A 57,671-nucleotide genomic window follows, 5' to 3' on the forward strand; every position below is an offset into this window, starting at 1 on the left:
TTGCAGGCTTTGCGATGTTTTCGAGCCTTTTGACCTTGTCATCTCTCCGGCTGCCACAGCTTGCCCCAGTCTGGGCGATGGGGCTTAGACGTCGTGATCTGGCTTTGCTTGAGATCGCCCGGACGCTCGCCCTCTGGTTTGCCACGTTTGTTGCCGCCATCCCGGTGGGACTTGCTCTTGCCTGGGTGCTGCTGTCCGTCGTCAACGTTGAGGCGTTCGGCTGGCGCCTGCCGTTGATCCTGTTTCCGATGGACTGGTTGTGGCTTGGTATGATCGCTCTGGTCGCCGCGATCCTGTCCGTGCTGCTGCCCGTACGCCGATTGGCAACCACCGATCCGGCGGATCTTTTAAGGGTGTTTGCCAATGAGCGTTAGATCGAAGTTCTTGGCGTTGGTTGCATCCGCCGTGCTAGCGTTCATCCCGGTCATGACATTTGCCCAGGGCTTTGCTGGTCTAGGTTCGAATGCCGAGGGCTTTTCTGTTCCGCAACGCGGTGGCCCGCTCACCTTTCCGCGGGATCATGGACCTCATTCCGACTACAGGATCGAGTGGTGGTATCTGACAGCCAATCTTGAGACCGTCGCTGGAGAGAGGCTTGGCGCGCAATGGACTTTGTTTCGATCGGCCCTGGCTTCAGGTGAAAGGCCGGGATGGTCTGATCCGCAAATCTGGATCGGTCATGCGGCGGTCACGACAGCCAGCCGCCACCACGTTGCGGAACGGCTGGGGCGGGGTGGCGTAGGGCAGGCAGGCGTTGTCGTTGCACCTTTCGAGGCATGGATCGACGACTGGAATATGATGGCCACGGGGTCTGGCAACGACCAGCTCGGTCAAATGACGCTCAGTGCAACCGGGCAGGATTTCGAGTATCGTTTCGAGCTCAAGGCAAAGGGGCCGCTGGTCCTTCAGGGAGATCGCGGCTACTCCGTGAAATCGCTGGCTGGACAGGCGAGCTATTATTATTCGCAGCCCTTCTACGAGGTCAGCGGAACTGTTGTGCTCGATGGGCGATCTGTCGATGTCAAAGGTGAGGCATGGCTGGATAGGGAATGGTCGTCTCAGCCGCTTGCCGCAGACCAGACAGGCTGGGACTGGTTTTCATTGCACCTTACAACAGGCGAAAAGGTCATGGCCTTTCGTCTGCGCGACAGCGGCACGGGTTACACGTCGGCAAACTGGATTTCAGCTGACGGAAAGGTGTCGCCAATTCCGTCTGAGGATATTTCGTTCGATCCGCTTAGGTCCGCAGATGTCAACGGCAAGCAAATCCCGGTCGAGTGGCGCGTCAGAATACCCAGTCGAGGGTTCGACATCACAACGAAAGCGCTGAACGACAAATCCTGGATGAGTACGACCACGCCATATTGGGAGGGGCCCATCCAGTTTCAGGGTAGTGTTTCCGGACAGGGGTACCTTGAGATGACGGGGTACTGAGCAGAAAGATCCGCACGCGTCCGAACCTGAACGGTTAGCGGCGGGTCCTGATCGTGATGCCATAAGCCAGCCCCCCGATCACGCTCGCCACGATCCCCGCAGGCACATCCCAAGGAAATGCAACGATGCGGCCGATCCAGTCTGAAAAGATCATCAAAACGGAGCCAAATATTGCGCATCCGTAGATATGTCCAATCGGTTTGTGAATGCCGAGAAGTCTGACGAGATGAGGAACCATCAGTCCGATGAAGCTGATCGGTCCAATGATGACTGTTGCCACACCTGTTAAAAGCGCTGTCACGATGATGATCGTCAGGCGCGCAGCGCTGGTATTGACGCCGAGGGACGTTGCCGTCGTTTCGCCAAGAGGCAGCATTGTAAGCCAGCGTCGAACGAAAGGAAGGATTCCCAAAATCATGACAAACGATATCAGCGTCATGAACGCATCCCATGGCGTTACGGAATAGGCCGATCCCGAAAGCCACCCCACCAGTCGAGTGAGCCGGATGTCACCAAAATAGGCCACCATAGACAAAAGTGAGCCGCTGAGAGCTGTGACCGCGAGACCGGAAAGAAGAAGTCTCTCTGGGGCGTAGGCGGATCGTTTGGTAAGTCTGAGTGCGATGACAAGAAACAACAGCGAGCCGCCAGCAGCGATGACCATTGTCTGAGGCCGGGTCAGTGGCGGTAAAAGAAAGATCACCGGCAGCATGATGAGTGCGGCATCAGAAGACACCCCGAGAAGTTCTGGGCTGGCGAGGCTGTTGCCGGTCATCCGCTGCATGAGACATCCAGCCATCGCAATCATGCCCCCGGCCGCGCCGGTTGCCATCACACGCGGCCAACGCCAAGGCAGCAACTCGCTCAGTTCGGCGTTTGTCGCAATGAAGAACCCATCCGGCGTTCTTCCGATGGTGAGGCTGCCAATAATAACGACTGTCAGGCATGATATCGCAAGGCATAAGATGAACCACAGCCGCCCAGTTCTCTCACGAATATGAGGGTCGCGTGTTTCTCCCATAGTCACGGGCGAGCGAACCTTGCGGAGTAGAAGCAAAATGAGGGGAGCAGCGAGGAGTGCTGTTGCTGTCCCGGCTGGAATGGCGATAACCGTCTCCAGAACCTGTATGGCCTGATCAGTTAACAGCAGAAGTGCGGCCGACAAGAGTGCGCTGTAAATCGCCCGTTGCGAAAATCGGCGTGCACCTGAGAGGCTGGCGAGTGCCGATCCACCAAGACCAACGAACGCCAGAACGCCAAGCTGCGAAGTGACGATTGCAGCGATGGTGGCCGAGATTGCCACCGCAACAAACCTTACAATTCTTGGCGAAAGTCCAAGGCTGCCCGCCGAAGCGTCGTCCAGATCAAGGAGTGACAAGGGTCTTAGCAGAACTGCGATGCCGCCAACGACAGCAGCTAATATTATCGTCAAAGTGGATGCGGTGTTCCAGTTGTCCTGTACCAAAGAACCGGCTTGCCAGAGAAGCAGATCGCCGAGTTCATCGAAATGTGTGAGTATCAGAATGGAGGTGAAAGCCTCGAGCAGAAGGCCCAGGATCAATCCGTTCAGGATCAGAAAGAGCGGTGAAAAAGATCCGCGATAGGAAAGAGCAAGAACGACAGCCAATCCCACCAGCGCCCCGACGAGGGCCGGCATCACGAAGCTCGTTATGATGGCAGGCAGCCAGATCAGACTGAGGGCGACAGCAAACCGCGATGCGGCCAGAAGGCCGATTGTTCCCGGTTCGGCGAGCGGGTTGCGTAGGCCCTGCTGCATCAGCGCGGTGGCTAGGCCTAGAAGACATCCACCTGCCAAGGCAACAATGAAACGAGGGACAGTGCCGTAAAGCAATTGAACGGATTTCAATTCGTTCGTCGGCAGATGAGGGAATGGAGATACGTCTGGCCAGCCTGCGCGTTGCAGATTGAAAGCGAATAGGGCAAGGCCAGCCAAGAGAAGAGTGGGCAAGATCAGCGACATACGGCGATCTTGCTGCCGGGCCACGAAATCAGCCATCCGTGATCGTTCCCAGTTTTTGTCCGAGCTGGTTTGCAAATCGCTCTGCGGAACGTATGCCGCCGTTCGGATAAATAACGGGCATTCGGATGACACGGCCGTTTTTTACAGCCGGCAGGACGTGCCAGAGAGCCCCGGCCTCTAATCTCTGCAAGGCAATGTCCGTCTCCTGTCCTCGGTCAAAATGGATGATGACAGCGTCCGGCTCGTCCGCCAGGCGAATAAGGGGCGCGTTGGTCACGCCGGCGGCGTTGACCCGACCGCTAAAGGCATTGCGCAGGCCCAGTTGTTTCAGCATGTCGCCCAACAAGCCGTTACCACCAAACAGTGCGAGATTTCGGCCGTCTCGGTTGAACCGGCAGACGTAAACGGGCCTCGAAAATGACTTCAGCCGAGCGCGGGTTTCGTCAATTTCAGACCGCATACCGGCTACGGCGCTTCGGGCTGCGAAGACGTGCCCGGTCATGTCTGCGAGCTTGGCAATCAGAGCCTCGCAGTGGGCGATGGCAGGGGTTTTGCCTGCGAAAACAGGGATAGGGGTCACTGGAGCGATGCGCGTCGCTGTTTCAAGGCCTGCTGCCTGCCAATCGGCGACGAAAATGCGCGATGGCGACAAGCGCTGGAGGTATTCCAGATTTGGCTCATTGAGTGGACCGAGGTCCGAGACGCTGTCAGGCATCGAAGGGTTTGCTACAAGGCGCTGATAAAGTGGGATATTCGATGTTGCGACGGGCACGGCGCCGATTGTCAGCAGCAATTCGGTAATCAGCAGGTCCATACTGACGAAACGGTCCGCCTGCTCCTGTGCAAACGAGCAGGACGGTAATGACAAATACCCGAGGGCCGCAGATGCAGCCCTCAGGAAATCTCGTCTGCGGATCTCTAATGACCCTACCATTTGTAGGAAAGAGTTGCTGACACAGTCAGCGGTTCGCCGAAACGGCATCCGTCCGTCGAAACGCACGTATAATATTTTTTATTGAACAGATTGCGGGCATTGAGCTTCAGATCAAGTCCGTCGAGATCCGCGTTCAACTTTCCAAGGTCAAAGGTCGCCATCGCGTCGAACATGACGTAACCGGGAACATTGGCGACGTTGTCCGTCAGATTGGTTTCCCCGACATAACGCATCCCGCCGCCCACACGCACGCCTTCAAGTCCCAGGTCATCAAGTCCGTAATCTGCCCAGAGGGAAACACTGTGGCGTGGAACAAGTGCTACCTGCTGCCCAATCTCGGCAGGCTTGGCGCTTTGCGTAATCTCCGCATCCGTGAAGGTGTAAGCCGCGACGATGCCCCAGTTGCCAATATCTCCACGCGCTTCGAGTTCCAGTCCGCGAGAGTGGATTTCTCCCTGCTGATAAGCGAGGCCACTGGCTGTGTACGAGACGACATTTTCCTGTGTCAGATCGTAGACCGCAGCACTGAACTGCAGATTGGTGCCGACCGGCTGATATCGGACGCCCGCCTCGTATTGCAAACCTTCATTCGGCTTGAGAGCATTGCCGGTGATGTAGTCTGACCCAACCTGCGGAAGGAAAGACTGGCTGACGCTGAGATAAGGGGCCAGGCCGTTGTCGAAGAGATAGACGAGGCCTGCTCTGCCGGTGAAGGCGCTGTCGCTTTGCTCTACGATCAAGCCGTTCTGGTAGCTTCGGGTGGATGAATCCGCCCAATCGTGGCGACCTCCCAACAAGAGCACCCAGTGATCATCAAATTTGATCTGGTCCTGAAGGTAGATTCCGTACTGGTCGCCAATGCTGTCGGAGCCACGGTCAACCGCGTAGCTGACGTTTGGTCTACCGATGTTAACACCGCTCGAGAGGTTGAGCGTGCTGTAGCTTGCACCACGATAGCGGTGGCTGTCGTAGGACCTGCGATAATAGTCAAATCCACCCAGCAGGGTATGTTGAGCACCAAGGGCATCGAACTCGTATTCAAGCGAGTTATCCGACGTTACGCCGTAGGACGTTTCAGCGCGAGCCGAAGCCAATCGCGTCATGATCCCACTCGCGCTGATTGGCGCCAGATTGGGCATCATGTAATCCCACTGAATATCCGCCTTGAAATAGCGGGCTGCGTTGCGAAGTTTGAGGCCATTTTCGAACTCGTGCTCGAATTCGCCGCCAATTGTGTAAATGTCCGACTTGTAGGTGTCGAAGCTGTCTATTCCGGTGAATGTGTCGCGATCAAGCCAACCGGATGTAATGTCAGAGAGCAGGTATGGCGGTGCAAAACGCGTGTCGACGTGTTGGTAGCTGCCGAGGACCGTCAGTGACGTGGCGTCATCCGGCCGCCAGGTAAGCGCGGGCGCGATGTAAACCTTGTCGTCATCGGTCTTGTCGACCCAGTTGTCTGCGTCACGGTAAAGGCCTGTCAGGCGATAGCTTAGTACGCCTTCATTATCGATAGGTCCGCCAAAATCACCCGATACCTGCTTCTTGTTGTAACTGCCGTATTCAACATTCACTTCGCGCAGTGGTGTCGCAGTTGGACGTTTCGAAATGGCGTTGACGATACCACCTGGTGCGACCTGGCCATAGAGGACGGATGACGCGCCGCGCATCACTTCGACACGCTCAAGGCCGTATGGCTCCTGGCCGCCGTCATACACGTTGGACTGGAACTTCATCCCGTCGCGCAGATTACCGGTGTTGCCGCTTGCAGTGTTGAAGCCACGGATCATGAAATCGTCGACCATCCGGCTAAAACCGCCAGATTGCGTTGTTATCCCGGGAGTATAGCTCAACGTGTCGGCCAGTGATGTGGCCTTTTGATTGGCAATCTGGTCTGCCGTCACCACACTGATGGATTGGGGTGTCTCGACGATAGGAGTATCGCTTTTCGTCCCGGATGAGGAGCTGCTGGCACGGTACCCCTCAAGAGGGCTAAAGGCACCGCCTGTCCCGTCGACAACAATCTGTCCGAGGGTTGTCGTTCCTGTCTGGCCGGTTCCCAAGGAAGGAGATGCAGCGCTCAAAATCGTCACGGCGTTACCGCCACTGAACGCATAGCGCAGGCCAGAATTTGCCAGAAGCTTGGAAAGAGCATCCTGCGGCGTCAGCCGTCCTTCTATCGCCGGTGCCGTCGTGTTCGCCGCAATCGACGTTTCATAAGCGATCTGCAGCCCGGACTGTGCTGAAAATCGGCGAAGTGCGAGGTTCATCGACGTTGCGGGAATGTTGAAATCAACCACTTGTACTGATTGAGCTAAGGCTGGCCTCGTGGTCCCAGCTGTGCTGGTTCCGACAATTCCGATCGCGACACCCGCCATCAGCACCCGAAGCATTTTGCCTCGTCCGCCCATCTTATCGCTACCAATAGTCCCGCTCATTGCATCGCCCCTACGCATAAACCTCATCATGGCAGGCCGCTTTCTGGCCCACCTAGATTGTTGACGCGTGAGCGAAGGTTTTACCTAAAGAGAGTTTCTAATTTTTCTGAAAATAATCACGAGATCATGATTGCCACACCAGGAATACGGCGAACCGATAGGTCCTGAGTACGGGCAACCGAGCGTAAAGCCGCCACCGGGTCGCTTGTCGAGAAAACACCGCTGACCTGGACCGATCTGTCGATCCCCGGCCTTAAAAGGACAGGCTCGTAAACATAACGGGCAATCTCGTCGATGGCGGTTGCAAAGGGCCTGCCTTCGAAAATGATCTTTCCTTGCCGCCAGGCAAGCACCATTTCCATATCGGCCGTGGATGGTCGGTCAGGTGCCATCCCCGAGGCGTAACGTGTCTGCTGCGCGGCCTTGAGGTCGACAAACATCGATCCGGCAATATCAACGACATCTGGGGAGACGGGACTGGCAACGAGGGCATAGCCGCTTACGACCGCGACGGTTGTCGTGTCGCTTACCATGTTGATCGAGATCTGGCCCTCTTCAACATCGGTGATGCCGTTCGACGCGGCAACCCGGAACCGGCTTCCGCTTGGATCGCGCGTGACACCAAATTCTGCATCCCCACGCAACAGGTGAACGAGACGAAGGTTGGGGCGATAATCTATCTTTATCGCGGTTCCCGAATTAAGTGCGATAACCGTTCCATCGGGCAAAGGCAGTTCCTGTTGTCCTCCGGCCGGTACGATGTAGTCAGCTTTCCACCATGTATTGATCGCGGGCGCTGTCAGGATTGCCACAGATGCTGCCATAGCCGCAGCACTTCCGCCAATCATCGCCCGTCGGGTCATGGATGGGGTTGTTGGGAGCTGAGGGATATCGGCAGCCCCATCCAAGAGATCCATTTGCTTCCAGAAATGCCTCTCGCGGTCAAACGCGGCTCTGTTTTCTGGTCGGTGATCACGCCAGGCCTTGAACCGTTCCAGTTCGGCTCCACTCAGTGTCCCTGAACTCAGGCGGACAAGCCAGTCACGCGCGTCAGACTCAGCGCGGTGACGTTCAGATCTGTTGATGTCATTGTCCGTCATTCAATTGGAAACCACTATTGCCGCAGCAGGCCAACGATGCCTGGCAATGCCGTTATCACACAACCCGTTAGGGCGCGCTACTATCACACCGAAGAACTGGCAGCTATCGCTCGAGCGTGTTGCGCAGAACGGCAAGGCGTTCCAGTGCGCGTCTGACATGATAATACACGGCCTCTTCCGTGATCGCTTCGATTTCTGCAATCCGCTTATGTGTCAGGCCTTCAACCCGGCTCATCAGGAAGATACGCCGTGTTCTGTCCGGCATCTGGTCAAGTGCATCGGTGACGGCCTTCAGTGTCTGCCGCCCCATAAGAAGTCTCTCAGGAGAAACGTGATCGCACGGTTCTGAAAGGATCTCTTCGATCTCAGCGTCTATGTTTCTGCGCCGACGTTCCTTGCGCAGATAGTCGATTGTTGTGTTTTGGGCTGTCTTGCGAATGAAACCCAATGGGTTGTCAACGCCAGCAGGCTGATTGGAGGTCTGTAGCTTTATCCAGGTATCTTGAGCGAGGTCTTCCGCCAGCCCCTGATCCATGCGGCGTTGTCTTGAAAAGGATATCAGTTGCGGACGCAGGCGGACAAAAGATTCCAGTAATCTGACGAGGTCGATTGTCATATTGCTCGGGTCTGCCGGTTGAGAACTGATCGTGAAGCGTGTCGTAGGACAGCTCTCAAAGCCAATCCAGCCAAGGCAGGCCATTTAATATGACAGAATTACTCTTCTTATGTTTGCGTGATATTCCTGCACCAGTTTGACCGCTCGGGCCAGGCCGTTTCAGATTTTGTTGTCGTTTACGCGAATGCGTCCTTTATCGAGTGCTCTGTAGCACCTCCCGCTATCAGGACTGCCAGTAGAATTCTTGCTTGTCCCGGACGAAGGTTGGACGAGTGCGTGGCGCCTGCCAGGCTAAGATCGTGCCCACCACCGCCACCGCCGTAGGATGGGGTCAGCTTGCCCTGTGGGACGCGGCTGGAAACCACCAATGGCACATTGCGTGCTGAGCTGCGCTGAACAGCTTCTACAATCGAGGGATTGGCATTGCCGGAACCGAGCGCGGCAAGCACGATACCCTGGGCGCCGGCGTCGAGGCTCGCGTCGATAAGAGCGCCGTCGCAGCCGGGATAGATCGCAATGATATCGATACGGAGCGCACCGACATCTCCGGAATAAAGACCTGGCGGGTTGTCCTGCCCGGTCGATTGACGGAATGCGTCGATCTCATCGGCGGAATGCTTGTAAAGGCCCCAGGCAGGGGATGTGCGTCCACCGAAGCAGACCAGAACACCGCGCCCGGCATTCTTGCAGTCAGTTGCAGCAGCAATCGCTGCAGCAAGATTGGCCGGTCCGTCTGCCTGGGGATGATCGGCAGTGTGTTGTGCGCCGGTGAAGATGACCGGTTTCGTCAGGCGATTTTGCAGTTGCACCAGCATGGCGCTTTCTTCCATCGCATCCGTGCCATGAAGGACAACGACACCATCGATTGTGTCGTCGGCCAGCAGTTTTCCCACCGCATTGCTGATCGACTGCATGTCGGCCAATGTGAGGCTTGCCGAATCTTTTGCCATCAGATCGATGGCTCTCAGGTCGACGCTGGATTGGGGAAGCAAGCCGACAAGGCTGTCGCCGTCGAGGCAGGGTGCGCTGGAGCCGTCGGCGTTACGCTTGCTGGCGATGGTTCCACCGGTGGCGATGACCGCCACCAGTGGTTTGTTCAAAGAGCCGATCACGAAGCGATCCGATCATCGGCCGCCGCTTGCTTGGCGGCTGTTTCGGCAGCGATGGCCGCAATGCGGTCACGAGCGAGAAACCAGCCAATGATCAGGGCCGGTACGATGATGATCAGGGAACCAATCGTCCAGCTGCCGACCGGATAGTCCAGCGCCATGAGTACCAACACACTGAACAGGAAGATGAGCGTGATGATACCGGTGTAGGGGGCGCCGAACATCGCGAAATCCGGCCGCTTCATCTTGCCCTGACGTGCAAGGCTCCAGAGTTTCAGTTGGCAAAGTACGATCACTGCCCAGGCGCTAATGATACCGAGTGCCGCCAGATTGAGGGCGATCTCGAACGCCATGGCTGGCACGATCGCGTTCAGAACGATACCAATTGCCGTGACCGCTGCGGTTACCGCGATCCCACCATAGGGGACACCGGCCTTGTTCATCTTTGCAAGTGCGGCCGGAGCGGAGCCCGATATCGCCATTGAATGCAGAATGCGTCCCGTGGAGTAGAGGCCGGCATTCAGCGACGACAGAACGGCCGTGAGCACAACGAGGTTCATGATGATGTCGGCACCTTCGATGCCGATGGCGCCGAAGAAGGTTACAAACGGGCTCTCACCAGCCTTGTAAGCGCTATAGGGCAACAGCAGAGAAAGCAGAACGACCGAACCGACATAAAAAACCAGCAGGCGAACAACGACGGTGCGGATGGCGCGCGGCATGATCTTGCGGGGGTCTTCAGTTTCGCCCGCAGTGGTGCCGATCAATTCGATCGAGGCATAGGCAAATATCACGCCCTGAATGATCACGAATGCCGGTAATATGCCGTTTGGCAGAAAACCGCCATTGTCGCTGATCAGGCTGAAGCCGGTGACGTGACCTTCGATCGGGGTACCGAAGATGACGAAATAGACGCCGACGATCAGGAAGGTGACGAGCGCCAGAACCTTGATCAGGCTGAACCAGAACTCAAGTTCGCCGAATACCTTGACCGAAAGAAGGTTCATCGCCAATACGACGACCAGAGCGATAAAGGCGAAAACCCATTGGTCGATGCCCACCAGGAAGGGCACGTACTGTTTGAAGAAATTCATGTAGAGCGCGACCGCGGTCACGTCAGCGACCGCCGTCATAGCCCAGTTCAGCCAGTACATCCAGCCGACGGCGAAAGCCATCTTCTCGCCGTAGAATTCGCGGGCGTAGGAAACGAAAGAGCCCGAAGTCGGGCGGTGCATGATCAGTTCGCCGAGCGCGCGAAGAACCAGAAACGCAAAGAAACCGCAAAGTGCGTAAACGAAGATGAGGGCAGGTCCGGCTGCCGCAAGTCTTCCGCCAGCTCCGAGGAAAAGCCCGGTGCCGATTGCACCGCCAATGGCGATCATCTGGATCTGACGCGGTTTGAGGGCTTTTTGATAGCCCTGGTCTTCGGCAAACTCGATGCCTTTTTCAGCCTTGATCTGTGTTGATGTATTCACTGAAACGCTCCTCCCTAGAGCTCTCATATCTTGCCAGAAGGCGAGGGATGATTTCGTTCATTCGCGTATGTCGTCGCGGAATCCTGTAATGCTGTAATACAGATTTCGCCTTCTTAAAACCATGATTGGGCTTTCGTCAAGTTCGATGAAATTCATTTGACCATTTCACCGAGGCAAGCTTATGTGTCAAAATCTGTCTTACAGCATGACAGATTGTTAATTGTGGAGGATGCCAGAAATGGCGATACGCATTGAAAAAGATCTTCTCGGCTCGAAAGAAATTCCGGTGGATGCCTATTGGGGCGTCCATACGGCCAGGGCCGTCGACAACTTCCCCGTCACCGGCATCACGATCAGCAAGTACCCGCACGTTATCCGTGGCCTTGCCTACGTCAAGGAAGCCGCAGCGGAAACGAATTTCGAACTCGGCTTTCTCGATGAAAAGCGGCGGGATGCCATCGTTGCAGCCTGCAGGGAGATCAGGGCCGGGGCCTTGCACGATCAGTTCGTTGTCGATGTGATCCAGGGTGGCGCCGGCACGTCCACGAACATGAATGCCAATGAAGTGATTGCCAACCGCGCTCTCGAACTTTTGGGCCATGCAAAGGGTGACTACGCGCACCTGCATCCCAATGATCACGTCAATCTCAGTCAGTCGACGAATGACGCTTATCCGACCGCCATCAACGTCGGGACGATCGAAGCTATCGACACGCTGGCAGTGTCGATGGAGTTATTGCAGGGAGCATTCGAGCGAAAGGCAAGGGAGTTCGATCCAATTCTGAAGGTTGGACGTACCCAATTGCAGGACGCGGTTCCGATGACGCTCGGCCAGGAATTCCGCGTCTTTGCGGTTATGCTTGGAGAAGACCGCGCGCGATTGCTTGAATCTGCGACCTTGCTGCATGAAATCAACCTTGGCGCGACGGCGATCGGTACCGGTCTCAATGCTCCTGTGGGCTATGCTGCACTGGTGTGCAAGCACCTTGCCCGGCTGACGGGGCGGCCCTTGACGACCGCTGTCGACCTGATCGAGGCCACGCAGGATCCTGGCGCATTCGTGCACCTGTCCGGAGTTTTGAAGCGAGTTGCGGTCAAGTTGTCGAAGACCTGTAACGATCTGCGCTTGTTGTCCTCGGGACCGCGTGCCGGCATCGGCGAGATCAACCTTCCGGCCATGCAGGCGGGTTCAAGCATCATGCCGGGAAAGGTCAATCCGGTGATCCCTGAGGTTGTCAATCAGGTGGCTTTTTCGGTCATTGGCAACGACATCACCATCACCATGGCCGCGGAAGCCGGCCAGTTGCAGCTCAACGCCTTTGAGCCGGTGATCGTACGCTCACTTAGTGACAGTATCGCCCATCTTGAGGCGGCCTGCCGTATTCTTGCAGAGCGTTGTGTCGATGGCATCACGGCCAATCCGGGCATCATGGCTCTGCGCCTGGAGCAATCGCTTGGTCTTGCGACCGCACTCAACCCGCTGATCGGCTATTATGCGGCGACCCAGGTTGCACGGGAAGCGCTGGAGACCGGTCGCACCATAGTCGAGGTAGTGCTTGAACGAGGGCACCTGACTGCCGAACAGTTGGATAAAGCGCTACGTCCGGACGTTCTGGCGAATGTTCAGGCTCCGGTCAGCGATCCGGCTGAACTGTCCCGATAATCTCGGTGACGGCCAATTTCACCTGACCGAGGTGAAGCTCCATGGCTCGCGAGGCGTCGTCTTGCGAGCCAGCATCGACCGCCGTAGCAATCTGACGATGTTCCCGGTTGGATGCCACACGGCGACTGGCCATCAGGTTGACCAGTTCGGACTGCTGCATGAGTGCATCGCGTGCATCCATGACAATCTTGGCAAACACGGCATTGCCGGACGCTTCTGCCAGAAGCATATGGAAATCGGAATCGAGCCTGACCCAGCGAAGCGGGTCTTCTTCCTTTTCCATTTCGTCGCAGAGTTTTAGAAGGCGCGCGGATTGCTGTTTCGTGCGGCGCAGCGCCGCCCAGCCAGCGGCAGGGACTTCGATGAACGGGCGCGCTTCGATCAGATCTCGTGCAGAATAACCACTATAACTCAGATCGCTTGATGGCGTGGCTGTCGTCACGAACGTGCCACTTCCTGTCCGCGTCTGTGTCATCCCTAACGTCTGAAGCGAACGGAGGGCTTCCCGAATAACCGGACGGCTGACACCGTATTTCGACGCGAGATGAGCTTCAGATGGCAGGCGCCTGCCAACTTCGATACGGCCGGAAATTATCGCAGAACGCAGCTCTTCGAATACCGCTTCAGCCGCATTTTTGCGACTGATCGGGCTACTTTCTGACAACCAATCAGTCAATGCACTCATACTGTCAACGTGTCCGATGGTTGTCTTGTTGTCAATTCCCGGCATGTTGCAGGATGTGGTTTTGCCGATGATACCAACAGCCAAACCGCAGGAAAACTGCATGCGGTCGCATGTCGCAGAGGTAACGAAGGCGTGATTGGCTGCCGATCTCCTGACCGTATCGTCGTTCGCGGGCTTTTTCTGCAGTACAACCTGCCGTATACGGAATGTGAAAGTTTTGTGACAGGTGGAGGTGATCATGTCGATAATCGTGGGTGGACAAGGAATGTTGGCGTCTTCGGTGAAGCTCGCTGACAAGCCAATCGCCAAAGGCATGTCACGCGAACTTTATGCGCTTCCCGGTACGGATCTCATTGTCAAAGTCCAGGCCAAGGAACCACCGCCCCGGCGGTATTTTCAACGGGTGAAACTGTTGGCGGCGCTGCGCCGGTTTTATAAGACCATGATCCCCTTGCGACGCGAATTACATGAATACGACAGGGCTTCGAGGGAGGGCATGCGGACGGCGCGCCATCTTCAACGCTTTGCCGGGTTGGTGCAAACCGACAAGGGAACGGGCCTTGTCGTGCAGCCAGTCACCCAAAAAAACGGATCATTGGCGATGACGCTCGACCAGACGCTGGAGACCGGTCGTTACGATGCGAAGACTGACGCAGCACTCAACGAGTTTTTGGACTGGTTCGTAAAAAGCGGCGTCGTCGCCGCCGACGTCCATTTGAAGAACATTGTGCTGGATGAAAAAAGCAATACGCTCGTGTTGATCGACGGTATCGGCGACAAGACGTTTCTTCCTGTCCGGGCATGGTTTCCGCGGCTGAACACGACCTATAAAAAGCGCCTTGCGCAGGCGATCTATACGGAAGTTGCCTTCCGGTTCCTGAGAGGCTCGCTGGGCAAGCAGACGATCGTGCTGTTCCTGATGTTTGCGGGAACGCTCTTCGGCATCGATATTTTGGACGGCCACCTTATCGATGGCTGAAAGTCATGAGCCAGCCAAACCATAGATGACCGGTAAAACTCGGACTCAAGGCCGGCTTGCAACCAAGCGGCCGGCCTTGAAGTCGCAAATTAGAACGAACCTTTGACACCGATACCGAACATGCGTGGCGCGGTCATACTTGCCTCCAGTCCGCCGATGCCTCGGTTCTGCTGCATGTATGTCGGCGCGCGTTCGTCGAAGACATTCTTGACGTAGCCATAGACTTCGAGCCCGTCACGGAACTGATAGCTCGCACGGACATCGGCGATTGTATAGGGCTCGATCACGTAGGCTTTTGTGTTTCCAATGTCGGAATAATAGCCATCGAGATGGCGAACCTGACCTGATACGTTGAACTTGTCGGTCACATCCCAGCTCGCGCCGAAGCTGACCATATAGCCCGGTGATTTGGCGAATTCATTGCCTTCATAGTTCGTGTTGCTGGACATCCGTTCGATTTCGGTCTTGAGCAGACCGGCGTTCGCCTTGAATGTCAGATTATCGAGAACCCGATAGTCGCCACCAATCTCCAGACCGTAGGCGTGCGCTTCCTCTGCGTTGATCGTGTAAGACTGGGTCAGCGTCGAAGTCACCTGGACAGGAATGTTATATTGGGCGTTTTTCATGTCCATGTAGAACAGATTGCCAGTCAGCGTCAGCCGGTCGTCGAGGAGGTTCGCTCGGGTAAAGAGCTCGTAGTTCCAGAGCTTCTCCTCTTTGAACTCCATCCATTTCTGCGCGGAGATGTTGAGAGAAACACCACCGGGGTTGTATCCGCGGCTGACGAGAGCACCAACGGTCCAGTCGTCCGTGACGGCGTAGGCAATCGATGCTTTCGGCAGGACTGCGGAGAAGGTCGTATCGAAATCGACGGGGTTTGCCGCATAGACAGAGGTGCCGCTTCGTTGAATTTGATCGCGCTGGTAACGCAGGCCACCCGTCAAAGACCACTGATCGCTTAGGCGATAGGTCATTTCGGTGAAAAGACCAAGATTGTCCTTCTGGTCATCGAAGGTCGAGGTCGTCTTGCCATTGTAAGCGAGGTAGAGCGCCTCGTCGGCCTGTGTGTGGTTGTAGAAGATGCCGACGACACCGCTGAGTGTGTCATCCTGCTCGCCGAATGTGACGCGGACTTCTTCCGAGACATTGGTCTGATCCACATCTGCGTCACCATTATTCACCACGCCGACCCGGCGCTTGGCGTTCGAATCCGTGAATTGCGTCTGGTTAAACACCTTCACACCATTCTCAAAATCGTAGCTGATGTCGAAGATAGCTGTGTCGGTTCGCTGCCTCCAGCTCGGCATTGTTGTTGTCGTGTGGTTCAGCGCATCGAACGGGACCGATGCCGCTTCCTGGCTGGGGCGGTTGGCGTTGCTGTGCGAAAGCGTGAGCTTGGTGCTGAGCCCCGGGATCTCGGAAGGCTCCCAAAGGAACTTCAGCCGAGCGTTGAATTCCATGAAATCCTGATCTGTGCCTTTGCTGGCAAATCCGGAATTGATGTAGTTGATGAATGTATCGCGCCCCGAGTAATCAATCGCGATACGGGCAGCCAAGTCCTCGCCAACGATGGGACCAGAGAGTGCGAGCGATGCGCGCTTGGTGTGGTAGCTGCCCAATTCGGCCTGGTAGGCGCCCTCTGGCGTGAACGTCGGGTCCTTGGTGTTGACGACGATCGCGCCAGCGATCGCATTGGCGCCTTGCGATGTCGTCTGTGGCCCGCGGAAGACTTCGATGCTTTCGACATCCCACGCGGATGTCGCACCGTAAATGAATTCATTGTAGCCGAGATAGTGGCCGTCGACATTGATTGTTGCGCGCGGAACAGTGCCGGCGAAGAAGGCCGTAGCACCGGTGTTCGGTCCCTGTGTGTCCTGTCCGCGAATGATCGGGGCACTGACATTGTCGGGGAAGACCACGTTGGCGGTGTCCGCAATAACCTCCGAAACGGTCGCGTTTCCTGTCTTCTCCTTCTCGATTTCTCGCGCTGATTTGATCGCAACTGAGGAGGCTGTGCTCTTCAGATCACGTGCCACCTTTTCCCCGGTGATGATGATCGGTTTCAGAACTGTGGCGTCCTCGTTCTGGTTCGTCGCGTCCTGCGATCGTGCGGGAGAGGCGGTCAGGAGTGCGAGTGTCAGGATGCTGACGCTGCTCGAAAAACGAAGGATGGGGCGCGATGTCATAAAAGATCTCAAAACTGGAGTTGAAAACTCATGTTCGGTAACTCGTGCGATGATATTCCGCAATAGGGAATGCATTCCATAATGTGAACATTGTTGTGTGATGGTGCTTTTGTGCCAAATTGGCAACAGGCAGGAGAACGGGTAAGAAAAGAGCATTGCCGCAAACGTCGGGATTCTGGCATGACAGCGATGTAATGCTCAGGTCGGGCCAATATGAAATGGCACGGGGATGCCGAGATGCAGTGGGAGAGATTGGGTTTTGAACGACGGTATAGGCAATGAAGACGGCGGTGAAGCGGACAAACGATCTGGTGTCATTCAGTCTGTTTCGATCGCAGCGCGATTCCTGACCATTCTGGCTCAGTCCGAATCAGCTCTCGCACTCGGCGAACTGGCGCGGCGCGCCAAAAGCGGACGCTCAACCGCGCATCGCTACATGCAGAGCCTTGTGAAAGAGGGGCTGGTCGCCCAGGATCAGGTCACAGGTGCCTACGATCTCGGTCCGGCAGCTCTGAGCCTCGGTATCAGTGCACTGCGGCGCATAAGCCCGGTTGAAGTCGCGGCACGTCATATGAAAACGCTAGCGGCAACGATTGGCGCCAGTTGTGGCGTAGCGATCTGGACCGATCGCGGCCCGACGATTGTTCAGTGGTACCGCAGCTCCAGCTTTGCAATCAGCACTGTCTCGCTGGGAGACGTTCTTCCCCTTGATAACACGGCCTGCGGTCTGGTGTTCCAGGCCTATCTTCCGGCAGATCGCATCGATGCGGTGCGCAAACTCCAACCGGACGCCTTTCGGGGCGCACGCCCGGACGAGGAGCAGTTTTCGGAAATCCGCAAAAAGGGCGGCGCCGAACTCGATGAGCATCTTTTCAACGCGTTGACGGGAAAGGCCGTGCCGGTTTTCAATGCCCACGGCGAAATTGCCTGCGTGGTTACCACCGTATCCTTCGTGAAAACGGCGCGATCCGAGGGGCATTTTGCGGCGTTGCTGGAGGCTGGCCGACTGGCGACATCGGATTCAGGCTTGCCTGCCAGGTCTTGATGCTAAAGCTCGACAAGGTCATTTTCTGTCGATACGCCGAGATGGTCGCGTAACGTCGAACCGTTGTACTCAGTGCGGAAAAGTCCGCGTTGTTGCAGGAGCGGCACCAGTTCGTCAAAAAACAATGCAAGCGATGCGGGAGAGCCTCCGGGCAAGGCGATGAAGCCGTCCAAGGCTCCCGCGTCGTGCCATTCGGCGATTTCCTCGGCAACGTCCTGCGGTGTGCCGACCGACACCCAATGGGCGGAGCCGACGACTTCCGGACGTTTCAAGATGTGTGCGACTGACGGTTCCTCTCGCTCGATGAAGCGGCGCAAAAGATCGGCATGGGTGCGGCTGCGCACAGGCTGGTCGATTGACGGCAACATTGCAGCGTTCACCTTTGCATCGAGCGGCATATCGGCGAGATCGAGGCCGAGGACAGACTTGACCGATTGCCGACGGTAGTCCTCGCCGAGATGGGCGTGGGCTCTCTCGTGCAAGGCAACGGCTTCTTCGCGTGTCTTTGCCATGAAGAAGTGGAGACCGGGCAATACCTTGATGTCTTCCGCTTTCCGCCCATGAGCGCGAGCGCGTCTGCGCAGATCGCTCCTGAGGTCGATCGCGGCGGTCATGTCAGGTGTCGCCGCAAATGTTCCATTGGCGATCGACGCGGAAAAGTCGCGGCCGATCTCTGAGGCGCCGGCCTGGAAAAGCAGAGGTTCGCCCGATGCATGGCAGGGAACATTGAGCGGTCCCTTGATACTGAAGAACTCACCTTGATGTTCGATAGATTGAGGCTCTTTACCGGGCATGTTGCCTGGATTGCTTCGCCACAGGCGGCGGACGACATCGGTAAATTCTGCAGCCTTTCGATAGCGGATTTCAGCTGATGGCATGGGCTCGCCGCCAAAGTTTTCGGCTCCCTCGATCGAAGTGACGATATTCCAGCCGATACGTCCATTGCTGATCCAGTTCAGAGATTGCATCTGGCGCGCCACGACATAGGGAAGATTGAACGTGGTCGATGCTGTCGTCACCATCCCGATATGTGTCGTGGACCGGGCAATCGCAGCAAAGAGGACCGTAGGCTCGAGGCCGACCGGCGCTAGACCGCTGGCTTTACGTGCGCGTTTGAGAATGCCGACGTAATCGACCTGAAAAACGAAATCGAGCTTTGCAGCTTCCGCCCGCTTGGCAAGAGACGTCGCGAAATCAACCGGGTCCGGCGGTATTCCAGTCTTGTCGGTCTCGGCAGATGGAACCTGAAGCCAAAGCGGCGCCAGGCAAAATCCGATATGAAGTTTGGACTGGTTCATGGCACGTCGTTCCTGAGCATCTGGAGCCGTCCCTTTGGGACGATCATGGGGGTATTGGAATAGGGATCGGTGATGATCATTGATGATAGCCCGTAGACATCTTCGACAAGGTCTGCGGAAACGATATCCGCAGGGCGGCCTTCGGCGACGATTCGGCCATCACGCATGGCGATCAGGTGTGTGGCGTAACGGCAGGCATGGTTCAGATCATGCAACACGGCGACGATCGTCCGGCCTTTGATGTTGAGTTCGGCCAAGAGATCGAGAACCTCGATTTGGAAGGCTATGTCGAGAAACGTGGTGGGTTCGTCGAGCAGCAGGATGGATGTGTCCTGTGCTAGGACCATTGCGATCCAGACGCGCTGGCGCTGGCCGCCTGACAGTTCTTCCAGCAGAACGTTAGCCAACTGGCTGACGCCGGTCGCCTGCATGGCATTTTCGACCGCGAGCTGATCTGCGGTCGACCATTGTCTGAGAAACGACTGGTGTGGAAAACGCCCGCGACCAACCAGTTCCGCAACGGTAATACCGACAGGCGCCGTTGCACTTTGGGGAAGCAGGCCTAGTTGCCGGGCGAGTTCGCGGCTCGTGAAGGTTTCAATGGTTTTGCCATCGAGAATTATCTCTCCTGACGCAGGCCTCAGAAGTCGGGACAAGCCGCGTAACAAGGTCGATTTACCGCAGGCGTTGGCACCGACGATAACCGTGAAACCGCCGTCGGGGATGCTTACGGAGAGGTCTTTCGATACGGTTCGTTTATCGTATTGCAACGTCACCGACTGTGTTCGAAGTCGCGCCATTCGTTCGTTCCCTGACTGTGGACCGTGGTCCACTGGCGTATTGCATTGCGGAACGCATTCTGCAATATGGCCGCCGAAAATATTGACTACATTCATCATGTTTTGCGGTTGGCGCTCCCCGAGCGCCTGCGCCGCGCCTGTAGCTGGAGCACCTTATGGCACGACGCCGAACGTTTCTGTTCATCGGACTTTGCCTGACACTGTCCGCAACCGCTCCCTTTCGTCATGCTTTGGCTGCGCAATCGGATTGGCCGCGTGAGATTGAACACGCCAAGGGAAAGCTGACGTTGCCGGCCAAGCCTGAGCGGATCATTTCAACGGCACCGAGCCTGACAGGTATCCTCCTTGCCATCGGGGCGCCGGTGGTGGCTTCGGCTGCAACAACGCCCAGTGGCATGACCGATGCGACCGGCTTCTTTTCACAATGGTCAGACGTCGCTCATCAACGCGGTGTCGAGGTTCTCTACGGAAATCTTGTGTTCGATATCGAGGCGGTTATCGGCTGGAATCCGGATCTGATCATCGGCTCATCAACCGGTGCCGACAGTGTCGCTCAACATTATGCGGAGCTGAACCACCAGCATCTGCCGGTGATGATTGTCGATTATGCCAATCACGGCTGGCAAGATGTTGCGCGTCAGTTGGGACGTGCGACCGGACGGGAAGAGCAAGCTGAAGCGGCCATAAAGGAATTTGATCAGTACGCAGCCGACGCGGCCACGAAGCTTGCCTTGGTGGCTGGTAAGGTGACTGTCGTCGGCTATAACATCGGTGGCAGCTATTCGATCGGCAAGCCTGAGAGCGCACAGGCACAAGTCCTGTCATCGCTCGGCATGACCGTGGCGGGGCTTCCCGACACCTTGCGTGGAGGCGTCACCAGGTCAAGCGACTTTGACTTCATCTCTCACGAAAATCTGCCGGCAGCGATCACAGGCGATACAGTGTTTCTGTTGCGCGCAAGCCCGAAGGATGTTGAAGCGTTTCTGGCTGACCCTATCCTCGCCAATCTTCCGGCAGTCATCAATCGGCGGGTCTATCCCCTCGGTCAGTCGTCGTTTCGCATCGACTATTACTCGGGACGTCAGATGATTGATACTGTTGTCGATTCGATGCGCAAACCATGACGTCACGTCGCGCCCGTCGAATTGCGGTCACTGCGGGGCTTTTTGGCTTCCTGATCGTGCTTTCGGTCGCAAGCCTTGGTCTCGGTTCCAGGCACATCGACCTGCAGACGGTTAGGGCTTCTTTTCTGGCATATAATCCGGCCATCGATGAGCATCTGATCATTTGGTCGTTGCGCGCACCGCGAACGCTTATTGCAATGCTGGCCGGTGTTGCGCTTGGCGTAGCCGGTGCTCTCACACAGGCGGTCACCCGCAACCCGCTCGCGGAGCCGGGTTTGCTCGGTGTTAACGCCGGTGCCGCGACCGCTGTTATTTTTGGCGTCGCGGTTCTCGGCATCCATGACATCGGTAGCTACGTCTGGTTTGGCTTTGCCGGAGCAGCCGCATCTGCCTGTGCGGTCCTGCTGCTCGGTCGTGCCGGAGGAAGTGGAACCGATCCGGTGCGACTGGTGCTTGCGGGTGCGGGGCTTTCTATCGTTCTTGGCTCGGTCACCGGTGTCGTCGTCCTGAATGCACCGACAGATGTTCTCGACAATTTCAGAAACTGGGCCGCGGGCTCGGTCGAAGGAAGAGGCTTCGACATTGCGGGCGTGCTAGCCCTTGCAGTCGTGTTCGGTTCCATCATCGCCATGGCAATTTCTTCCAATCTGAATGCCATCGCCTTGGGAGAAGAGCTTGCCAGGTCACTTGGCGCCAGCGCTGGCGCTACAATGATTGGGGCGTGTGGCGCGGTGACACTTCTGGCAGGGGCTGCAACCGCAGCAGCCGGTCCGATAACCTTCCTGGGGCTGGTCGCACCACAGATAACACGCAGCGTCATCGGACCTGATTGTCGTTGGATAATACCGGTATCCGGGCTGACTGGGGGATGCGTTCTGCTGCTCTCCGATGTCGTTGGCCGTATCGTGGTTGCACCCGAGGAAGTTGCTGCGGGAATTGTCGTTCTGTTGATCGGGGGACCGTTCTTCATCTGCGCCGCCCGTCATTTTCGTTTGGGGAAAGCATGAGAAGTGGTTTTCCGCCTGTGTTCCGCTTCGGCAACGTATCGATCATCTGGAGACCAAGGAGCATCATTGTCTGCTTCGGCTTGCTGCTAGCGGCGACAATTGTTGCCATGCTTCTTCTGGGAACAGGGAGTCTCAAGTTCAGTCCGAAAGAGGTGCTGGAAACGCTCCTTGGTGCCACTCAAAATCCCGCTGCCGAGCGCATCGTGCTTGGAATCCGGCTGCCACGGGTTCTCACAGCCGGGCTGGTTGGAGCTTGTCTTGGCGCGGCCGGTTCAATCTTTCAGTCGATTTCACGCAATCCGCTTGGGTCACCCGACATACTCGGCTTCACCACGGGCGCCGCGACGGGCGCCATCGTTCAGATCATTCTTTTTGATGCTGGAGCGTTGGAGACTGCGGCCGCGGCCGTGGTGGCGGGGCTCGCTGCTGCTGGACTTGTATATAGTCTGGCGATGAAAGGGCAATCGAGTGGCGGTTATCGGCTTGTGCTTGTCGGTATCGGGGTCGGTGCCGTTCTTTCAGGCCTGAATACGGTGCTACTTGTGAAGGGAGACCTTGACCAGGCCATGTCCGCACAGCTCTGGCTTGGCGGTTCACTCAATACGCGAAGCTGGTCGCATGTCGTACCGGCAGCGATTGGCCTTTTCGCGGTTATTCCATTCGTTCTCACCTATGCAAGTCGACTGGACGTCATCGAAATGGGCGACGATACGGCTGGGCAGCTCGGTGTCAATGTGGAGCGCACCCGCTTTCTAATGGTCATGATGGGTGTCGGGCTGACTGCCATTGCTACAGCGGCCGCCGGCCCCATAGCCTTCATTGCGTTGATTGCTCCGCAACTTGCCCGACGCCTGACGCATGCACCCCAGGTGCCACTGTTATCGAGCGCTTTGATGGGGGCCACACTTCTCCTTTGCGCGGATCTCCTGGCGCAACGACTGCCACTTAATCTCAACCTGCCGATCGGACTTATGACCGGCATGATCGGTGGGGTCTATCTTTTGTGGATTCTGGCCCGTAGGCGAAACTGATAACGCCGGATGGATGGGCAATCAATGTCTGCGGATTGCTTTGTTAGCTCGCGTCTGCGCGCCGATTGACTCCTTCAATGACGATCTCTATTCATCAAGTCATCAGATGACTTGATGAATAGAGATCGTCATGCAAACCGTTAGCAAATCCAGTCTGACACACGAGGCAGCACAAGCCATACGAGGTGAGATTGTCGCGGGTCGCTGGGCGATCGGTGATAAGCTTCCGAATGAGGCGGGGCTGTCGGCAACGCTTTCTGTCAGTCGCGGTACCGTGCGCGAGGCCGTCCGTGTCCTCGTGGCACAGGGGTTCCTCGAAACAAGACAAGGTTCTGGCACCTATGTGCTCTCCGTAACCGACCCGACAGAGACCTTGACCATGGCGCGGCGTGCAAGTCTACGCGACCAGTTTGAAGCGCGTTGCGCTCTGGACGTCGAGGCTGCACGACTGGCTGCGATACGACGAACACCCGCCATCATTGGAGAGTTGCGGCGTCTGCTGGCTGAACGGGGCAACTACGAGGGCGGCGACAATTCCGCGTTCATCGTGCGCGATCTCGCCTTCCACAAGGCAGTTGTCGCGGCGTCTGGAAACCGCGCGATGGTCGAAATCTACGAGTTCTTTTCGGTCTCCATCGCTGAGACAATTCAGGCGACACTGCGGGCGGAAGTGCCCGAACCCGATATGCAGGCCCATGCGGATATCGTCGACGCGATCGAATCCGGTGATGCCGACAAAGCCGCTGTCGCAGTTCGCAGCTTTATGGCTCCTATCTTCTCCACTCTCGACAGATTGTAAAACATCATGACTGCTTCATTTCTAGGGGCAACAAAGACCCAGGGCCACGATCCGGTTGAGGATACCTTGGTCGATGCCGAAATCGACACGGTGCCGGCACCGGTCCCGCCACGACAGAGTGCTTTGGGGCGTGTTCTGCTTGGCGCCAGCCTCGTACTCATCGCATTTAATCTCCGTCCGGTTTTTTCCAGTGCATCGGCATTGCTTCCGGAAATCCGTAGTGAACTTGGCCTGTCTTCGTTTGCTGCGAGCGTCCTGACAACATTGCCTGTCCTTTGCCTTGGCGCCTTCTCGCCGCTGGCACCCCGCCTAGCCCAGCGTATCGGATCTGAGCGGACCCTGCTTGGGGTGTTGCTGTTCCTGGCGCTTGGAACGGCCTTGCGTGGTCTGCATTCTGTTCCAGCCCTGTTTCTCGGAACGGCACTTGCCGGTGGCTGCATCGCAATCGGTAACGTGCTTCTGCCGGGTCTCGTAAAACGGGACTTTGTCAAGAATGCTGCTTTGATGACGGGCCTTTACACCATGGCGCTTTGCGCCGGGGCGGCGAGCGCTGCAGGGCTAACCTTGCCTTTGGAGAAAATGCTTGGCGGTTCAATGAATGGCGCATTGGCGATCTGGGCGCTTCCGGCGCTGCTGGTCGGCGCCCTCTGGTTGCCGCAGGTGCTGTTGGCTAAGGACAAATCGGCACGCAGCGGCTTTCGTGTCGAAGGTCTCTGGCGAGACAGGTTGGCCTGGAACATCACGATGTTCATGGGTTTTCAGTCTGCGCTTGCCTACAGCGTTTTTGGCTGGCTCGTCCCAATCCTGCGTGACCGCGGTCTTGATGGTGTCACCGCCGGCGCTATCGTATCAGTATCGGTCATGGTGCAGGCAGCGTCGTGCCTTGTCGTGCCGCATATCGCCGTTCGCGGTAAAAACCAGTGTGTCATCAATGTTACGCTTTGCGCGTTCGCAGTTGTCGCTTTGATTGGCCTGCTATTTGCTCCGCTCTCGACCGTGTGGTTCTGGGCTGTACTGCAGGGCATTGGACAGGGAGGATTGATCGCTGCAGCAATGACGGTGATCGTATTGCGTTCGCGCGACCCACATGTTGCCGCTCATCTCTCGGGTATGGCCCAGTGCGTTGGTTATCTTTTGGCGGCCATCGGTCCGCTTGTTGCTGGCGTCATTCGGGGCTGGACGGGCAGCTTTGCCTGGTGCGCGGTCCTTTTTGTTGGATTGGGTGCTGTTGCTGCTGTCAATGGTTGGTTCGCCGGGCGTTCGGGTTTCGTGAACGCGAAAACTGTCGAGATGTGAGCCGACATTCGCGCGGCAGGTCTCGCCGCGCTTGATACGGTTTCCGCCGCACATGGCGTACGGTCAGCCGAGGTTGCTGTTGCGCTCATGGCGCAGCAAGGCGTAATTGCACCGATCACCAGCGCGACAAAGGTGGCGCATGTCGAAAGCTTTTCCAGAGCCGTCAGCCCGGAGTTGACGCCGCGCGAATTCACTCAATTAAAAGCCGCAGGGACCTCTTGAAGAGTGGGCGTGCGGGCTAACTGCAGGTGAAAACTGTCTTGGTCTTTTTCGGACATGCAGTGAGATCGAAACAGCTGGAAAAAAGGGCGCCACCAGACGCCTTTTTCATGTGGAGCAAATTTGTGCGCCCCGCGAAAGGAGCCACCTATCCACAAGTCGACAAGCCGGCCAAATATTTTTCAGGCAAAGTGCTTGACACTCTCAACTAAATTATAGTTGATTATCTCAATCAAATGGATGGCAGATTCATGAATGACATTGGTGGAAACGATGATGTCGAATGGCCTGGCGAAGGGATTGTCGTCTCTCCGGAGACGATTGATCTCGATGTCCTGAACGATACGTTCAGCTACTTCATTCGAGACATTAACATCGCGGTCAGCCGCGATTGGGACGCCCGCATTGCCGATATGGAAGCCATTCGTGGCACTGGCAAAGTTACGGCCCTTTTCATGATCGCCAATTACCCAGGCATTCACCCTTCCGCGATTGCGCAGATCAACTTGCGCGATCGCGCAGAGGTGGCGCGCACGTTGAACGGTCTGGAGGCAGCCGGACTTATTCGCCGAAAGACCGGCCGGAAGGATTCTCGTTCCTGGTCTTTATTCCTGACGGAGGAGGGCGAAGAATGCGTTGTCGAATTGCGCAAACGCATCAAGGAGTCCCGCAAGTTCCTCTGCGATATTTCGGATGACGAATACGAGCAGGCGATGAGTGTTCTGCGGCGCATATATTGGCGTTTCGTTATGGCGCCTCATCCGGTAGGGGAGCGTTGATGGCAGAGGAACGCGTAGCGCTGATCAGTGGCGCGCGGAGGGGTATAGGCAAGGCGATTGCTGAACGTCTGTTTCGCGATGGTTGGAAAATCTCGCTTGGATTACGCCAGCCGCAGGATGACTGGACGGACGGTGTGGCGATCCATACCCACCCCTACGACGCCCTGCAGGGTGGCGAAGCCGAGTGGGTCGATACAGCACTCGCTCGGTTCGGTCGCATTGATGCCGTGGTCGCCAACGCTGGCGTGATGGTCGCGAAGTCCGTCATCGATATTGATGACGCGTCTCTGGATGCGATGTGGGCGGTCAATGTCAGGGCGCCACAGAGACTGGCGAAGTATGCGTTTCCCGCCTTGTCGAAATCCGGTAGCGGCCGCATTGCCATCATCGCGTCGTTATCGGGAAAACGTGTGGCGTCAGTGGATTCCTCCGCTTATGCGCTGACCAAACATGCAGCGGTCGCGCTTGCCCATGGACTTCGCCAGGCAGGCTTCGAGCAGGGCATTAGAGCAACGGCGATCTGCCCGGGCTTCGTCTCCACCGATATGGGTCTGGCGCTTGCGCCAGAGAAGGCGGCGAGCATGACAAGTGCAGATGAAGTTGCCGATGTCGTTGCCTACGCCATCAACCTGCCAAACCGTGCAAGCGTTGCGGAAATCACTGTCAACTGGCGGGCCGAACAACTCTATTGAGGAGATCATGGCGCCTTGCCGGGTGCTGCAATTCATCGACAAGAGAAGTCGGGACGGCGGATCTGATACCCGTCCAGCCGACCGCAAAGGGCAAAGCCCTTGCTTAGGGAGTCATAAGTACCTGTCCGATCAATCGGGCAAGGATTGCATCGTCCTGATAACGGACGCCACCAATTCTAATAATAAGGGGAACAAAAATGACCACCAAAAACAATAACTTCCACGCCAGCAGACGCCAGGTTCTGGCCATGCTCGGCATCGGTGTTACCGGGACGGCGATGTCTGGCCTTCTCGGCTCCAGCGTCGTTCGTGCTCAGGACGCGCCGAAGGGCCAGATCGTCCTCGGCTTTTCACAGGAACCAACGGTCTTCAATCCGCATCTGCTCCATATCGAAGTTGACGAGGGCGTGTATTTCGCGCTCTTCGATCCTTTGTTCGGCGTTGACGATGGTGGCGAGTTCGTCCCGTGCCTGGCAGCCGAAGTGCCGACTGTGGCCAATGGCGGCGTTTCCGCAGATGGCCTGAAGTGGAAGGTCAAGTTGCGCGAAGGCGTGACATGGCACGATGGCAAGCCACTGACAGCTGAGGACGTGAAGTTCACCATGGAACTTCTGGTCAACCCGAAGTTCAACAGCTGGCGCCACACTGGCCACGAACTCGTTCGCGATCTGACCGTTGTTTCGCCGACGGAACTGACCTGGACGATGGAAAAGCCTTATGCGCCCTATGCGTCGATACTGGCCTCAACCTTCATCGTGCCGAAGCACGCCTTTGATGGCGCAGCCGACCTCAACAACACGCCGTTCAACAACGCACCGATCGGGACCGGCCCCTACAAATGGACAAAACGCGTTGCGGGCGATTACATCGAAATGGCTGCCAACACGTCCTATTACGGCGATGGCCCCTTCGTGGAGCGCTTGATTGTCAAATATATTCCTGACCTCACGGTAATGTATACACAATTCAAGACCGGTGACCTCGATGTCGTCGGTCTGCAGGGGATCAGTGCCGATCACTACGAAGAGGCGTCCGCGCTTGCCGATCGTACCGTCGTCAAGGCCCCGGGCAGCCCGGTCGAGACCTTCTCATTGAACCTCGGTTTGCCGGTCTTCCAGGACAAGGCCGTGCGTCAGGCGCTCTATATGGCAGTCGACAAGGCATCGATCATCGATGCTCTTTATTTCGGCTTGCCTGTTGCGACCGAAAGCTACATGCCTCAGCAGGCCTATTACCATAATGGCGACCTGCCGAAGCACGAGTTCAACATCGAAAAGGCCAGTGCACTGCTGGAAGAAGCCGGCTGGAAACTTGGCAGCGATGGTGTCCGTGCCAAGGACGGTCTGCGTCTATCGTTTGAAAACTCGACGACGTCAGGCAACCACCTGCGCGAACAGATGCAGCAGTTTCTGCAGCAGACCTTTGCCCAGATCGGTGCGGAGATGACGATCCGAAATCTTCCCCCGGCGGTGATGTGGGGTGATCACTGGATGCTCTCCCAGTATCAGAGCGCGATTGCCGGTATCGTGTTCCTGACTGGTGGCGATCCGGATACATCCGATTACTTCAGTTCGAAGTCGATCGCCGCGCAGGGAGGAGCAGGGCAAAATACCTGGCAGTGGAAAAACGAGGATGTCGACAAGCTGCTTGCTGAAGGTGCGGCCATCTTCGTTCCGGAAGAGCGGAAAAAAACCTATGCGAAGATACAGGCATTGGTCCGCGATGAACTTCCCTTCCTGCCGCTGCACCAATTTACAGACCTCCGTGGTTTCAAGAAGGGCTTCGAAGGTTACGTGCCGAACGTCAACGTTCGTATCGACAGCTGGAATGTCAACAGCTGGCGCTGGAGCTAATTAGCCAGGTCGGGCCTTCAAGGCCCGACCTACCTCCTGCTACGACCGCGACGACGGAGATTTTATATGTTGCGCTTTCTGCTCGGCAGATTGGGGCAAAGCCTTGTCCTGTTCCTGATTGTTTCCCTGATCGGCTTTTGCGTTTTGATGCTGGCGCCGGGTGGGCCGATGTCGAAATTCGCGCTGACGCCAGGTATCAGCAAGGTCGATCTCGACCGCATCGCCCACGAAATGGGGCTCGATCGGCCAATCCTCATCCAGTATCTGGACTGGTTGTGGGGTCTGGTTCGCGGTGATTGGGGCAACTCGTTCCGCGACGGGCGTCCCGTCCTGTCGATCATCGGCGGTCATCTTTTCGCGACGCTGTTATTGATGGGTACCTCAACAGCGATTGCGATCGGACTGGGTGTCTGGATCGGTATGAAAAGTGCGATCAAGAGATATTCCGCTTTCGACTATTCGATGACGATTGCGACCATGGTGGCGCTTTCCATACCGACCTTCTGGTTCGGTCTCGTCGCCATCTATATCTTTTCACTCAGACTTGGCTGGTTTCCGGCCGGTAATATGTACACGATCGGCGACCAGTCTCTGTTGGACTACGCCCACCACCTCGTCTTGCCGTCGCTGGTCCTTGCGCTCGTCAACATCGCCATCTGGAGCCGCTACATGCGCTCGTCCATGCTGGAGGCGATCGGCCAGGAATTCGTCAAGACGGCACGGGCCAAGGGGGTGCGCACCAAGACCATCATGCGCCGTCACGTTGCCCGCAATGCTCTCCTTCCGATGATAACGCTGGCGGGCATGCAGATACCGCAATTGCTTGGCGGCGCACTGGTGGCCGAAACGGTCTTCACCTGGCCGGGAATGGGGCGTCTCTTCCTCGATAGTCTCGGATACAGCGACTATCCCGTGATCATGGGACTGCTGATGTTTTCTGCCATCCTTACCGTTCTGGGCAGCCTCCTTGCGGATATCTGCTCAGCAATCGTCGATCCACGCATCCGGCTGGCATGAGGAAGACGGAGATGGCTACTGTAGATCTTGTCCTTCCTGTTCGTCCACGCAACCGTGTTGTTGCACGCTTCATGCGGCACAAACTGGCCGTGCTTGGACTGATCATCGTAACGATACTGATCCTTGCCAGTATCGCAGGCCCCTGGCTCATCCCCTACGATCAGCTTTTTATCGATCTGCGGGCGCGCAACGCTCCCCCTCTGACCGGGGCGCATATTTTCGGCACGGACCCTCTTGGGCGTGACGTCGCGGCACGGCTGTTTATGGCTGGCCGAGTTTCACTGACCGCAGGCGTTGCGGCGATGCTTATATCGACCGTTATTGGCGTGCTGGTCGGCACGGTGTCCGGTTACTACGGTGGTCGTATCGGTGCAGTATTGATGCGCATCGTCGATGGCTTCCTCGCTTTCCCGAGTGTGTTCCTGATGCTGACGCTTGCCTCCTTTATCAAGCCAAGCCCGCTGATGATTACTGTCATTATCGCGATCACGAGCTGGATGCAGGTGGCTCGCGTGGTCGATGCTGAAGTTCGCTCGCTTCGCAACCGGGAATTCGTTCTGGCCGCAACGATGCTGGGCCTGGCGCCAAGCCGTGTGATGTTTCGGGAAATCCTGCCGAACGTCATGGGCCCAATCATCGTTTCGGCGAACCTCACGATCGCCAATGCCATCCTTCTCGAAGCCTATATCTCGTTCCTGGGCTACGGCATCCAGCCGCCTTTGCCCTCTTGGGGCAACATGCTGAACGGTGCTCAGCAATATCTCGACAAGGCTCCCTGGCTTGCAATCGTTCCAGGCATGGCGATCACGCTGGCGGTTACCGGTTTCAACTTTGTTGGCGACGGGCTGCGCGATGCGCTCGATGTCCGCGGTGATGGAAAGTGAGGCTGCCAATGACCCCTGTCCTGACTGTAAACGATCTGACTGTAAGCCTGCCACGCGTTGCCGACCGCACACATGCTGTCCAGAACATATCCTTCACGCTTGAGGCCGGCGAAATTCTCTGCATCGTTGGTGAATCCGGTTCTGGAAAGTCTGTTACGGCCAATGCGGTGATGGGATTGCTGCCGCCGCCACTCGAGGTCGAAAGCGGTTCGATCCGCCTGCACGATCGCGATATTCTGGCTCTCGGCGAAAAGGATCGTTCGAGCTTTAACGGCCGCGTGGTCTCCATGATCTTTCAAGATCCGCTGTCGGCGCTGAACCCGCTGATGACAATCGGTCAGCAGATCGAAGAAGTCATGCTGACCCACCCGGATGCGGCTCCTGCTGACCGCTGGGGGCGGGTGATCGAGCTTCTTGAAATGGTTGGCTTGCCCAATCCACCCGCGATGGCGCACCAGTATCCGTTCAGATTGTCGGGTGGCCAACGCCAGCGTGTGATGATTGCCATGGCCTTGGCGCTCGATCCGGACGTGCTCATCGCAGACGAACCGACGACCGCACTCGACGTGACGACGCAGGCGCAAATTCTCGAAATCATCAAACGCCTGCAGCGGCAGAAAAAGATGGCGGTGATGTTCATCACCCACGATTTCGGTGTGGTCGCCGATATTGCTGACAAGGTCATCGTCATGGAAAAGGGGAGACTCATTGAGCATGGCTCGGCCGAGCAGGTGCTCAATGCCCCGCGCGAACCCTATACCCGGCGTCTGCTCGCCGCCATTCCAACGATGCGGACAGAGGCGCGCAAACCCGTGCGGGATGACGCGCCGACAGTTCTCGACGTCAAGGATCTCCACAAGACGTACAAGACGGGTGGCGGTCTATTCGGCAAGGCACGCACCGTGCAGGCCGTGGATGGCGTCAGCCTTACGCTTCGCAAGGGCGAGACGATAGGGGTGGTCGGTGAATCCGGATCGGGAAAATCGACGCTTGGACGTATGATCATGAAGCTGCTGGACAGTGATTCCGGACAGATCATTCTCGATGGTGAAGATGTGGTCCCGCTCAAGGAAAGCAGTTTCCGGCGCAAGAGGCCCTATATCCAGATGGTCTTTCAGGACCCGTTCGCCTCGCTCAATCCACGCCATTCCATCGAACATTCGCTGGTTTGCGGCCCCATGAGCTTTGGAACCTCGCTTGGTGAAGCGCGCGCCAATGCCGTCCGGTTGCTGAAACGGGTTGGTCTGCCCGAACAGGCACTTGAACGCTATCCGCACGAATTTTCAGGCGGTCAGCGCCAGCGTATAGGTATTGCCCGTGCTTTGATGTTCAATCCTGTTCTGCTGATTGCAGACGAAGCCGTCTCGGCTCTCGATGTTTCGATCCAGGCGCAAGTCCTGCAGCTTCTCGACGAAATCCAGCAGGAAACCCGCATTTCGATGATGTTCATCACTCACGATTTGCGGGTCGCAAGTCAGATCTGCGACCGTATTGCCGTATTGCAGAGGGGGCGTCTCGTTGAGCTTGCTCCTGCCCACGAACTCTTCTCGGCTCCGAAGGACCCGTACACGAAGAGCCTTGTGGATGCCATTCCGGGATGGAGCGCCTGATGATGGGCGCAGCGCCGCTCGTCCATGATCTCAGAAATCGACCTATGAAGCCAAGCATATAGGCAGAAGGATCAAACATGCCAAAGTTCTCGCCTTTCGATGCGTCCTACTGGTTCGCATCGGCCCCGCCTGCCCCCGAGACGGAACGCCTTTCCGGTGAAAAGAAGGTTGATGTCTGTATCGTCGGTGCGGGATATACCGGCATGACGACCGCAATCGAGCTTGCACGGAAGGGCGTCTCCGTCGCTGTACTTGAACGGGAGGAAGCCGGTTACGGCGGTTCGGGCCGTAATGCCGGCCATTGCAGCCCGACCTTTTCCTATTACGAACTGGAAAAGGTTCGGTCGTTGGTTGGTCAGCCCTTCGCAGAGCGTCTGATCAAACGGCAGACGAGGGCGGCAGACAAGGCGGCTGAATATATCAGTCACTACAATATCGACTGTGAATGGGTTCAAAATGGTCTTGTCATTGGAGCGATGCGGCCGGGACATATTCCCCATTTGCAGCACAAGGCCGACAGCTACAACGAAGTCGGCGCGCGCACCCGCGTTCTTAGCCGTGACGAGGCAATCGCGATTACGGGTTCGCCACGCATGTATGGCGGCTGGCTTCACGAAGAAGGCGCGCACCTCCACCCGCTGAAATATGCGCGCGGACTGGCCCGTGCAGTGATTTCGGAAGGAGCGAAACTTTATACCAGTTCACCTGCCATCGGTTGCGAGCGGCAAGGTGACAAGTGGAAGGTCACCAGCAGCACCGGCCATGTTATCGCCGACAAGGTGATCTTTGCGACGGGCGCTTATACCGTCGACGGCTGGCCAAAACTTGAAAAAAGCTTCCGCATTTTGCCGGTTTACGTCTGCGCCACCAATCCTCTTTCGGACAGGCTCAGAGAAACGGTTCTTCCACGCAACACCTCGATGATTGATGGGCGCGGTGACTTCTATTGCTACAAGTGGTCAGCAGATAACCGCATCGTCGCCTCGATGTTTCTGATGGGACCGCGTGGACGCGACCTCGACTATACGAAGAAGGTTATGACGGACAAGCTGAAGTGGCTGCACCCGCAAATAACCGAGGATGTGCGCTGGGACTATCTCTGGTTCGGTGAGCTCGACATGCAGTACCGCACGGTGCCGCGCCTTTACGGGCTTGCGCCTGGAGTCGTGGCGCTCACCGGGCTATCCGGTCGTGGCGTCCCGACAGGCACGATGCTTGGCGGCATCCTTGCTGACTGGGCCATCGGCATCCCTGAGAAAGACCTCGATCTCGAAGTCGAGCCGCTTGAGGAAGCACCGTGGTGGATGGATTACGGCCCGACCTACAAGCTGCGCGAGATGCGCTTCGTCGACAATTTCATGAGCAAACGCGGTGGCGTCGAGCTGCCCCCTCACTACTGATTTTCTCTTTTTTAAGGAACAAGCAGATGACGATCTATGCAAAAGTCGGCGATGACACTGGCCTGATGGAAGCGGCCAAGGCTGCGGATGGTGCACAATCCTATCGCAACATGATCTGGGTAGATGAAGGCGACGCCGAAACCGCCACAAAAGCTGCAGTCTGGATCGCGCCTCCCGGCGTTTATGCCTATCCCGCCCGACCTCTGGCCGAAACCTTTGTGGTGATGGAAGGTGAGGCGGATTGCCAGGTGGCAGATGGCGAAATCCGTCGCATTGGCGTTGGAGATATCGTTACGATTCCGGTCAACGCTGCAATCTCGCTGACTGTTCTTACGCACTTCCGCAAATTCGCGATGGTTGTGCCTAAGGGCGGCGCGGGTAACGCCTGATCTGTGCCTCGCCGTATTGTGCACGCGTGCGACAAGGCCTTTGGTGATGGCCAAGGGCCATCATGAACGGCGTGATCGTCTGGGCTTGTGATAGCAGACGATGAGGGGAACCAGCGATGGACAGATTTGATGTTGCCGTCATCGGCGCGGGCATTAGCGGCTGCGCGACCGCTTATACCCTGGCACAAATGGGAGCCAAAGTCGTTCTGGTCGATCGTTTCGGCCCGGCGGCCATGGCATCTGGCTGGACGCTTGCTGGTGTGCGGCAATCTGGCCGAGATCCCGCGGAAATGCCGCTTGCTCTCGATGCCGTCAATATTTGGCAGACATTGCATGAGGAGCTTGGTGCTCCAACGCATTATACCCGACGTGGCAATCTGCGACTTGCCCGGAACGGGAACGAATACGGGGTAATCCGTTCGATGGTCTCCGAACAGCAGGGACTTGGCCTAGACCTTGCGTTTCTACCGGATAATCAGGCAGTGAGGGATATCGCACCTGCGGTTTCAGAGGCCGTTCCCGGCGCCTCTTTTTGCCCGACGGATGGACACGCTGATCCGCAGGCGGTCAGTGCTGCCTATATTGCAGCGCTGTTGCGCCATGGCGTTGCGTTGGCGATGGGCGAAAACGTCGAGGCGATTGCTGTCTCCGGCGGCAGGGTGGTGGGCATCAAGACGGATGTTCGCAAACTTGGTGTCGACAGCGTGGTGCTCGCCGGTGGAATGCTGGGAAACGCACTGCTCGAACCGCTCGGCCTTTCTGTCCCGATCCGCACCCCGATGGTTGCGGTCATTCGCAGCCGACCCGTTCCGCCAGTTCTCGATCAGGTGATCGGCGTTTGCGGCGGAGACTGGGCCGGCCGGCAGGAAGTGAACGGTCGTCTTCGGATCACAAGCGGTATGCTCGACTGGTTGGGGAGCATGGAAACTGTCACGACAAGCGCCGGAGATCGACCGCTTATCCGTCCGCCGTTGTCTAGTTTGAACGCGATCATCAAGACGCTCGACCATTTGCTGCCAGGTCTCTCCGAAACACCGATCGAGGAGTGTTGGGCGGGTCTTCTCGATCTGACTCCGGATGCGCTGCCCGTTCTCGACCATGCGCCCGGAATTTCCGGCCTCGTCATCGGCATGGGTTTTTCCGGCCATGGTTTCTGCCTTGGGCCGGTCACGGGCCAAATACTCTCCGATCTCGTGACGGGCCGTCAGCCTGCTCATGACCTCTCTTCATTCAAGTTCAACCGATTTGGCGCAAATACCCCCCAGGCGAAGCTCGAGCTTCACGGTTAGCCAGTCTTCGATACTCAAAATATCTCAGGAGTTTTCAAAAATGCCCGGACCCTTCGTCGTTCCGTTTCATGGAGATACCGATCTGCCGCAGAAGGTGGATGTCGTCGTCATTGGCGGCGGCATCATCGGAACGTCGACGACGCTCGAGTTGGCAGAGCGGGGTTTCAAGGTCGCTTTGTGCGAAAAGGGTGGCGTTGGTCATGAGCAATCGAGCCGCAACTGGGGTTGGGTGCGCATAACCCGCAGAGACCCGCGCGAAGTGCCGCTGATGGCGGAAGCACTGCGCATATGGCCGGGCATGAACGAGCGGCTCGGCAGGGATGTCGGATACACGCAAGCAGGCATCACTTTTACCTGCCTGACCGACAAGGAGGTGGAAGATCATGAGCGCTGGATGCGCAATCTTGAAGGTTATCAACTCAATACGAGAATGCTGACGCCGCAGCAGTTCGCCGAAATGAACCCTGGTTCGAAGCTCGATATCAAGGGGGCGTTATACACGTCCGTTGACGGTCGGGCCGAACCGCAGAAGGCAGCTCCGGCCGTTGCGGAGGCGGCTCGTGATCGTGGCGCCCACATCATGACTGAATGTGCCGTAAGAGGCATCGATACCAAAGCTGGCAAGGTCTGTGGTGTCTTTACGGAGCGCGGTTACATTGCCTGCGATGCGGCGGTTCTCGCAGGTGGTGCGTGGTCAAGCCTGTTTGCCGGAAACGCCGGTATCAGGCTTCCACAGTTGAAGGTCATCAATTCCGTCATCAGGACGAAACCAATGGAAGGCGGGCCGGAATCGGCGATTTGGACGAATGGGTTTGCCATTCGCAAACGACAGGACGGCGGTTACACTATCGCCAACGGTTTCGAGAATATCGTCGATATTGTCCCAGATAGCTTCCGTTTCTTCCGGGATTTCCTCCCAGCGCTTGGCCATGAATGGCGTGCTTTGATGTTGCGAGGCGGTCTGGGTTTCCTAGACGAAGCACGGCTTCCTCGCCGATGGAAAAACGATGAGGCTTCGCCTTTCGAATATAACCGTGTTCTCGACCCCAAACCGTCGTTCAGTCTTCAGGACAAGGCACTGTCAAATTTGCGCAAGGCCTTTCCTGCCTTTGAAAAAGCCGAAATAGCACAGCGATGGGCAGGGAAAATAGATGTCACGCCAGACGCAATCCCCGTGATTTCGGGTGTTGATCAAATCCCGGGTTTCTTCATCGCGACAGGGTTCTCCGGCCACGGATTTGGTATCGGTCCGTCGGCCGGCAGGCTCATGGCAGATATCGTGGTGGGTACCGCGCCACTCGTTGACCCGCATAACTTCCGGTTCAACCGGTTTTCGGATGGTTCAAAAATAGAAATCATCAGCGGGTTCTAGGTCTACAAAAAATGAGGTGAAACTTCCTGCGCGTGATCGCGCAGGAAAACAAAAAGTCAGGGATTGACACGATTGTGAAACCGGTTACATTCACCGATGTAAACGGTTTCATTATCGATTTCCGTTGCTTGGAGGAGCAAATTTCATGTTTAGACATTTGATGGCTGCTGCCGCGATGGTGCTGGCAGCGGGCACGTCCGCGCACGCGCAGGAACAGAGCTTCAAGATCGGTCTTTCCAATTCGTTCGTCGGAAGCGAATGGCGCACGCAGATGATCGAGGAAGCTCAGGCTGCCGCGAAGGCGTGGGGTGAAAAGGGCGTCAAGGTCGAAGTGGTTGTTCAGAGCGGCAATGTCGACGTTCAGGGCCAGATCGGACACATCCGCAATTTCATGAACCAGGGCGTTGATGCAATCCTGATCAACCCGGGTAGCCCAACTGCTTTTGATCCGGTCTTCGCCCAGGCGAAGGCTCGCAATATCCTCGTGATCGCCACTGACGCAGAGGTTTCCTCGAAAGATGCGATCTATGTCGGTATCGACCAGAAGGCCTGGGCAGCTCAGTCGGCCCAGTGGCTTGCGGATACGCTGAAGGGCAAGGGAAGCGTTGTTGCCATCAACGGCATCGCTGGCAACCCTGCAAACGAAGCGCGTGTCGCCGGTTATCGTGAAGTTTTCAAAAAGTATCCTGACATCAAGGTCCTGAACGAAGCCAATGCGAGCTGGGATCAGGCGCAGGGCCAGCAGGCCATGCAGAACCTTCTTGCGACTTATCCCGATATTAGCGGTGTATGGGTGCAGGACGGCATGGCTGATGGCGCTTGGCGTGCCATCGAATCTGCAGGCAAGGCAAAGGACATTGCTGCCACCGGCGAGATCCGCAAGGACTTCATGTCCCGTTGGGAAGCGGAAAAGTTCAATTCCGGTGCATCGGTCAACCCTCCCGGCGTCATGGCCAGTGCACTCAACGTTGCGGTGTTGAAGCTTCAGGGCAAGGAGTTCAAGGACGGCATCTTTGGCGGCACCTACGGGAACGCCATCTACATTCCGATCCCGTTCGTGAACAACGAGAACCTTGCGGACAACATCAAGGCCGCCGAAGGCAAGCCGGGCTACTGGTCCGTCACGGCGACAGTGACGCCGGAACAGGCTGGCGAGTTCTTCAAGTAAGACCGCCTTCGGGCTGGCGTTAACAGCCAGCCCGAATTCTGGAATCTCGATTGCGGGCAGCGTGTTGTTACGATGTTCGCCAATGACAAGAACAATTCGGAGACATGCGATGGCGAACGCTTTGGAAGCGGCCGGCATAACGAAGAATTTTGGCGCCGTGCGTGCGCTTTCTGCCGGTAAACTGACGGTCGGCCGCGGTGAAATCCATGCGCTTCTGGGTGCGAACGGTTGCGGTAAAAGTACGCTCTGCAAGATCGTTGCAGGTGCAGTGGTGCCCACCAGCGGTACAATTCGCTTCAATGGCGACGAGGTGCGCTTCAAAAGCCCCCGCGACGCAGAAAATGCCGGGATCGCCCTGTTTTACCAGGAGCTGAGCCTCATTCCGCAGCTTTCCGTCGCCGACAATATTTTCCTTGGACGCGAGCCGAAGCGCGGTGTTTTCGTGGATCGCACGGCGCTGAAAAAAGAAACGGACAAACTGATCTCGCTTTTCGACGGTGTCGCTGGAGATGGGCTGAAGCCGGATGCGATCGTTGGTAACCTGCCGCCTGATCAGCGTCAGCTCGTGGAAATCCTCAAGGTCTTCGCTCAGAATGCCAGCCTCATGATCATGGACGAGGCAACCGCGGCACTCGATGGCCGTCAGTCACAGCGTTTCTTCGAAATTCTCAAGGCCAAGAAGGCCGAGGGTGTCTCCACCATCATGATATCCCATCGTCTCGATGAGGTGTTTGCTGTCTGCGACCGTATCACTGTGATGCGAAACGGTGCGACCATCTCCGAGCTCGATACGTCGACCACCACGCGTGAAGCCGTTGTGCACGACATGGTTGGTGATGTTCGTGCCGCGCCGGCTCGTCAGCATGGGCGCCTCGATGCAAAGGCCAGTTTGAAGGTCGACAATGCAGCCGGTGAGGGCGTCCGTGGTGTGACGCTCGAGGCGTTTGCGGGTGAAATCCTTGGTTTGGCAGGTTTGCAAGGGCAGGGACAGTCTGCGCTGCTGAAAGGTCTGTTTGGCGCCAATCCCTTCGCTTCCGGAGATATCCAGTTCGAAGGGCAGGCCATTGCGATCGGCAAACCTTCGCAGGCGGTTCACAATGGCTTTGCCTATGTTTCCGGCGACCGCGGGCGCGATGCGTCTTTGCAGGGACGGTCAATCTTCGAAAATCTCGTTGCTGCTCTGATGGTGCGCGAGAAAATGAAACTGATACGACCGGCAACTTTGAAGCCGCAGGTGCAAAAAGTCGCCGACGATATGAAAACGAAGTTTGCCGGAATGGACATGCCAATCGGCACACTTTCCGGAGGCAATCAGCAGAAAATCTTCATTTCGCGCTGGCTCGCAACATCACCGAAACTTCTGCTGCTCGATGACCCGACGAAAGGGATCGACCTCGGCGCAAAAGCCGATCTGTTTGCGCTGATGCGACAGCAGGCCGATGCAGGCGCGACCATTCTTTTCTACTCCTCGGAAGACGCTGAAATTCTTGAATATGCCGACCGTATCCTGGTGTTCAACGGCGGGCGTATTTCTGCAGAACTGACCGGAGCCGACATGACATCTGTCAACATGACCCGCGCCGCCTATGGAGACGCCGCATGATTTCCCACGGCCTTCTGCGCAAGCAACCCTGGATCATCACTCTCGTCGTTCTCGTCCTCCTTGTTGCCGTGAACACGGTTTTGCAGCCGTCCTTCATTCAGCCTGCCGTACTGCAATCCAACCTGACGACATTTCTCCCCCTGATCCTGGTTGCCATTGGACAAACCTACGTGATCCTGGCGGGAGACATCGATTTGTCGGTCGGCAGCATCGTGGCACTCGCCAATGTCGTCACCGTCAGCGTCATTGCCGCGCTAGGTGGCTCTGGAGGTGCTGTCATCGCTGGTATGGCAGCAGGTGCTGCCGTCGGTCTGCTCTGCGGTCTGGTCAACGGTCTCTTCATTTCCGGCTTGCGTTTCCAGCCAATCGTGACGACCTTCGCAACTGGTATCATCTTTGCCGGCTTGGCAATCTGGGTTTTGCCGCAGGCCGGGCTTCCCGTCCCGGAAGCCTATTGGCAGACCTATTCCGGCAGCTTCATTGGCTTACCCTTCGTCTTGTGGGTTCTGATTGCCGGGATCGCCTTTACCCTGATCGTGTCGCGCATTCCGTTTCATACGCATTTGTTAGCGGTCGGCGGTAATCGTACCGGCGCCTTCCAGACAGGCTTGCGTCTCTCCGCTATTCGCATCGGTGCATACATGATCTCAGGTCTGTTTTCGGCACTGGCGGCACTGTGTCTCACGGGCGAAACCGCATCGGGTGACCCTCTGCTCGGTGCGAGCCTTGCGTTGTCGTCCATATCGGCGGTGGTGCTTGGCGGGACGGCGCTCTCCGGCGGGTTCGGCAGCTCGACGGGATCGATCGCCGGGGCACTCGTCCTTGGAATGATCGGCAATGTGATTTTCTTTGCGGGCTTGCCATTCGAGTACCAGACACTGGTACAGGGCTTGATCGTGCTGACGGCGCTTGCCGGCGGCGTACTGGTGACGAGGCGTTGATATGAGCAATAAGGGCCTGCAAATCAAATCTCTGCTTACCGATCCCTTGACCATTGCAATCGGCGCATCGGCTTTCCTGCTGCTTGTTGGCGAGTTGCTGTCGCCCGGTTTTGCACAGGGCTCACAGATCGTCAGACTGCTGACGATCGCCGCGATCCTCGGCATTGTCGCAGCAGGACAGAACCTTGTGATCCTCGGCGGTCGCGAAGGTATCGATCTCTCCGTCGGCGCCATGATCTCTCTTGGTGCAGTGCTGGCCGGTAACATGATGAATGGCCAAAACATTGGCATTCCACTCGCGATACTGGTCGCCGGTGGTATTCCTTTCCTGATCGGCCTCATCAACGGTATCGGCATCACCTTCGTGCGCATCCCACCACTTGTCATGACACTGGGCATGACAGCCGTCATCCAGGGTGGACTGGTCGTCTATTCTCAGGGTGTTCCTTCCGGCGCTGCAGCTCCACTCCTTGCCGGGTTCATCAACAAGCCGTTGGTTTTCGGCATTCCCGGCGTTCTTTTCGTCTGGCTCGGCATTGCAGCAGTCATGATGTTCGTCCTGCGCAGAACGGCCTTCGGCTTTGCCATCTACGCTGTGGGCTCAAATGAGCGCGCGGCTACACTTGTCGGATTGCCGGTCTCTTTGATCCGCACCCTGCTTTACGGTCTTTCAGGCCTGTTCGCCGGTCTGACCGGGGTCTGTGTCATCGGCTATACGGGTACTTCCTTCATCTCCGTCGGCGACCAATATGTTCTGCCCTCCATCATCGCGGTGGTCATCGGTGGCACCTCTCTTGCCGGCGGTGCCGGTGGATATATCGGAACCATGGCCGGGGCAGTTGCGCTGACCATTCTGCAAAGCGTACTGATAACGCTCAACCTTGATGTATGGGCCCGGCAGATCATATTCGGTGTCACGTTGCTTGCGCTGATGCTGCTTTATGGACGCCAAAAGCAGTTGCGTGTTTGAGATGAGCAAAGACCAAAGTTCGAATATCAGAGAAGTTGCAGCTCTCGCCGGCGTTTCGATCGCGACGGTATCGCGGGCGTTGCAACAACCCGACAAGGTGCGCCCGGAAACCCGAAAAAAGGTTTTTGACGCCGTAAGGCAGGCGAACTTTGTTCCCAACGCCCAGGCGGCAAGCTTCAGGCGCCAATCCAACAACACCGTCATTCTCTTGGTTCGCGATATCGGCAACCCGTTCTATCTCGAAATCTACAAGGGTGTTGAAGAAGCGGCCGGCGAGGCTGGCTACAAGGTTCTCATGGGTGACGCCCGCAACGATGAAAATCGTGTTGCGACCCACATCGACATGGTCCGTCAGAAACACGCCGACGGTCTTATCCTGATGACCGGGCAGTTCCCTTCAGATCTTCTTGATCAGGGCGATGCATTGCCGCCGATTGTGATTGCGTCGGAAACCGTCGCCGGAATCACGTTGCCGACTGTAAAGGTCGACAACCGCGCCGCTTCTCAGAATGCGATGCGGCATCTGATCCAAGCCGGTCACAAACGGATCGTGCATCTCGCTGGTCCTTTCCCGGAGAGCTTGGCGAAAGAACGTTTCGACGGTTATCAGGATGCGCTTTTGGAAGCCGGGATCGGCTTCTCCGATGAACTGGTGGTGACTGGCGATTACAGCATCGAAGCCGGACGGCAGGCGATCGCCGCCCTGATCGAAAACGGCATTTCCTTCACTGCGATTTTCGCATCGAGTGACCAGATGGCGATTGGTGCCATCAGTGAGTTGCGTGCCAGGGGGCTGTCCGTACCGAGCGACATCTCTGTCATCGGCTTTGACGATATTATCTTTGCCAATGCCTTCGAGCCGCCTCTGACGACGGTCCGTCAGCCCCGACAGGAAATGGGCCGTAAAGCCATGGCGCTGATGGTCGACCGTCTGAACGGCAAACGTGCTGCTGAAACCATCATACTGGATACCGAATTGGTGGTGCGCGGCTCCGTCGCGCCCTGCCGCCTGCCGGATAAATAACTGCCAATGCCGAACTGAGACTGCAAGGAGTACGGATATGAAGACGATCAAGGGCCCGGCGATTTTCCTCGCACAATTTGTCGGAGAGAACGCGCCTTTCGACACTCTCGACAATCTCGGCCAATGGGCGGCTTCGCTCGGCTACAAGGGCATCCAGGTGCCGACCGACCCAAAGTTTTTCGATCTCGAAAAAGCTGCAGCCTCGAAAACCTATTGTGACGATATCAAGGGACGCCTGGCTGATACAGGTGTCGAGATCACTGAGCTTTCCACCCATATTCAAGGTCAACTCGTTGCCGTTCATCCGGCGTACGACGAAATGTTTGATGGTTTCGCCCCGGCCGCGTTGCGTGGGAAACCCCAGGCGCGTCAGGAATGGGCCGTCAATCAGCTCAAATGCGCGGCGAAAGCCTCTCAACATCTCGGCCTTTCGAGCCACGCCACATTTTCCGGCGCGCTTGCCTGGCCTTTTGTTTACCCGTGGCCGCAACGTCCCGCCGGCCTTGTCGAGATGGCCTTCGCCGAGCTTGGCAAACGCTGGACACCTATCCTCGATGCGTTCGAAGAAAATGGCGTCGACGTCTGCTATGAACTGCATCCGGGCGAGGACCTGCACGACGGTATCACCTTCGAGCGCTTTCTCGAGGCGACCGGCAATCACGTGCGTGCCAATATTCTCTATGATCCATCGCATTTTGTTCTACAGGCGATGGACTACCTCGATTTTATCGACGTTTATCACCAGCGCATCCGTGCGTTCCACGTCAAGGATGCCGAGTTCAATCCGACCGGCCGTTCCGGTGTCTATGGTGGTTATCAGAGCTGGGTCGATCGGCCGGGGCGTTTCCGTTCGCTCGGAGACGGGCAGGTCGATTTTGGCGCTGTATTTTCGAAACTCACCCAATATGACTTCGATGGGTGGGCCGTTCTTGAATGGGAATGTGCACTGAAACATCCCGAAGACGGAGCGCGGGAAGGTGCCGGTTTCATCCAGAACCACATCATCCGTGTAACCGAGCGGGCATTTGACGACTTCGCCAAAAGCGGCGTCGATGATGCCGCAAACCGTCGTCTGCTTGGTCTTTGAAAGGGGTAGTCATGTCCTCCACAACAGCGAAATTCGATAGCCGGCGGATCCGGCTCGGTATGGTCGGCGGTGGTCAGGGTGCCTTTATCGGGGCTGTACACCGGATAGCGGCCAGACTGGATGATCGGTACGAACTGGTGGCCGGGCGCTTTCCTCCGATGCAGAACGGGCCAGCGCTTCCGCCGTCCTGCTCGGCATCGCACCGGAGAGATCCTATGCGACATTTCAGGAAATGGCGGCGGCCGAAGCCTCTCGTGAAGACGGGATCGAGGCGGTCGCCATCGTGACCCCGAACCATCTGCATTTCGCTCCCTCCAAGGCCTTCCTTGACGCAGGTATCCACGTCATCTGCGACAAGCCCGTGACGGCGACGATCGAAGAGGCGCGAGAACTGGCCCGGATCGTCGGCGCCTCCGACAGGCTGTTCATCTTGACGCACAACTACACCGGTTACGCCATGTTGCGTCAGATGCGGGAAATGATCGCCAACGGCGCCATCGGCAAGCTGCGTCATGTCCAGGCGGAATATGCGCAGGACTGGCTGACTGAAGCAGTGGAAAAGACGGGTGCAAAGGGTGCCGAATGGCGCACCGATCCAAGCCGCTCGGGTGCTGGAGGCGCCATTGGCGATATCGGCACGCATGCCTTCAATGCGGCTGCATTCGTCACTGGCGAAATCCCGAAAAGCCTTTACGCCGATTTGACATCGTTCGTACCGGGCCGGCAACTCGATGACAGCGCCAACATTCTGCTGCGCTACGAGAGTGGCGCGAAGGGTATGCTTTGGGCAAGCCAGATTGCGGTCGGTAACGAGAACGCTTTGTCGCTGCGCGTCTACGGCGACAAGGGTGGGCTCGAATGGCACCATCGAGTGCCTGACGAACTTTGGTTTACGCCTTACGGAGAAGAGAAAAGGCTCATCACGCGCAATGGTGCGGGTGCAGGTGCTGCCGCCAACCGCGTTAGCCGTGTGCCGTCTGGGCACCCGGAAGGATATCTCGAGGGTTTCGCAACGATTTACCGCGAAGCCGCAGATGCAATCATCGCCAAAAGGGAGGGAAAGACATCGGCCGGGGACGCAACCTATCCCGGTATAGAGGACGGTCTTGCGGGGCTCGCATTCATTGATGCGGCCGTCCGATCCAGTCGAAACTCGTCGTGGGTCACGATCGACATTTAGACCGCAGGACATCGGAGAAGGACGACACCAGGCATTGGAGGTTGCTGTGGGATTTCCCGGCTGTGAAGTCGGGGAGGGCAAGAGCACGTGTGTCGTTCGCATTGGTCAAACGGAAAGGGAGTTACGCGTTTGAAAACGTTCAAGTCAAAATTCGCAAGCATGGCATTTGTCGTCGGCCTGGTGGCCGGTGTCGCAAACCCGGTTTTTGCCGATGACAGCAAGACGCTGCCGATCGCCGCTCAAATGTACACGTTGCGCAATGCTGGCACTCTTGAAGAGCAGTTTACAATTCTCAACCGCGCTGGTGTCGCGGCCGTAGAGACGGTGGACATGCAAAAGGTCAGCGCAGACGAGCTGAACACGCTTCTGGAAAAGCACAAGATCAAGGTCATTTCATCGCACGTTCCGATCGACAAGCTTCGCGGCAATCTTGATGAGGTCATCACCGAGCAGAAGGCTGTTGGCAATCCTGTTGTAACCGTGCCTTTCCTCAAGCCAGAAGATCGCCCGAAGGATGCAGCCGGTTGGACTGCTTTCGGCAAGGAACTGGGCGGATATGCGGACAAGCTGTCGGCTGCTGGCCTTGCGATGGCCTACCACAACCATGATTTCGAACTGGTGAAGTTTGATGGAAAGACGGCTCTCGAACTGCTGCTCGATGCAGCCGGCCCGAAGCTGCAGAGCGAACTTGATGTCGCATGGGTTGCCCGTAGCGGTAACGATCCGGCACAGTTTCTCGAAACGTTGAATGGCCGGGTCTTCGCGATCCATGCCAAGGACAATGCGCCTGCGGGCACGGCGGAAAATGAGCGTGGCTTTGCAACGCTTGGAACCGGCGTTCTCGACTGGAAGACAATATTGCCGGCCGCCAAAAAGGCTGGTGCAAAATGGTTCATTCTTGAACACGACCTTCCGCTTGATGCCGAAGCTGTTCTGACCAAGGGCAACGCGTTCCTGAACGAGCGCCTCCCGACACTTCAGTAAAACCAGAACAGCTCCCCGGCGGTCGCTCCGCCGGGGAACGCTAGGTTCGATAGATGGACACCGAAGTTCCCGCCGCATCGCGACGGGGAGCGGGTTGTCTCGTCGACATATTACCCACTACCAATCGGAGGAGTTATCATGGCAAACAATCATTACGACGCGATTGTTGTCGGCTCGGGCATCAGTGGAGGCTGGGCTGCAAAGGAGCTCACGCAGAAGGGCCTGAAGGTTCTGATGCTGGAGCGCGGCAGAAACATCGAGCATATCACCGACTATCAGAACGCTGACAAGGAAGCCTGGGATTATCCCCATCGCAACCGTGCCACGCAGGAAATGAAGGCGAAATATCCCGTCCTCAGCCGCGATTATCTGCTGGAAGAGGCCACACTTGGAATGTGGGCCAATGAGCAGGAAACACCCTATGTCGAGGAAAAGCGCTTCGACTGGTTCCGCGGTTATCACGTTGGCGGCCGCTCGCTTCTCTGGGGGCGCCAGACCTACCGCTGGTCCCAAACTGATTTCGAGGCCAACGCCAAAGAAGGCATCGCCGTCGATTGGCCCATTCGCTACCAGGACGTTGCCCCCTGGTATGACTATGTCGAGCGTTTTGCCGGGATTTCCGGAAGCCGCGATGGCTTGGACATTCTGCCAGATGGTGAATTCCTTCCACCTATTCCGCTGAACTTTGTGGAAGAGGATGTTGCTCGACGGTTGAAGACCGTCTTCAAGGGCACACGCCACCTGATCAATTCCCGCTGCGCAAACATCACTCAGGAGCTTCCCGATCAGGATCGTACGCGCTGTCAGTTCCGCAACAAGTGTCGGTTGGGCTGTCCCTTCGGCGGCTATTTCAGCACACAGGCTTCGACCCTGCCTGCCGCAGTCGCCACCGGAAATCTCACCCTTCGCCCGTTTTCCATCGTGAAAGAGATTCTGTACGACAAGGATAAGAAGAAGGCGCGCGGCGTTGAGATCATCGATGCAGAAACGAACCTGACCTACGAGTACACCGCCGACGTGATCTTCCTGAACGCGTCGACCCTGAATTCGACCTGGGTGTTGATGAACTCGGCGACGGATGTGTGGGAAGGAGGGTTGGGCAGCAGCTCGGGCGAACTCGGCCACAATGCGATGGACCACCACTTCCGGATGGGCGCCACCGGTCAGGTCGAGGGTTTCGAGGATTTCTATTTCAAGGGTCGTCGTCCGGCAGGTTTCTACATTCCGCGCTTCCGCAATACCGGCGACGACAAGCGCAAATACCTGCGCGGTTTCGGTTACCAGGGGTCAGCCAGCCGTACCCGCTGGGAGCGGGAAATCGCCGAACTCAATATCGGCGCCGACTACAAGGAGGCATTGACCGAGCCGGGTGCCTGGACAATCGGCATGACCGCCTTTGGCGAAATGCTGCCCTATCATGAAAACCGCGTGAAGCTTGACCACGATAAGAAGGACAAATGGGGGCTGCCTGTCCTGTCGATGAATGTCGAGATGAAGCAAAACGAACTCGATATGCGTGAAGACATGGTCAACGACGCCGTTGAAATGTTCGAGGCGGTCGGGATCAAGAATGTGAAGCCAAGCAGAGGCACCTACGCTCCTGGCATGGGCATTCATGAAATGGGAACGGCCCGTATGGGACGCGACCCGAAAACCTCCGTTCTCAACGGCAACAACCAGGTCTGGGACGCACCAAACGTCTTCGTGACCGATGGGGCCTGCATGACGTCGGCATCCTGCGTCAATCCATCGCTGACCTATATGGCGCTGACTGCACGTGCCGCTGATTTTGCCGTTTCGGAACTCAAGAAGGGAAATCTGTGATGAACAGACGCGAACTGCTGAAAATGATCGCCATCGCAACCGGTCTTCCCTTGATTGGTGCGGACGTTGTGACGGCGGCGCAAAACGCCACCAAGCCGGCAGGGGAAAGCCATGTCTTCAGCAAGGAAGACATCCTGTTTCTGGACGAAGTTGCGGAAACCATTATCCCCCGTACATCCACGCCGGGTGCGAAGGATGCTGCTGTCGGCGAATTCATGGCTGTTTACGCCGCTGACTGTTACACGGGAGAGCAGAGAAAACTTTTTCTCTCGGCAATCACGGAGATCGAAAGCCGCAGCCAGGCAGACCATAAGAAAGCGTTTTTGGGCCTGACGGGAGAGCAGCGGCAGGCGCTTCTCTCTGCACTGGATAAAAAAGCCAAAACGGAGCAAACGCCGACCGCTCCACACCCCTTCACGCTCGTCAAGCAATTGACGTTACTCGGCTTTTTTACTTCGAAAGTCGGCGCGACGGAAGTGCTCGTTTACGACGAAATCCCCGGCGGCTTCGAAGATCGAGTTCCCTATCAAAAGGGGACACCGGCGTGGGGCACCACCTGACACCACGACAGTCGATCCGCTCGGTTTACGGGCGGATCGTTCCCATACGGCAAGATAAGGATGAAAAGATGCGTAATGTGATGTTCTCCGTGGCAGCAATTCTGGCCGCAAGCAGCGCCTCCGCTCTCGCAGAGGGCGATATCGCCAAAGGTGAAACAGTCTTCAAGCGCTGTTCCGCCTGTCACGCCATCGGCGAAGGTGCAAAAAACAGGGTCGGTCCGCAACTCAATGGCATCATCGGACGTGGCGCTGGAAGCGCTGCCGACTATAATTATTCCAATGCGATGAAGAAGGCCGGTGAGGACGGACAGATCTGGACGGCTGAAGAATTGCGCGATTTTCTAAGCGCACCGAAGAAGAAAATACCCGGAAACAAGATGGCTTCGGCGGGTGTCAGCAAAGCTGAAGACCTGGATAATCTGATCGCCTATATCGAAAGTGCGGCGTCAAAATCACCACAATGACCGGTGGATGGTCCGCTTTCACCACTGCTATAGAATTTGGATCGCCGCAGTCGTTGCGGCGGTCCTTGCCTTTGGACGCGTGCCTCGAACCTTATTGCTCGATCAACTGCGAGCGGTGCCGGAGGCGGACTCCAGCGCTTCGTAATGGTCAGTAATTTCCTTGCCGGTCGCGATCCAGACATCGCCTTTGTCGAGAACGTGCTTCAGGAAGTCACGGAGAATGTGCCAGCGCATCGGCCGACCGGAAACCTGAGGGTGAAGGACAAGCGTCGTAACGCCACCCCAGGCATGAGTTGCTTCGAATTCATCGATCCAGAGTGGCAGGACCGCCTCACGGCCGAACAACGTCCCCGGACTAAGACGGCTTTTCATGCCGAAGTTCCAGTCGTCGAAAGCAAAGTTGACCGGGATTTCGACCGGACCGACCGCTCCGGCAGCGCCAGCATGACGATAGGGGAGAATGTCGTCGCGGAAGGAACTCGAATAACGGATGCCTGACTTTTTGAGATAGGCGAGCAATTCCGGAAAGTTTTCGCCCGACGGTGCACGGTAGCCAACCGGACGTACCCCAAGCGCGGTCTGCAACGCTTCAAACCCGCGATCAATTTCCTCGAATGCTTCATCGAGTTTCGTGCGATCCGGTAGTTTATGAAGGTAACCGTGATGACCAATTTCATGACCGGCCGCGACCATTGCTTCACACTGAACAGGATGGGCAAGGGCGGTCCATCCCGGTGTGAAGAACGTACCCTTCAAGCCCAGTTCGTTGAGGAGCTCAAGGATTTTTGCGATGCCAACCCGCGCGTCATATCCGCCGTGCGAGGTTGTCACCATTCTGTCGATGTTAGACGGATTATTGCCGATCCATGCGGTTTCGGCATCCACATCGAAGCCGATAAACAGAGCGCTCTTGGCGCCATTTGGCCAGATCATCTTTGGTGTCGGGGGAGCCGGGTTCAATGGGCGGGGAGAGAGGTCGAACGTCATGTTTCACGCTTTCATCGGAAGGTAGGGATGCTGTCGGCATTGCCGACCATAAGGGCTTCGATCAGGGAGCAGTCTTTGACATCTTCAAGTTCCCCAAGGGCGTTCCAAAGAGCGTCTCGATTTTCGCACGAAAGGCTCATGCCGGCCAGTTCGCGGAATTTTGCCTCGATCGCAGTCGATTGCATTGGCCGTTCGGCTGAGCCCGTGGCACGAGGCACCATCCGCTCTATCTCCACTCCATCACCGAACGTCAGCGTCACCAGGGGTTCTGCCATCGGAGCCATGCTGTCATCAATGTTGACGTTCATGCCGTCCATCAACGCATGGACGCCTGCATGGAGACGATTTTCCTCAGTGTAGGCCTGAAGCCCAGCCGTCCCAAACACACAACGCGCTGCCAGCGCATAGGGCAGGCTCATCTGCGTCGGCGCCATCGCGCCCCCAACCTTTGCGCCACACATGTCTTTGAGCATTGCACTCATCCGCAGATCGATCCGTGCGATCTCCGTGGCCTTGCGTCCCGTTTCGTTCAGGAGATCCTCAAGTGCGTCGATGGCCGAATGCGCGCCGCGGCAGGAAGCGTAGGGTTTCAGGACAGCGCGCCTGATTTTCCAGACATCGCCTAGACCTTCGGCCAGAAATTCTGGTTGGCAGGCCGACTTATTGTACGCGTTGAAGAAGCCGCCCCAGACATCGTCGAAGACGCGGGATGGTCCGGCAAAGCCATTGGCTGCAAGTTGTGCTGCCAGTAAGCCGCCTTCGGCCGCACGTCCAGCGTGCAGTTTCTTCGCCTGAGATCCGTCGTGGATGAAGGCCCAGAGACCGGATGAGAAGCTGGTGGCGAGTGTGATGGCATCGCGTGTCGCGGCAGCATCGAGCCCGAACAGTCGAGCGCACGCCGCCGCAGCAGCTAGCGTGCCGCAGGTGCCGGTGGAGTGCCAGCCGAGACTGTTGTGCGCGTCATAGCCCCCGGTTGCTTCAAGTATACGGCGTCCAACATCGTAGCCCGAGACAACGGCAGTAATCATTTGCCTGCCACTGACAGGCTGGCCGATATGATGCAGTGCTGAAAACAGGGCAGGCATGACCACAGCGCCGGAATGGTCGCAACCGCCGGAATCGTCCAGCTCAAAGGCATGCGCGGCGCAGCCATTGAGAAGTGATGCGTCGCGAGCAGAGGCAGCGAGACCGGTTCCCCATAGCCGCACCGGACCATCTGGCCGAAGCGATTTGACTGCAATCGCAAACTCGCGCGATCGCACACCGGCCAAAGCCGCACCGAGCGTATCGGCAATGTGGACTTTAGCCTTGGCGACAACGTCGACGGGCAAGCTATCGTAATCGAGGGAAGAAACAAACTGGGCCAGCCTGTCGACCGGCGTGTCGGCGAGAGAACGGTTCATGGCAATGCTCGATTGAAGGGAATTTTTCGGGCAAAAAAGGCAAAGCGAAGGGTGCGCCCAACCGCTTGTAGGCGGTCGGGCGTTTTTTCATCGATCTATGCTGGTCGATTACTTGACGGCTTCGCCGTTGATATAGAGGCCATCAAGCAGGGTGCCTTCCAGGCCATGCTTGGCAAAGATTGCCTTATATTCGCCAGATGCCAAGAGAGCCTTGAAGGCAGCGGCGTAGGCATCGCGCAGCTCAGTATCTTTCTTGGGGAATGCAATGCCCTGGAACACTGCCGTGAAGGGTTCGCCGATGACAGCGTAGGTGTCCTTCTCGAGGTTGAGGAGATAAGGCAGCGTTTCCGATCCCTGCACGGCGCCATCCAGACGGCCCTGCTTAAGCTGTGCGCGCGCGTCTGCCGAGCCTTCGGTGCCAACCACCTTGATTGCCGCCAGACCCTTTGCCTCACAATTGGCGGCGCTCCATTTTGCCGTTTCTTCCGGGAAGGACGTGCGGCGGCTCATGCCGACGGTCTTGCCGCAGAAATCGGTCGTGGTCTTGAACTCTTCCTTGCGCGAGGCGGAGGTGTAGAACTGCGCTCCGGACTTCATGTAGTCAACGAAATCGAGCGTATCGCGTCGTTTGGGCAAGTCGCTCATGCCGCTGTGGATCAGGTCGACACGACCGGTCTGGAGCGAGGACACCATCTGTTCAAAGCCAATGTCGGCCCATTCGACGCTGACGCCCAACTGCTTGGCAAGTGCCAGACCGAGATCAATGTCGACGCCCATCAGCGTGTTGGTAGCAGGGTCCTTATATTCCATTGGCGGGTAGTTGGGCTGGTTCGCGACGATAACCTTGCCGGCGGTTTTGATGCGCTCCGGCAGGCCTTCTGCCTGGGCGGCAGTCGAGGCCAGAATGACGGCGAGAGAGATAAGAGCTGTTTTCACGTTGTTCCCCTTTGTTTTGAAACGTGGTTGGGTTGATAGGATTATCGCAAGGCGACGGTTTTGGCCGTTCCTGCTGACATTAACTGTGAACGGCCTTGATGAACTCGGCAGTGCGCGGACTTTTCGGTGCTCCCAACACCTCGGCCGCAGGACCGACTTCGACCATCTTTCCGGCCTCCATGAAGGCAACGGTATTGGCGACGTTGCGGGCAAAGCCCAGTTCGTGGGTAACCACGATCATTGTCATGCCGCTCGCGGCAAGCGCCTTCATGACGTCAAGCACTTCGGACACCAGTTCCGGATCGAGTGCAGAGGTCGGTTCGTCAAAGAGGATCAAATCGGGTCGCATGCACATTGACCGCGCAATCGCGACACGTTGCTGCTGGCCGCCCGACAATTGTGAAGGATAATGATCGGCTTTATCCGACAGACCAACCCTCGCCAGTAGCTCAAGGGCACGGTTACGAACGTCTGCCACAGGCTCGCCCAGGACATGGACAGGGCCTTCCATGATGTTTTCAAGGGCGGTCTTGTGCGGAAAGAGGTTGAAGCGCTGGAAGACCATGCCGATGCGACGGCGTTGCCTGGAAATCTCGGCGTCGCTTACCTCATAGAGGTTGTTGCCTTCGCGGCGGTACCCGATCAGCTCGTCTCCGACCCAGATTGCTCCAGAGTTCATTTTCTCAAGCTGATTGATGCAGCGCAGAAAGGTACTTTTGCCTGATCCGGAAGGGCCGATGATGCAGCAGACCTCTCCCTTGGCAATTTCGAGACTGACCTGATCAAGCGCGGCGAAGGTGCCATAAAGCTTGGTAACGTCGACTGCTTTTACAATGATGTTCTTGCTCATGACGGACCTCACATCGAAGCGCTGACAGCTTTGCTGCCACGACCAAAATATCGTTCGATATAGTGCTGAACGACCGACAGGACGGAGACGACGGCGAGATACCAGAAGCTTGCAACCAGCAGCAATTCAAGCACACGGGTATTGGCGAAATAGATGATCTGAGCGTTGTGCAGGATCTCGGAGTACTGGATGACGCTGGCCAATGAGGTCAGTTTGACCATGCCTATCACCTCGTTGCCGATCGGCGGAACCATCACCCTCATGGCCTGAGGAAGGACGATGCGACGCAACATCATCATCTGCGTCATGCCGATGGAACGCGCAGCCTCATACTGTCCGCTGTCGACGGAAAGCAGCCCGCTACGAACGACTTCCGACGTATAGGCGCCTTGAGAAATGCCTAGCCCGAGCATGGCCGCAACGAAGGGTGTCATGATGTCGACGGTGCGGAACTCGAACAGGCCAGGAATGCCCATGGTCGGGAAGATCAGGGCCAGATTGAACCAGATCATGAGCTGAAGCAGCGCAGGCGCACCACGGAAAATCCAGACATATCCGACGGCGATCGAAGACAATACCGGATTGCCAGATACACGCATGATGGCAATGACAACACCGAGAACGATCCCCAGTGTCATGGCCGCAACCGTCATGAAAAGAGTGTTTCTCAATCCATCGAGAATGGCGGGAGCGAAAAGGAAATCGCGAACATAGCTCCATTCGATCTGGCCTACGCTGAAAGCGCGGATGATTGCTGCGAGTACGAGAAGAACCACTGCGGCCGCTACCATGCGCCCGATATGGCGCTTGGGAACGAGTGTCAGATGCGCAATCTCGTACTTTTGTTCAAGCGATGCTGGGTGGGTATCGGTGATGGTCATCGCGCACCTCTTTCACGCAGCCCCGTGGCATTGCTGCCGGGCAGGTTCAGTGTGCTGGTGGCGAACGTCTTCTTCGCGTCCAGTATCGTGGTGAAACGCTTGATCTGCTCGCGGACCCGAACCGGGGATGTCGAGCCATAGCCATGGCGGCTTGCAAGCGCGCCTTCCAGCGTGATGGCTTCAAGAACGCCAGGGTTAAGCCGTTCATCGATGTGTGGGAGATCATCTGCTGTCAAACCGGCCAGATCGTGGCCACGTTCCTCGCAATAGCGGACAACAGCCCCGGTGATGTCGTGCGCCTGTGCGAAAGGCACGTTCTGGGACACGAGCCAATCAGCCACTTCGGTTGCGAGTGTGAAGCCCTTTGGTGCTTCTTCGCGTAGCTTTGCAACGTCGAACTCCAGTGTTTCAACCATGCCTGCAAAAGCAGGCAAGATAAGTTCGATAACATCGATGCTTTCGAACAAAGCGCGCTTGTCCTCTGCTAGATCACGGTTGTAGGCCAGCGGCATGGCCTTCATCGTCGCCAGGAAACCGGCAATGTTGCCAATGAGGGTGCCGCTCATGCCACGCGTCAGTTCGGCAATGTCCGGGTTCTTCTTCTGCGGCATGATGGAGGAGCCGGTCGAATAGGAATCGTGCAACTTGACCCAGCTAAACTGCTTGGAGCTCCAGATGCAGATTTCTTCTGCGAGGCGAGAAAGGCTGACAGCGACCAGAGAGCAGATGAACAGGAATTCGGCGACATGATCGCGAGCGGAGACGGCGTCGATGGAGTTTTCGCAGGCTGCAGAGTAGCCAAGTTCGATGGCGGATAGATCCGGGCGGCAAGCGATGCCAGAGCCTGCGAGTGCCGCCGCACCGAGCGGCGAACGGTCAAAGCGCCGGTCGAAATCTTCAAAGCGCTCCAGGTCGCGCAACAGGCTTTGCGCATGTGCCATGAGGTGATGGCCAAGCACGACTGGCTGTGCCGGCTGCAAGTGGGTGAAACCAGGCATAACCGTTTCGGTGTGCCTTGTGGCTTGAAGAACGAGTGCTTCTTCGACTGCGACGACGCCGAGAGCGAGTTCGCGTGCCTTTCGGCGAAGATAAAGACGTGTGTTGTTGGAAGTCTGGTCATTGCGCGAACGGCCAGCACGCAGCTTTCCTCCCAGCACGCCAAGGCGCTGCATCAAGAGGCGCTCGAGAAAGGTATGGATATCCTCATCGGAAGCGATAGGCTTTTCGTTTCCGCTGGCAACATCGGTTTCGATATGATCGAGCGTTTCGCGGATGGTGGTGAATTCCGCCTCGTCCAGCACGCCGGCGCGTTTCAGTTCCGAGGCATGTGCACGCGAACCAGCCAGATCTTCACGGTAAAGCCGGAAATATGTGGGGTGCGAGCGAGAAAGATTGGCAAGTGCTTCCGAGGGGCCGGACTTGAATCGTCCACCCCAGAGCTGGGTCGGCTCCGACATGTTTTGTTCCCTTTTTTGTTTAATGTTGAGGCAACGCTCCCATGTGATGCCAATTCGGGCAAGCGAAGTTAATTCCTTGGTCTATGACAAAAACGACTAGCCAGCCATGGTTTTGGGGACTAGGCTGAAAGCGACTAACGGCGAGGTCAAAGTGTCCGGTCGCAAACAATTTCCATCGATGACGGCGTTGCAGGTTTTGCTCGCGGTGGCAGAGCGCGGGTCAACGAGCGCTGCAGCCGAGCCGCTGGCACTGTCTCAAAGTGCAGTCAGTAAGCAGTTGATCGGACTTGAAGATATCATTGGTGGCCCGGCTTTTTCACGAACACCGAACGGCATGGTTCCGACCGAATTGGGTGCCATCTACATTGACCATGCCCGAACGGCCATAAAGGCCATGGAAGATGCTGCGCTGAAGGTCGCGCGCCTCAGGCCGGGACCGCGCGTGCTTCGTCTTCAGGTGCCGCCGATCTTCGGAGATCGTTGGTTGTTGCCGCGCTTTGCACAATTTACCGAGGCACATCCGGAAATCGAAGTGCAGTTCACCACCTTTGTCTCGAAGGCGCAGACCGAAGTGCCGGACGGAAGCGTGCGATTTGTCGTTTGCCCCGGTGCTGAAGAAGAAGGTGCCTATCTGTTCGGCAATGACGTCCGCCTGGTCAGTGCCACCTCCTACTGGGAAAAGTTAGGTGACCATGGCACCATCGAAGCCGTTTCAAGAGGGGTGATGCTGGAGCATCCTCAGACCCCGTTTCACTGGCCTTTTTTTGCCAAGGCGAATGACAGAAAGGGCCTTGAAATCCGCCACACCATGCGTTTCGGTTATTACACCATGGTCATCCGCGCAGCACTTGCGGGGCAGGGCATGGCGCTGATCCCGCACGGTCTCATTGTCGATGACCTTGTTGCCGGGCGTCTCGTCAATCCCTGCGGAATGGGATACCGGAGCGACCTCGGATATTGGTTCACCAAGCCTGGCAATATTCCGACCAGCCAGTCCATGCGCCTTTTCGAGCAATGGCTCTATGAAGAAGCCCGGACGATGAGAGACTAGTTCAGTTCGCCAGCCGTTTCAGCGCCTCTCCGTCGAGACGATAGAAGATCTTCTCCGGTTTCTGCGTGCCGCCAATGTTGTCATAGAAGCGCAACAAGCGGTCGTCATTCGCATCTGCCGTCCAATCGATCCGCGAAAGCCCGCGCTCCACGGCAAGCTGTGCCAAGTGCGCGAGCAATTTTTGACCGAGGCCCCGGCTTCGGTAGCGCTGCCGGACATAAAGTTCTTTCAGGAAAAGACCGGGTTGCAGATAAGGGCCGGGGTAGAGTGCGCTAAAGGCAGCAAAGCCAAGGATAGTGCCCTGTTCGGTGATGATAATGATCTCGGACGCGTCGGGCCGTTCCTTCAATCCGTTCAGAATGTTTTCGCGGGTGGGGCAGGGCACGTCGTAGTGCGCCTGCATTTCTTCCAGCAGTTCGGCAAACTCACCGAGCAGTTCGGAATGCTGTTCCAGCCTTTGGATGAGGTAAGCCATTCTTTTCTTCTCCCGGCGATCATCGACCTCCATTAACGACATGGCGCCGGTCATCCGCAACTATTTCGGATGAGACGGTGATGATATGGCCAAAGGCAGCGCCGTGACGAACACCGGCACGACGAGTGCCGACCACGCCAGGCCATAGCCAGAATGGTCGACGAGAAGTCCGAAGACATAGGGGCCTAGTGCCATGACCGCCAAACAGATCGTGGAGGCGAAGGCAACGGTAGATGCGATCGAACCTTTCGGTGCACTTTCCGCGATTTCAAGAAGGTAGAGCGGAAACCAGCCGATTCCAAAAATACCGAGGCCAACAAGAACGAGTAGAATGACTGGTGTGGGAGTTCCCAAGGGTAAAGCCGCAAGCGTCGCGGCAGCGCTTGCTGCAATCACGGACACGCGGCCGAAGGATTGGCTGCGACGCCCGGGCCGGAAGCGATCGCTAATCCACGGCAACAGGATGCGACCGGGAATTCCGACAAGCTGCGTTGCGGCAAACATGGATGACGCTGCGAAAAGCCCAAGCCCCAAACCATCTGCAAGAAAGCTTATGACGTGTGCCGTAAAGGTAAACTGGAATGCGGACATAGCAATGCCTAGGCGCAATGCAGGCCAGAAATTCCTGTTTTGCCCAACGGTGCGAACGAGTTTCGACAGTGGAAGTGGTCGCTCGGTTTTGGCGGCGAGATCGTCTCCTTCGCGATATAGTCCCCAGAAGAGTGCTGCACCGGCTAAGGAAACAGCGGCGCTGAGCCAAGCCGCAGCATGCCAGCCATGCTGAACTGCGATGAAGGGGAGAAGAGCTGCTGCGATCATCGTTCCAAAAGGGACGGCGGCTTGTCTGAAGCCCGTGGCTACGCCGCGTTTTGCCGGTGGAAACCAGCGCATGATCGCACGTGTACCGCCCGGCTGCACCGCAGCGTAGGTGCCACCCAAAAATGCCATGCAGAGAAGTAGTGCCAGCAGGCTGTCTGCGAATGTCGCAGCGCAGGCCATAGCGATTGCCATACCGAGCATTGCAATGCCGACGATGCGGCGTTCACCGTGACTGTCAATGGCGCGACCAAGCATGAACATGGTTGCTATCTGGACGCCGTTCATGACGGTCACAGCCAGTGAGGCTGATGCGAGGGAGACGCCGAACGCTTCGCGCCAGAAGGGTACGAGGATGTAAATCCCTTGCGAAACAAAGGAGCCTGCAGTTTGAGTGCCTACCGCCACTGCAAGGACTGCCCATATTCGAGGGACGACGGGAACTGCGGATGTGGGGGAGGGCGGTGAAATTTGTGATGACACGAGAAAATCCTATCGAGAGTTCTCGT

51 protein-coding genes and 1 pseudogene (1 of these 52 only partly in view) are annotated in these 57,671 nt (G+C 57.0%); 33 read left to right on the plus strand and 19 right to left on the minus strand.

Annotated features, from left to right (window positions below):
- Both HWX89_RS15665 and HWX89_RS15670 read left to right on the plus strand, forming a co-directional pair.
- Nucleotides 1-374, plus strand: partial view of an ABC transporter permease gene (locus tag HWX89_RS15665; RefSeq protein ID WP_138791810.1) — the 3' portion only. Its footprint begins 2,041 nt before the window's first position; 374 of the gene's 2,415 nt are visible here — the last part of the coding sequence; its start codon lies beyond the left edge, outside the window; the stop codon is at nucleotides 372-374.
- Nucleotides 364-1,434, plus strand: a complete 1,071-nt coding sequence (locus tag HWX89_RS15670) for a lipocalin-like domain-containing protein (protein WP_138791809.1) — start codon at nucleotides 364-366, stop codon at nucleotides 1,432-1,434. Before HWX89_RS15665 ends, HWX89_RS15670 begins: the two co-directional genes overlap by 11 nt.
- 34 nt (nucleotides 1,435-1,468) lie before the next feature.
- On the opposite strand, the gene fhuB is transcribed toward HWX89_RS15670, so the two are convergent.
- The 7 genes from fhuB to HWX89_RS15705 form a co-directional block, all read right to left on the minus strand.
- The gene (gene fhuB / locus HWX89_RS15675) at nucleotides 1,469-3,451 is read right to left on the minus strand and encodes a Fe(3+)-hydroxamate ABC transporter permease FhuB (protein ID WP_138791808.1); all 1,983 of its coding nucleotides are present in this window, start codon (nucleotides 3,449-3,451) and stop codon (nucleotides 1,469-1,471) included.
- A complete protein-coding gene (locus tag HWX89_RS15680) occupies nucleotides 3,444-4,229 on the minus strand; it encodes an ABC transporter substrate-binding protein (RefSeq protein ID WP_178340790.1) in 786 nt (261 codons plus the stop codon). Before HWX89_RS15680 ends, fhuB begins: the two co-directional genes overlap by 8 nt.
- Nucleotides 4,230-4,342: 113 nt before the next feature.
- The gene (locus tag HWX89_RS15685; RefSeq protein WP_178340791.1) at nucleotides 4,343-6,784 is read right to left on the minus strand and encodes a TonB-dependent siderophore receptor; all 2,442 of its coding nucleotides are present in this window, start codon (nucleotides 6,782-6,784) and stop codon (nucleotides 4,343-4,345) included.
- Between the two features lie 116 nt (nucleotides 6,785-6,900).
- Complete coding sequence (locus tag HWX89_RS15690; RefSeq protein WP_138791805.1) at nucleotides 6,901-7,884, minus strand: FecR family protein; 984 nt, start codon at nucleotides 7,882-7,884, stop codon at nucleotides 6,901-6,903.
- Between the two features lie 103 nt (nucleotides 7,885-7,987).
- The gene (locus HWX89_RS15695; protein ID WP_138791804.1) at nucleotides 7,988-8,584 is read right to left on the minus strand and encodes an RNA polymerase sigma factor; all 597 of its coding nucleotides are present in this window, start codon (nucleotides 8,582-8,584) and stop codon (nucleotides 7,988-7,990) included.
- Nucleotides 8,585-8,676: 92 nt separating this feature from the next.
- A complete protein-coding gene (locus HWX89_RS15700; protein WP_353505693.1) occupies nucleotides 8,677-9,612 on the minus strand; it encodes an asparaginase in 936 nt (311 codons plus the stop codon).
- Complete coding sequence (locus tag HWX89_RS15705) at nucleotides 9,609-11,084, minus strand: amino acid permease (protein WP_353505694.1); 1,476 nt, start codon at nucleotides 11,082-11,084, stop codon at nucleotides 9,609-9,611. Before HWX89_RS15705 ends, HWX89_RS15700 begins: the two co-directional genes overlap by 4 nt.
- A gap of 238 nt (nucleotides 11,085-11,322) precedes the next feature.
- Here HWX89_RS15705 and HWX89_RS15710 point away from each other — a divergent pair, with 238 nt between their 5' ends.
- Nucleotides 11,323-12,747, plus strand: a complete 1,425-nt coding sequence (locus HWX89_RS15710; protein WP_178340793.1) for an aspartate ammonia-lyase — start codon at nucleotides 11,323-11,325, stop codon at nucleotides 12,745-12,747.
- On the opposite strand, the gene HWX89_RS15715 is transcribed toward HWX89_RS15710, so the two are convergent.
- Nucleotides 12,719-13,432 carry a FadR/GntR family transcriptional regulator gene (locus HWX89_RS15715; protein WP_138791801.1) on the minus strand — a complete coding sequence of 238 codons (714 nt, stop codon included), beginning with the start codon at nucleotides 13,430-13,432 and terminating at the stop codon, nucleotides 12,719-12,721. The genes HWX89_RS15710 and HWX89_RS15715 overlap by 29 nt on opposite strands.
- A gap of 238 nt (nucleotides 13,433-13,670) precedes the next feature.
- Here HWX89_RS15715 and HWX89_RS15720 point away from each other — a divergent pair, with 238 nt between their 5' ends.
- Nucleotides 13,671-14,411, plus strand: coding sequence for a YrbL family protein (locus tag HWX89_RS15720; protein ID WP_138791800.1), 741 nt, complete (start codon nucleotides 13,671-13,673; stop codon nucleotides 14,409-14,411).
- Between the two features lie 89 nt (nucleotides 14,412-14,500).
- On the opposite strand, the gene HWX89_RS15725 is transcribed toward HWX89_RS15720, so the two are convergent.
- On the minus strand, nucleotides 14,501-16,597 hold the full coding sequence (locus HWX89_RS15725; protein WP_138791799.1) for a TonB-dependent receptor: 2,097 nt from the start codon (nucleotides 16,595-16,597) through the stop codon (nucleotides 14,501-14,503).
- Between the two features lie 259 nt (nucleotides 16,598-16,856).
- On the opposite strand from HWX89_RS15725, the gene HWX89_RS15730 reads away from it, so the two are divergent.
- A complete protein-coding gene (locus HWX89_RS15730; protein WP_400969359.1) occupies nucleotides 16,857-17,642 on the plus strand; it encodes an IclR family transcriptional regulator in 786 nt (261 codons plus the stop codon).
- Nucleotides 17,643-17,644: 2 nt separating this feature from the next.
- Here the strand turns inward: HWX89_RS15730 and HWX89_RS15735 are convergent, their stop codons facing one another.
- Together HWX89_RS15735 and HWX89_RS15740 are read right to left on the minus strand one after the other, a co-directional pair.
- Complete coding sequence (locus HWX89_RS15735; RefSeq protein ID WP_138791797.1) at nucleotides 17,645-18,940, minus strand: NtaA/DmoA family FMN-dependent monooxygenase; 1,296 nt, start codon at nucleotides 18,938-18,940, stop codon at nucleotides 17,645-17,647.
- A complete protein-coding gene (locus HWX89_RS15740; protein ID WP_138791796.1) occupies nucleotides 18,937-19,740 on the minus strand; it encodes an ABC transporter ATP-binding protein in 804 nt (267 codons plus the stop codon). The genes HWX89_RS15735 and HWX89_RS15740 overlap by 4 nt, the downstream gene beginning before the upstream one ends.
- A gap of 155 nt (nucleotides 19,741-19,895) precedes the next feature.
- Between HWX89_RS15740 and fepB the strand changes: the two genes are divergently transcribed.
- From fepB to HWX89_RS15870, 27 genes and pseudogenes are all read left to right on the plus strand, one after another.
- The gene (fepB, locus tag HWX89_RS15745) at nucleotides 19,896-20,864 is read left to right on the plus strand and encodes a Fe2+-enterobactin ABC transporter substrate-binding protein (RefSeq protein WP_138791795.1); all 969 of its coding nucleotides are present in this window, start codon (nucleotides 19,896-19,898) and stop codon (nucleotides 20,862-20,864) included.
- Nucleotides 20,861-21,871 (plus strand): FecCD family ABC transporter permease, encoded by a 1,011-nt coding sequence (locus tag HWX89_RS15750; protein ID WP_138791794.1) that lies wholly within the window; start codon nucleotides 20,861-20,863, stop codon nucleotides 21,869-21,871. The genes fepB and HWX89_RS15750 overlap by 4 nt, the downstream gene beginning before the upstream one ends.
- Nucleotides 21,868-22,902 carry a FecCD family ABC transporter permease gene (locus HWX89_RS15755; protein WP_138791793.1) on the plus strand — a complete coding sequence of 345 codons (1,035 nt, stop codon included), beginning with the start codon at nucleotides 21,868-21,870 and terminating at the stop codon, nucleotides 22,900-22,902. Before HWX89_RS15750 ends, HWX89_RS15755 begins: the two co-directional genes overlap by 4 nt.
- A 130-nt stretch (nucleotides 22,903-23,032) precedes the next feature.
- Nucleotides 23,033-23,701 (plus strand): FadR/GntR family transcriptional regulator, encoded by a 669-nt coding sequence (locus HWX89_RS15760; protein WP_138791792.1) that lies wholly within the window; start codon nucleotides 23,033-23,035, stop codon nucleotides 23,699-23,701.
- Between the two features lie 6 nt (nucleotides 23,702-23,707).
- Nucleotides 23,708-24,997: a CynX/NimT family MFS transporter gene (locus tag HWX89_RS15765; protein WP_138791791.1), complete on the plus strand. Its 1,290-nt coding sequence runs from the start codon at nucleotides 23,708-23,710 to the stop codon at nucleotides 24,995-24,997.
- A gap of 6 nt (nucleotides 24,998-25,003) precedes the next feature.
- Nucleotides 25,004-25,219 (plus strand): aldo/keto reductase, encoded by a 216-nt coding sequence (locus HWX89_RS26555; RefSeq protein ID WP_353505696.1) that lies wholly within the window; start codon nucleotides 25,004-25,006, stop codon nucleotides 25,217-25,219.
- Between the two features lie 248 nt (nucleotides 25,220-25,467).
- Nucleotides 25,468-25,995 (plus strand): MarR family winged helix-turn-helix transcriptional regulator, encoded by a 528-nt coding sequence (locus HWX89_RS15770; RefSeq protein ID WP_178340794.1) that lies wholly within the window; start codon nucleotides 25,468-25,470, stop codon nucleotides 25,993-25,995.
- On the plus strand, nucleotides 25,995-26,687 hold the full coding sequence (locus tag HWX89_RS15775) for an SDR family NAD(P)-dependent oxidoreductase (protein WP_138791789.1): 693 nt from the start codon (nucleotides 25,995-25,997) through the stop codon (nucleotides 26,685-26,687). The genes HWX89_RS15770 and HWX89_RS15775 overlap by 1 nt, the downstream gene beginning before the upstream one ends.
- Before the next feature lie 197 nt (nucleotides 26,688-26,884).
- Complete coding sequence (locus HWX89_RS15780) at nucleotides 26,885-28,540, plus strand: peptide ABC transporter substrate-binding protein (protein ID WP_138791788.1); 1,656 nt, start codon at nucleotides 26,885-26,887, stop codon at nucleotides 28,538-28,540.
- Between the two features lie 66 nt (nucleotides 28,541-28,606).
- Nucleotides 28,607-29,557, plus strand: a complete 951-nt coding sequence (locus HWX89_RS15785; protein WP_138791787.1) for an ABC transporter permease — start codon at nucleotides 28,607-28,609, stop codon at nucleotides 29,555-29,557.
- 11 nt (nucleotides 29,558-29,568) lie between these two features.
- A complete protein-coding gene (locus HWX89_RS15790) occupies nucleotides 29,569-30,441 on the plus strand; it encodes an ABC transporter permease (RefSeq protein WP_138791786.1) in 873 nt (290 codons plus the stop codon).
- Nucleotides 30,442-30,449: 8 nt separating this feature from the next.
- Nucleotides 30,450-32,051 (plus strand): ABC transporter ATP-binding protein, encoded by a 1,602-nt coding sequence (locus HWX89_RS15795; protein WP_138791785.1) that lies wholly within the window; start codon nucleotides 30,450-30,452, stop codon nucleotides 32,049-32,051.
- A gap of 77 nt (nucleotides 32,052-32,128) precedes the next feature.
- A complete protein-coding gene (locus tag HWX89_RS15800; RefSeq protein WP_138791784.1) occupies nucleotides 32,129-33,451 on the plus strand; it encodes an NAD(P)/FAD-dependent oxidoreductase in 1,323 nt (440 codons plus the stop codon).
- Between the two features lie 26 nt (nucleotides 33,452-33,477).
- Nucleotides 33,478-33,840 carry a cupin domain-containing protein gene (locus tag HWX89_RS15805; protein WP_138791783.1) on the plus strand — a complete coding sequence of 121 codons (363 nt, stop codon included), beginning with the start codon at nucleotides 33,478-33,480 and terminating at the stop codon, nucleotides 33,838-33,840.
- A gap of 116 nt (nucleotides 33,841-33,956) precedes the next feature.
- The gene (locus HWX89_RS15810; RefSeq protein WP_138791782.1) at nucleotides 33,957-35,129 is read left to right on the plus strand and encodes an NAD(P)/FAD-dependent oxidoreductase; all 1,173 of its coding nucleotides are present in this window, start codon (nucleotides 33,957-33,959) and stop codon (nucleotides 35,127-35,129) included.
- Nucleotides 35,130-35,169: 40 nt separating this feature from the next.
- The gene (locus HWX89_RS15815; RefSeq protein WP_138791781.1) at nucleotides 35,170-36,501 is read left to right on the plus strand and encodes an NAD(P)/FAD-dependent oxidoreductase; all 1,332 of its coding nucleotides are present in this window, start codon (nucleotides 35,170-35,172) and stop codon (nucleotides 36,499-36,501) included.
- Between the two features lie 145 nt (nucleotides 36,502-36,646).
- Nucleotides 36,647-37,669: a substrate-binding domain-containing protein gene (locus HWX89_RS15820; protein ID WP_138791780.1), complete on the plus strand. Its 1,023-nt coding sequence runs from the start codon at nucleotides 36,647-36,649 to the stop codon at nucleotides 37,667-37,669.
- A gap of 109 nt (nucleotides 37,670-37,778) precedes the next feature.
- Nucleotides 37,779-39,272 carry a sugar ABC transporter ATP-binding protein gene (locus HWX89_RS15825; RefSeq protein WP_138791779.1) on the plus strand — a complete coding sequence of 498 codons (1,494 nt, stop codon included), beginning with the start codon at nucleotides 37,779-37,781 and terminating at the stop codon, nucleotides 39,270-39,272.
- Complete coding sequence (locus HWX89_RS15830) at nucleotides 39,269-40,213, plus strand: ABC transporter permease (RefSeq protein WP_138791778.1); 945 nt, start codon at nucleotides 39,269-39,271, stop codon at nucleotides 40,211-40,213. The genes HWX89_RS15825 and HWX89_RS15830 overlap by 4 nt, the downstream gene beginning before the upstream one ends.
- Nucleotide 40,214: 1 nt before the next feature.
- Nucleotides 40,215-41,183, plus strand: coding sequence for an ABC transporter permease (locus HWX89_RS15835; RefSeq protein WP_138791777.1), 969 nt, complete (start codon nucleotides 40,215-40,217; stop codon nucleotides 41,181-41,183).
- Nucleotide 41,184: 1 nt separating this feature from the next.
- A complete protein-coding gene (locus HWX89_RS15840; protein WP_138791776.1) occupies nucleotides 41,185-42,207 on the plus strand; it encodes a LacI family DNA-binding transcriptional regulator in 1,023 nt (340 codons plus the stop codon).
- A 37-nt stretch (nucleotides 42,208-42,244) separates the two neighbouring features.
- Entirely contained in the window at nucleotides 42,245-43,294 is a 1,050-nt protein-coding gene (locus tag HWX89_RS15845) for a sugar phosphate isomerase/epimerase family protein (protein WP_138791775.1), read from the plus strand.
- A gap of 11 nt (nucleotides 43,295-43,305) precedes the next feature.
- A pseudogene (locus HWX89_RS15850) lies at nucleotides 43,306-44,474 on the plus strand (Gfo/Idh/MocA family protein).
- A gap of 129 nt (nucleotides 44,475-44,603) precedes the next feature.
- The gene (locus tag HWX89_RS15855) at nucleotides 44,604-45,458 is read left to right on the plus strand and encodes a sugar phosphate isomerase/epimerase family protein (protein WP_178340795.1); all 855 of its coding nucleotides are present in this window, start codon (nucleotides 44,604-44,606) and stop codon (nucleotides 45,456-45,458) included.
- A 138-nt stretch (nucleotides 45,459-45,596) separates the two neighbouring features.
- Nucleotides 45,597-47,282, plus strand: coding sequence for a GMC oxidoreductase (locus tag HWX89_RS15860; RefSeq protein ID WP_138791774.1), 1,686 nt, complete (start codon nucleotides 45,597-45,599; stop codon nucleotides 47,280-47,282).
- The gene (locus HWX89_RS15865) at nucleotides 47,282-47,842 is read left to right on the plus strand and encodes a gluconate 2-dehydrogenase subunit 3 family protein (RefSeq protein ID WP_138791773.1); all 561 of its coding nucleotides are present in this window, start codon (nucleotides 47,282-47,284) and stop codon (nucleotides 47,840-47,842) included. The genes HWX89_RS15860 and HWX89_RS15865 overlap by 1 nt, the downstream gene beginning before the upstream one ends.
- Nucleotides 47,843-47,910: 68 nt before the next feature.
- A complete protein-coding gene (locus HWX89_RS15870) occupies nucleotides 47,911-48,306 on the plus strand; it encodes a c-type cytochrome (RefSeq protein WP_138791772.1) in 396 nt (131 codons plus the stop codon).
- A gap of 102 nt (nucleotides 48,307-48,408) precedes the next feature.
- Here HWX89_RS15870 and HWX89_RS15875 read toward each other — a convergent pair whose 3' ends face one another.
- From HWX89_RS15875 to argH, 6 genes are all read right to left on the minus strand, one after another.
- Nucleotides 48,409-49,293, minus strand: a complete 885-nt coding sequence (locus HWX89_RS15875) for a polysaccharide deacetylase family protein (RefSeq protein WP_138791771.1) — start codon at nucleotides 49,291-49,293, stop codon at nucleotides 48,409-48,411.
- Nucleotides 49,294-49,304: 11 nt separating this feature from the next.
- The gene (locus tag HWX89_RS15880) at nucleotides 49,305-50,696 is read right to left on the minus strand and encodes an MmgE/PrpD family protein (protein WP_138791770.1); all 1,392 of its coding nucleotides are present in this window, start codon (nucleotides 50,694-50,696) and stop codon (nucleotides 49,305-49,307) included.
- 108 nt (nucleotides 50,697-50,804) lie between these two features.
- Nucleotides 50,805-51,632: an ABC transporter substrate-binding protein gene (locus HWX89_RS15885; RefSeq protein WP_138791769.1), complete on the minus strand. Its 828-nt coding sequence runs from the start codon at nucleotides 51,630-51,632 to the stop codon at nucleotides 50,805-50,807.
- A gap of 79 nt (nucleotides 51,633-51,711) precedes the next feature.
- Nucleotides 51,712-52,482 (minus strand): amino acid ABC transporter ATP-binding protein, encoded by a 771-nt coding sequence (locus HWX89_RS15890; protein ID WP_138791768.1) that lies wholly within the window; start codon nucleotides 52,480-52,482, stop codon nucleotides 51,712-51,714.
- 8 nt (nucleotides 52,483-52,490) lie between these two features.
- Nucleotides 52,491-53,363: an amino acid ABC transporter permease gene (locus tag HWX89_RS15895; protein ID WP_138791767.1), complete on the minus strand. Its 873-nt coding sequence runs from the start codon at nucleotides 53,361-53,363 to the stop codon at nucleotides 52,491-52,493.
- Entirely contained in the window at nucleotides 53,360-54,820 is a 1,461-nt protein-coding gene (gene argH / locus HWX89_RS15900; protein WP_138791766.1) for an argininosuccinate lyase, read from the minus strand. Before argH ends, HWX89_RS15895 begins: the two co-directional genes overlap by 4 nt.
- A gap of 106 nt (nucleotides 54,821-54,926) precedes the next feature.
- Between argH and HWX89_RS15905 the strand changes: the two genes are divergently transcribed.
- Entirely contained in the window at nucleotides 54,927-55,871 is a 945-nt protein-coding gene (locus HWX89_RS15905; RefSeq protein WP_178340796.1) for a LysR family transcriptional regulator, read from the plus strand.
- A 1-nt stretch (nucleotide 55,872) separates the two neighbouring features.
- Here HWX89_RS15905 and HWX89_RS15910 read toward each other — a convergent pair whose 3' ends face one another.
- On the minus strand, nucleotides 55,873-56,346 hold the full coding sequence (locus HWX89_RS15910; RefSeq protein WP_138791764.1) for a GNAT family N-acetyltransferase: 474 nt from the start codon (nucleotides 56,344-56,346) through the stop codon (nucleotides 55,873-55,875).
- 60 nt (nucleotides 56,347-56,406) lie between these two features.
- Nucleotides 56,407-57,645, minus strand: a complete 1,239-nt coding sequence (locus HWX89_RS15915) for an MFS transporter (RefSeq protein ID WP_138791763.1) — start codon at nucleotides 57,643-57,645, stop codon at nucleotides 56,407-56,409.
- Nucleotides 57,646-57,671: the final 26 nt, after the last annotated feature.

This window comes from Rhizobium sp. RM (genome assembly GCF_013390595.1).
In the GTDB taxonomy this organism is placed as follows: domain Bacteria; phylum Pseudomonadota; class Alphaproteobacteria; order Rhizobiales; family Rhizobiaceae; genus Agrobacterium.

What these genes read in the sequence shown, in the direction of transcription:
- HWX89_RS15750 (WP_138791794.1), top strand. Translation starts at nt 20,861, where the DNA reads ATGACGTCACGTCGCGCCCGTCGAATTGCGGTCACTGCGGGGCTTTTT.
- fhuB (WP_138791808.1), bottom strand. Translation starts at nt 3,451, where the DNA reads ATGGCTGATTTCGTGGCCCGGCAGCAAGATCGCCGTATGTCGCTGATC.
- HWX89_RS15790 (WP_138791786.1), top strand. Translation starts at nt 29,569, where the DNA reads ATGGCTACTGTAGATCTTGTCCTTCCTGTTCGTCCACGCAACCGTGTT.
- HWX89_RS15760 (WP_138791792.1), top strand. Translation starts at nt 23,033, where the DNA reads ATGCAAACCGTTAGCAAATCCAGTCTGACACACGAGGCAGCACAAGCC.
- HWX89_RS15680 (WP_178340790.1), bottom strand. Translation starts at nt 4,229, where the DNA reads ATGGACCTGCTGATTACCGAATTGCTGCTGACAATCGGCGCCGTGCCC.
- HWX89_RS15865 (WP_138791773.1), top strand. Translation starts at nt 47,282, where the DNA reads ATGAACAGACGCGAACTGCTGAAAATGATCGCCATCGCAACCGGTCTT.
- HWX89_RS15690 (WP_138791805.1), bottom strand. Translation starts at nt 7,884, where the DNA reads ATGACGGACAATGACATCAACAGATCTGAACGTCACCGCGCTGAGTCT.
- HWX89_RS15770 (WP_178340794.1), top strand. Translation starts at nt 25,468, where the DNA reads ATGAATGACATTGGTGGAAACGATGATGTCGAATGGCCTGGCGAAGGG.
- HWX89_RS15780 (WP_138791788.1), top strand. Translation starts at nt 26,885, where the DNA reads ATGACCACCAAAAACAATAACTTCCACGCCAGCAGACGCCAGGTTCTG.
- HWX89_RS15875 (WP_138791771.1), bottom strand. Translation starts at nt 49,293, where the DNA reads ATGACGTTCGACCTCTCTCCCCGCCCATTGAACCCGGCTCCCCCGACA.
- HWX89_RS15910 (WP_138791764.1), bottom strand. Translation starts at nt 56,346, where the DNA reads ATGGCTTACCTCATCCAAAGGCTGGAACAGCATTCCGAACTGCTCGGT.
- HWX89_RS15805 (WP_138791783.1), top strand. Translation starts at nt 33,478, where the DNA reads ATGACGATCTATGCAAAAGTCGGCGATGACACTGGCCTGATGGAAGCG.
- HWX89_RS15765 (WP_138791791.1), top strand. Translation starts at nt 23,708, where the DNA reads ATGACTGCTTCATTTCTAGGGGCAACAAAGACCCAGGGCCACGATCCG.
- HWX89_RS15720 (WP_138791800.1), top strand. Translation starts at nt 13,671, where the DNA reads ATGTCGATAATCGTGGGTGGACAAGGAATGTTGGCGTCTTCGGTGAAG.
- HWX89_RS15775 (WP_138791789.1), top strand. Translation starts at nt 25,995, where the DNA reads ATGGCAGAGGAACGCGTAGCGCTGATCAGTGGCGCGCGGAGGGGTATA.
- HWX89_RS15685 (WP_178340791.1), bottom strand. Translation starts at nt 6,784, where the DNA reads ATGAGCGGGACTATTGGTAGCGATAAGATGGGCGGACGAGGCAAAATG.
- HWX89_RS15860 (WP_138791774.1), top strand. Translation starts at nt 45,597, where the DNA reads ATGGCAAACAATCATTACGACGCGATTGTTGTCGGCTCGGGCATCAGT.
- HWX89_RS15845 (WP_138791775.1), top strand. Translation starts at nt 42,245, where the DNA reads ATGAAGACGATCAAGGGCCCGGCGATTTTCCTCGCACAATTTGTCGGA.
- HWX89_RS15815 (WP_138791781.1), top strand. Translation starts at nt 35,170, where the DNA reads ATGCCCGGACCCTTCGTCGTTCCGTTTCATGGAGATACCGATCTGCCG.
- HWX89_RS15795 (WP_138791785.1), top strand. Translation starts at nt 30,450, where the DNA reads ATGACCCCTGTCCTGACTGTAAACGATCTGACTGTAAGCCTGCCACGC.
- HWX89_RS15710 (WP_178340793.1), top strand. Translation starts at nt 11,323, where the DNA reads ATGGCGATACGCATTGAAAAAGATCTTCTCGGCTCGAAAGAAATTCCG.
- HWX89_RS15735 (WP_138791797.1), bottom strand. Translation starts at nt 18,940, where the DNA reads ATGAACCAGTCCAAACTTCATATCGGATTTTGCCTGGCGCCGCTTTGG.
- argH (WP_138791766.1), bottom strand. Translation starts at nt 54,820, where the DNA reads ATGTCGGAGCCGACCCAGCTCTGGGGTGGACGATTCAAGTCCGGCCCC.
- HWX89_RS15755 (WP_138791793.1), top strand. Translation starts at nt 21,868, where the DNA reads ATGAGAAGTGGTTTTCCGCCTGTGTTCCGCTTCGGCAACGTATCGATC.
- HWX89_RS15880 (WP_138791770.1), bottom strand. Translation starts at nt 50,696, where the DNA reads ATGAACCGTTCTCTCGCCGACACGCCGGTCGACAGGCTGGCCCAGTTT.
- HWX89_RS15840 (WP_138791776.1), top strand. Translation starts at nt 41,185, where the DNA reads ATGAGCAAAGACCAAAGTTCGAATATCAGAGAAGTTGCAGCTCTCGCC.
- HWX89_RS15725 (WP_138791799.1), bottom strand. Translation starts at nt 16,597, where the DNA reads ATGACATCGCGCCCCATCCTTCGTTTTTCGAGCAGCGTCAGCATCCTG.
- HWX89_RS15825 (WP_138791779.1), top strand. Translation starts at nt 37,779, where the DNA reads ATGGCGAACGCTTTGGAAGCGGCCGGCATAACGAAGAATTTTGGCGCC.
- HWX89_RS15715 (WP_138791801.1), bottom strand. Translation starts at nt 13,432, where the DNA reads ATGAGTGCATTGACTGATTGGTTGTCAGAAAGTAGCCCGATCAGTCGC.
- HWX89_RS15905 (WP_178340796.1), top strand. Translation starts at nt 54,927, where the DNA reads ATGGTTTTGGGGACTAGGCTGAAAGCGACTAACGGCGAGGTCAAAGTG.
- HWX89_RS15810 (WP_138791782.1), top strand. Translation starts at nt 33,957, where the DNA reads ATGGACAGATTTGATGTTGCCGTCATCGGCGCGGGCATTAGCGGCTGC.
- HWX89_RS15800 (WP_138791784.1), top strand. Translation starts at nt 32,129, where the DNA reads ATGCCAAAGTTCTCGCCTTTCGATGCGTCCTACTGGTTCGCATCGGCC.
- HWX89_RS15740 (WP_138791796.1), bottom strand. Translation starts at nt 19,740, where the DNA reads ATGGCGCGACTTCGAACACAGTCGGTGACGTTGCAATACGATAAACGA.
- HWX89_RS15670 (WP_138791809.1), top strand. Translation starts at nt 364, where the DNA reads ATGAGCGTTAGATCGAAGTTCTTGGCGTTGGTTGCATCCGCCGTGCTA.
- HWX89_RS15820 (WP_138791780.1), top strand. Translation starts at nt 36,647, where the DNA reads ATGTTTAGACATTTGATGGCTGCTGCCGCGATGGTGCTGGCAGCGGGC.
- HWX89_RS15890 (WP_138791768.1), bottom strand. Translation starts at nt 52,482, where the DNA reads ATGAGCAAGAACATCATTGTAAAAGCAGTCGACGTTACCAAGCTTTAT.
- HWX89_RS15870 (WP_138791772.1), top strand. Translation starts at nt 47,911, where the DNA reads ATGCGTAATGTGATGTTCTCCGTGGCAGCAATTCTGGCCGCAAGCAGC.
- HWX89_RS15695 (WP_138791804.1), bottom strand. Translation starts at nt 8,584, where the DNA reads ATGGCCTGCCTTGGCTGGATTGGCTTTGAGAGCTGTCCTACGACACGC.
- HWX89_RS15895 (WP_138791767.1), bottom strand. Translation starts at nt 53,363, where the DNA reads ATGACCATCACCGATACCCACCCAGCATCGCTTGAACAAAAGTACGAG.
- fepB (WP_138791795.1), top strand. Translation starts at nt 19,896, where the DNA reads ATGGCACGACGCCGAACGTTTCTGTTCATCGGACTTTGCCTGACACTG.
- HWX89_RS15830 (WP_138791778.1), top strand. Translation starts at nt 39,269, where the DNA reads ATGATTTCCCACGGCCTTCTGCGCAAGCAACCCTGGATCATCACTCTC.
- HWX89_RS15785 (WP_138791787.1), top strand. Translation starts at nt 28,607, where the DNA reads ATGTTGCGCTTTCTGCTCGGCAGATTGGGGCAAAGCCTTGTCCTGTTC.
- HWX89_RS15835 (WP_138791777.1), top strand. Translation starts at nt 40,215, where the DNA reads ATGAGCAATAAGGGCCTGCAAATCAAATCTCTGCTTACCGATCCCTTG.